This is a genomic window from Peptostreptococcus sp., from assembly GCF_036639115.1.
Lineage (GTDB): Bacteria > Bacillota > Clostridia > Peptostreptococcales > Peptostreptococcaceae > Peptostreptococcus.
Window position 1 is genome coordinate 120,851 of record NZ_JAVWJH010000001.1, and the last position, 57,671, is coordinate 178,521.

Consider the following 57,671-nt stretch of genomic DNA (forward strand, 5'->3'; position numbering starts at 1 on the left):
GTCAGTAGTCAGTAGTTAAAAATAAATATCAATATAAAAAATGATCCACAGCATAAATTTAATTCTAAATTGCTGTGGATTATTTATATTAATTTTAAAATAACTATATTTATAATGAAAATAGTTCTGTCTATAAGTTAAAATAAAATTAATAGTATATATATGCTTGTGAATTATAAAAATACTTGTAAATTGTAAAAAATTAAAGAGATGTGTGTCTATAAATTGCAATAAAAATTAATCTATGGTGTACAATAAATAAAAAATAAATATGTGTATAATTTATAGCAAAATTAATGAAAAAAAGTTATTATCATAGCATTTAGATTATAGAAATAAAATAGGGATATAAAAGATAATAGGCAAGTATATGAGCTATAATATATGTAAGAGAGGTGAATTATGATAAAAAAATACCTACACATTCTATCTTATGATGGACTTTCAAAGGTAGATATAGATAAATTAAAGAAGCTACCAAATTTTAAAAAATATTTGAAAGAAGCCTCAGGATGTTTAAATGTAACAAGTGTATACCCTAGTCTGACATACTGTGCACATACATCGATCACTACAGGGGTATATCCGAACAAGCATAGGATTATAAGTAATACTAAGCTTGAGCCATATAGAAAGAGTCCTGATTGGCACTGGTATGATAGAGACATAAAGGCAGAGACATTTCAAAGTTTAGCAAAAAAAGCTGGCTATAAAATTCTTTCTATATTTTGGCCAGTAACAGCAGCATCAAAGGATATTAAGTATAATATGCCAGAAATATTTGCAAATAGATGGTGGAAAAAACAAAGCTTTGTATCATTATTTAATGGTAATCCATATTTTCAGTTTATACTAAATTCAAAGTTTGGAAAACTAAGAAATGCTCTAAAAGAACCTGAATTGGATAATTTTTCTCATCAATCATTTTTATATTCACTAGAACATTTTAAAGCAGATATAAATATGATTCACTACATAGATCTTGACTCTCAGAGACATGAGTTCGGATTTAATTCAAAAGAAGCTGATGAAGCATTGGTGAGACTGGATATCAGACTTGGCGAAATAATTGATAAGCTAAAAGAAATAGGTATTTACAAAGATTCGGTAATAGTAGTATTGGGAGATCACAGTAGTAAGGATGGTCACAGCAATATATATCTTAATAGCCTGCTATATAAAGCAAATTTATTAGAAAAAAATGAAGATAAAACTGTGAAAAGCTTTAAGGTAATATCTAAATCTTTGGACGGATCGGCCTATATTTATGGAGATGAAAGTATAGGTGATGAAGAGATACTAAATATACTTGATCCTCTATTAAGAAAAAAAGTAATAGAAAAAGTTTATACAGGAGAAGAAGCTGGAAATTTGGGTGCAGATCCTAGTTGTAGATTTATGCTAGAAGCTTCTGAAGGTTATTTCTTCGCTGAAGGAGTAGAGGAGGAAGTAATAGCAAGAGTCGAAAAAATAAATGCTGCTAGAAAAAGTGGTCAAAAAAAGGTTCATGTTAATAATCATGGCTATAGTCCCACTTTAAAAGAAAATTATGAAACAGTATTTCTGATTTCAGGTAAGGGAATTAAAAGAAGTATATCTATCAATGAAATGAGTTTGATTGATGAAGGACCTACATTTGCTAGGGTAATGGGACTCGATATGAAAAATTGTGATGGAAGAGTAATAGAAGAATTTTTGGAGGAATAATGTGAAAAAATTTTCTAAGAAAGAGTGGAGCTGGATTTTATACGATTGGGCAAATTCAGCATTTGTCATGACCGTTTTGTCGACCATACTTCCTATATACTTTACATCAATGGTTGGCGAATCTGGAATATCAAAAGAGATGGCCACATCCTATTGGGGATACACCAACTCATTTGCATCCATAATAATTGCAGTACTATCGCCAGTAATGGGGAGTTTGGCAGATTATATGGGTGTAAAAAAGAAGTTTTTCACGGTATTTTCCATGTTAGGAGTAATCTTTACTGGAGTATTGGCTATAGTACCTTATGGTAATTGGCAATTTCTTATGATAACATATGTAATTTCCTTAGTTGGATTTTCACTAGGAAATGTATTTTATGATTCATTCTTGACAGATGTAAGCTCAGATGAAAGGATGGACACTGTATCTTCATGGGGCTATGCTATGGGATATATAGGTAGTACAATACCATTTATAATATGTATGGGTCTGGTTATAGCATCTCAGAAGGGCATAGTAGATCTTAGTGTAGTGTCTGCAACAAGAATATCCTTTATAATAACTGCTATATGGTGGTTTGTATTTACGCTTCCAATGTTGAAAAATGTGGAACAGATACATGGAAAATCATATGAAAAAATTCAAATAAAGAATTCTGTAAAGAAGGTAAAGGAAAGTTTTATAAGAGTAAAAAGCAATAAAGCGGCATTTTTATTTTTATGTGCATATTTCTTCTATATTGATGGAGTAGATACTATTATTCGTATGGCCACAAGCTTTGGCACAGCCTTAGGTATAGATTCCTCTACTCTATTGATCATATTGCTGGCAACCCAGTTTATAGCCTTTCCTTTTACAATAATCTATGGAAAACTGAGTCAAAAATATGAAGGTAAAAAAATTCTTTTGTTCGGTATAGGAATATATATCATAATTTGTATATACGCATTTTTTATGAATTCGGCGAAAGAATTTTGGATCTTAGCAATAATGGTTGGAAGTGCTCAGGGAGGAATACAAGCACTGAGTAGATCATACTTTGCAAAGCTGATTCCAAAAGAACATTCAAATGAATTCTTTGGATTTTATAATATATTCGGAAAGTTTGCAGCTATTATAGGACCTTTCATGATAGCTATAACCACTCAAATCACTGGGGACGTGAGAAATGGAGTACTGAGTCTGATTATATTGTTTATAATAGGTGGCTATTTACTTATTAGAACAAATAAATTTGAAAAAAATAGATAATATACTGAAAAGAGCTGTTGAAGTACTTCAACAGCTCTTTCGGAGGTTTAGGATTTTATGCCTCAATATGAAATTTTAAAAAATGAAAATATTATGCTTATAAACAGTATAGCACATTTAACAGAAAATTTGTTCAATTTAAACTTTTACTTAGATTTATATTTTATAATAAACTTGAAGATTTGAAGAAATTAACTCAGAGATTAGCAGGTAACTACATAAAAAGGCTTTAGCTGATAGCTAAAGCCTTTTTTGCATTTTATTAATTTATAATGCATTCCATTCCAATATGGTAAGTTTAGTTTTATAGATTTACAATAAATTCATAAAATAAATTAATAAATTTACATTCCAATATGGTGAATTTTAAAAAATGTTAATCGAATTATTAATACATATTATAACATATATTAATGACTTTATAAAAATCAAAAATGAATAAATGATTTATATAATTATTATTAATTTATTATATTATTATAAACCCTTTATTAATTTATTGTATATAATTTATTGTATATAAATTATATTGTTTTGTAAAATGTATTTACTTTGTTAAAATTTTGTGATAGTCTTTTAGATAAGATAATAAATCAATACAGATATAATATTAAATAATAAGTTTCAGTTATATGATATTATATTGATTAAAAAGGATATTTATTTAAAGAATAAAAAGATGATTATAATATAAGAATATATTAACTCTAAAAATGATATGGTAATATTATGAAAGTTCGTTTGAAAATTTTAGGAAAAGATTACTGAAAATTTAAAAAATATAAAAGTAAAAAGGAGGAAGTAAATGAGGATTTTAATGAAATTTAGAATGGATGAGACTTTTATACCATTGGATTATCATAAAATGATAATTAGTTTTATAAAAAAGTCAATTAGTGAATATTCTGATGGAAAATTTTTCGATGAATTTTACAGTGAGGATATATCACAAAATAAGAGAAAGAATTTTTCTTGGAGTGTAAGACTTATCAGTCCAGAGTTTCACAAAAATAGAATAGAAGTGCTAGACAAAAGCTTTGATTTAACTTTTGTGATAGCAGATAAGATGAATATGTTGATACTATTTAATTCTTTTCTAAGTCAAAAAGGTAAAAAATTTAAGATTTCTAGAGACAACTCAATCAGATTAGAAAAAATAAGTATTCTAGAGGAAAAGGTTGTCGAGGGAAATGTTGCTCAATTTATACTATACTCACCGCTAGTGCTGAGAGATCATAATAAAGATAATAATAAGGATAGATATATTACGGTAGAAGATAGTGATTTTATAGAAGCTTTAAAAATAAATTTGAGTAGATCCTATCCAAGTTTTGAAGATGAAATTAAGGATCTAAAGATAGATATATCTAAAATGAAAAAGCAAGTAGTGCCCTTGTTTGGACATATGATAGAGGTTTCTTTAGGAAGTTTTCTTGTAATGGCAAATTCGAAACTACTAAATGTTATGTTGAGTAACTCAATCGGAAGTAGAAAAAGTGCTGGATTTGGTGTTTTAAGCTTGAGTGACTCTTGGGAGATAAGACTATGATAAAGAGAGATTTAAAAGGAAAATTTGATACAGTTTTAGAGTTTTCCGATTGGAGATACTCAGCATCGGCAGTTGGCCTTATGAGATATTTTGAAGAAATGGGATTTGTTGAGGGTGATGATTATTCTAAAACTTATGAAGAAGAGCATATTATTGATGGAGAAAGTGAAATAATAATAAGAAACGATGTTTTGTGCTACAATACAAAAGACATATTGCTAGATGATGAAGAAAATAGGAAAAGATATCTAGATTTTGTTGAAAAGTATTTTAAGTCTAAGATGTATCATTTAGGACTAAAGGCTTTGATTAAAAAGGACACTTTAAGTGATGAGGATGTGAAGTCTATAAATGATTTAATGAATAGCAAAGCCATAATGAAGAAAGTATTCAAAGAAATTGATATAGATATTGATTCTGATAAATCTACAAAAAAAAATGTATTAAATTTGATGGAAAAAAATAGATATAATTTGATAGAAGAAGCTTATAAAAATGCGACGGCAACATATAAAAAATTTTGCAATCAGAACTCTTTTGGAACAGTTGAGGGAAAAGTTTGTAGATTAGTTGGTTACTATGTAGATTTGTCTAAAAAGAAAAAATCAATGGCTTTTAATTGGGATTATAATACCTATGTTTATGAAGACTGTCCTGAGTTTGACTATATTCCGTTTGCTTTTAGCAAAACCAGAGATGCATTTTTTATAAATAATAATATTAATGCAAAGGAATTATTAAAAGCCAATGAAAATTTGAATAATTCTTTATCTATTGAAAATCATGTAATTGATGATAATAAAAGTGCTAGAAGTGCTTTATTTTTATCTTCATCAAAAGCTGCTCAATTTATAAATTATCAGGTTGAAATTATAATTAAAAATAGGGATAAAGATTACTTTGAGACTATGTTTGTAAGAGACGAAGCAATAGATATATTTAGAAAAATATCTGGAGAGAATAAACTTAAAGAATCAAAAAAAGGATACGAATATATACTTATGGCCTTAAATAATCCTTGTATTTATGGGAGTAAAAAACTAGAAAAAGTTCAGTATTTAAATATCAGTAGTATAGTAGTTGACTCGATATTAAATATACTACGTTTGGATCCTCTAATAGATAAATTATTAAAGGATAGAAAAGAGAATGATCATAGTTTTTTGATAAGTCAATTAATAATAATAAATACATATATCTATGAAAAATTAATAGAAATAGAAATTACATATAATTTTAATAAAAAGGACATTATAATGAATAGTATTGATAAAAAGGAGTATTTAGATATGAATGAAATAAAAGATATTAATAATAGTACAAGGGGGGCAGCTTATGCAGCAGCTAGTATAATGGAAAAAAATAAAGTGACAGGTTATAGAAATAAGTTAATATCTTGTCTAACTTTTAAGGATTATGATCGTTTTTGTACAGTGTTATTGCAATTATCAGCATATAGTAAAATAAATTTTGTATTTGCTTATAAGTTATTTGAAGACTTTGAAAAAAATAAGAACCTTGCATACATATTCGTCAATTCATTTGTAAAAGATGAAAAAAAAGAAAAAAAAGAAAAAAAAGAAGTTTAATTGCTTATTTGAATTTAAATAAGTAATTAAAAATAAATAGTTAATATATAAAATAAGGAGAAAAAATTATGAAAAATAAAGCTTTAACTATGACAATCGTGGCAAATATGACATCAAATTATGGAGAGGGTCTTGGAAATATCTCTTCTGTTCAAAAGGTATTTAGAAACGGGAAAGTATATGCAATTAGAAGTAGAGAAAGTTTAAAAAATGCAATAATGGTTCAAAGTGGAATGTATGATGATCTTGAGGTAGTAGTAGATGGAGCTACTCAAAAAAAGGTTGATGAAAACAAAAATGCAAGTAACTGTAGAGCTTTAGAAGGTGGATATATGAGCACATCTCCTACAACAAAGATAAGAAAAAGTTCTTTTTATCTGACAGATGCAGTGGCTTGTAATGAATTTATAAATGAGACAAGATTTCATAATAATTTATACCTTGCATCTAGCTATGCAAAGGCAAATGATATAAAGCTTAAAGAAGAGATCAAAAAATCAGGTCTGAGGCCTTATCAGTACGAATACGATAATTCAATGAAACAATATAGTATTACATTCGACTTAGATAAGGTAGGAGTAGATGTCAATTATGATACTGAAGCTAGCAAAGAAGAAAAAATACTTAGAGTAAAGGCAATATTAGATGCTATTGAAAATTTAGCATTAGTTGTGAAAGGAAATCTAGACAATGCAGAACCACTGCTTATATTTGGTGGAATAGGAGATTATAAGACACATTACTTCGAAAATGTAGTCAGAGTTGCTAGAAATGAATTGGATATAACAGAAGATTTAAAGAGAAGACTAGATAATGGGTATAGAGTGGGGATTTTACGAGGTGGAAATTTTGAAAATGAATCTGATATTATTGAAGAGTTAAAACCTATTAGTATGGCAGAATTCTTCAGTAAGCTTGAAGAGGATGTGAAAGAATACTATGAATAAAAAAATCTTAAGGATAAAATTGCATCAAAATAAGGCTCATTATAGAAAAGAAGAAACAATCAATAATAAGATGACTTATCCACTTCCACCATATTCAACAGTGATAGGTGCAATACATGCAGCATGTGGATATGAAGAATATAGACCTATGGATATAAGTATCCAAGGACGTTATGAATCAATGGATCAAGAAGTTTATCAGGACCTTGTATTTTTAAATAGTATAATGGATGATAGAGGAGTTTTAGTAAAATTGGACAGTGCAGATAAACTAAACGATGGCTATAAAATAGTTGCAAAGGTACTTAAATCACAGGGGAATAGCTTTAAGAAGAAGATCACTATTGATATTTCTGATGAGGAAGAGCTAGATGAGTATATTAGAATATCTAATCTCAGAGATGTTTTTCAAGAAGAAAATGCACTTCTTAAAGAAGAAGAAAAAGAGATAAAGTCTAAAATAAAAAGTCTAAAGATAAAACAAAAGGAAGAAGAAAAATCTTCTGATATATACAAGGTTTTGGACAAAGAAATAAAGGAATTAAACGATCTAATAAAATCAAAGAAAAAGGAATTAAAAGAAAGAAAAGATCGACAATATACAGAGCCAATATCCCTGTATGCCAGCCTAAATACATCTATTAAGAGGTATGAAGTCTTGTATGGGGTAGATCTAGTGATACATGTAAGAAGTGATGAAAATACTATAGAAGAAATAATGGACAATGTATTAAATATTACTTCTATAGGGAGAAGTGAAGACTTCGTTGATAATGTAGAAGCCAAGCTTGTCGAGATATCAAAAGAAGATTACGAAAGTAAGTTTGTGAATTCGCCCGAATTGTATAGTGCATATATTGACTACAATTCAATAGAAGAAAAGATGATAAAGTATACTTCAAGAAGAAAAAGTGTTTCATCAATACCAACTAGAGGTACTTGTTATTATCTTAATAAAGACTATGTAATTGAAAAAAATAAAAGGATATTTAATAAGAAAAAAGTTGTATACTTGTCAGGCTATAAAATGAAAGTGGATGAAAATATCCAGGTAGACGATGAAGGCTATATTATGAGTTTTCTATAAAAAATATAACCCTAATATAACTATTAGGGTTATGATTTTATCTATATTTGGGGAGATGAAAATGGTAAAAATAAATTATTTAAATGTTGGGGATTATCTAGCAAAGCCTGATGAAACTATTAAAGAACATACAGAAAATCTTTTATGTGAAATGCATAAACTTATATCAAATAATTATTTGGTAAATGAAAAAGAAATTGAATTACTGGAAAAATCAATAGAAATTCATGACATAGGAAAATCGAATAGCTGCTTTCAAGATAGAGTAGTAAATGGTGGAAATTTTAATCCTAAAAAAGAGGTACCTCACAATGTATTATCTTATTATATATCGGACACAGCAGAAGATGATTTTATAATAGATTATGCAGTTATTAATCACCATCATTATGTAGATAATTTTGAAAGTAGAAGTAATGAAGATATTTCAGATCTTATAGAAAGAGATTTAATAGATTTGCAATTGAAGCTGACTTCTAGCAAGATAAATGAGAGAAAAATAGAAGAAAAAATAGAAGAAAAAATAGATAACTTGGAAGAAATTTTAGAAAAAGTAAATTTATCATTGGAAAAAGGAGATCTTACTCACGTTAAGATATTGGGGCTTTTAAATAAATGTGATTACTCCGCAAGTGCCCATATGCCAATAGAGTATCCAGCAAATTTTCTAGAAGAAAAATTAGAAGCAATGATGAATAAATGGAGTAAGAGTAATAATTTTTCTTGGAATGAACTTCAAAAGTTTTGTATAGAAAAAAGAGAGGAAAATATTATAGCGATTGCATCTACTGGAATGGGAAAAACAGAAGGAGCGTTGTTATGGATAGGTGACAGCAAGGGATTTTTTATATTGCCACTTAAAACAGCTATAAATTCAATATACAAAAGAGTAGTGGATTCGGTAATCGAAGGAGAAAATATTAGTGAGAGGGTTGCGCTGCTTCATGGTGATAGTATGAATATATATCAGGGAATGGACAAAGATAAAAATATACCTAATATTACGTCTTACTACAATGAAAGCAAAAGATTTTCGATTCCTCTAAACATATCTACCCCAGATCAACTTTTCGATTTTATTTTTAAATCGAGAGGATATGAACTAAAGTATGCTATGATGTCATATTCTAAGGTTGTTATAGATGAAATCCAAGCATATGGCCCAGATTTACTGGCATCAATGGTTTTGGGAATACAAAAGATCATCGATATAGGGGGTAAAGTATCTATATTTACGGCAACATTTCCACCATTTATCATGGATCTTATAATGAAAACCAATAAAAATGGAAAAATTATTGAAAAATATAGATTTAAAGAAGCAAAATTTGTGACAAAAGTGGATAGACACAATATAAAGGTGATCGAAAAAGAACTAAATTCAGAAGATATTATAAATCACTATGAAGAGAACAATACAGAATCCAAAAAATATCTTATAGTATGTAACACCGTAAAAAATGCTCAAAAGATATATGAAGATTTAGTTGATGCAGGATTTGAAAATATTAATATACTACACAGTAAATTTATAAAAAAAGATAGGTCAAAAAAAGAAGATAAAATTATGGATACTGGAAAAACTTTTATAGAAGATGGTGATTTTAATAATAAGGATGAAATATGGATTTCAACGCAGATTGTAGAAGCAAGTCTAGATATTGATTTTGACTATTTGTTTACGGAACTATCAGATTTAAATTCATTCTTCCAAAGATTGGGTAGAGTCAATAGAAAAGGAAAAAAATCAATAAACAGAATTAACTCCTTTATATACACAGAAATCAATAATAAACTTTTGATTAATAGAGATAAAGAAACGGGATTTATTGATGAAGGCTTGTATAAGCTGAGTAAGGAAGCTTTACTTGAATTTAAAGAAGGGGTTATATCAGAAAGAAAAAAACAAGAAATGATAGAAGAATATTTTACTACAGAAAAGTTATCTACTAAAGAAAGTAGATTTCTAGAAGAGTATTGGAAAATATACAAGTACTATAATAATCTCAATGAGTTTGAATTGGCAGATAAAGTTGTAAATAGAAAGTTTAGAAATATTATTTCCTTTGATGTATTTCCAGTGGATTTAGACGAGGGACTAATAAATGGCGAAGAGATAAATCAAATAATATATCAAATTGAAGAAAACAATAAAAAAATACACTTATCCGAAAATAAAGAAGAGAGAAAAGCTCTTATTTTAGATGGATATAAATTGAAAGATGCATTGATGCAATATACAGTCTCAGTGGGGATATATGATATAAATAGAGGTGATTTAAACAGTTCAGAAACAATTGAAATCTCTAAAAATCGTTTTATAAGAAAGGTAAAATGCCGATATAAAGATATGGGATTCCAGAGATTAACTAAAGACGATTATAGTGATAATAGAAAAGAAAAAGATGAAATATATGATAACTTTATATAAAATAATATGAAAACTGCACCTTGAAAACTAAATATATTTTGAAAGGACTCTAATATGAAAAAGGAAATTACTGGAATCATGGTGTATTACTATGTAGTTTGTAAGAGAAAGCTATGGTATTTCAACAATGGACTGAGCATGGAGCATACAAATGAAGATGTTGCAATTGGAAAAGCAATAGATGAAGAATGTTACTATGACGAAGAAAAGCATATCAATATAAGAAATATCATAAATATAGACTATATAAAAGATAAGAATGTAATACATGAAGTTAAAAAGAGTAAAATTGTTGAAGAAGCATCAATACAACAAATAAAGTATTATTTGTGGTTTCTAGAAAAAGAAGGTGTTGAAAACGTAACAGGAATACTGGATTATCCTTTGATAAGAGAAATAAAAAAGATAAAACTAGTAGATGAAGACAGAGTAAATATTGAAAAAATACTTGAAGAAATTAATAAAATAATAGAATTGGAAATACCACCAAATATGTGTAAAAAAAAGATATGCAAAAACTGTGCCTATCATGATATTTGCTTTATTTAAAAGTCGACATGAGATACACCAAAAAACATGCTGGGTCGACTAAAGGAAAAAACGTTGAGAATTCAAATGCTCTCCGATTTATGATATAATTGAAATATAAATTGGAGAATTATCTCTGTAGGTCGACAGAAATGGATGTTGAATGCTAGTAATAGCAAGGGACTAAATTATAGCTGTATTAAACTAACCAAAATGGAATGTAAAGGCAGTTTTTTTAGATACATCAAACTTTTCCATTAATGTATTAAACTAACCAAAATGGAATGTAAAGTATTAACTGATAAAGCTATTAAAGTAGAGATAGGCAGTATTAAACTAACCAAAATGGAATGTAAAGTGCTTTATTAGCTGTTTTAACTGCATCTCCTAATATGTATTAAACTAACCAAAATGGAATGTAAAGACATCATATCCGTGTTCTGATAAAAATTTCTTCTGAGTATTAAACTAACCAAAATGGAATGTAAAGTTTTATCTCCTCCCTTCCGTAATTGATAATGGTGTTGTATTAAACTAACCAAAATGGAATGTAAAGGCTTTCAAGTCTTCTCTTATGAAAATCTTATCTCCAGTATTAAACTAACCAAAATGGAATGTAAAGTTTTAAGTCATTTATGAACCTTTGACAACATTGTATCGTATTAAACTAACCAAAATGGAATGTAAAGTGCTTTATTAGCTGTTTTAACTGCATCTCCTAATATGTATTAAACTAACCAAAATGGAATGTAAAGACATCATATCCGTGTTCTGATAAAAATTTCTTCTGAGTATTAAACTAACCAAAATGGAATGTAAAGTTTTATCTCCTCCCTTCCGTAATTGATAATGGTGTTGTATTAAACTAACCAAAATGGAATGTAAAGGCTTTCAAGTCTTCTCTTATGAAAATCTTATCTCCAGTATTAAACTAACCAAAATGGAATGTAAAGTTTTAAGTCATTTATGAACCTTTGACAACATTGTATCGTATTAAACTAACCAAAATGGAATGTAAAGTAAAATTTCTAATGTTTAATCTTGTTAGCTTTATTTGTATTAAACTAACCAAAATGGAATGTAAAGGCGTTAGTGACCCATATGTTAAGGTCTTTGGTCATGTATTAAACTAACCAAAATGGAATGTAAAGTGTGATATACTGTTCTATTTAGAAAAATTTTTCTTTCGTATTAAACTAACCAAAATGGAATGTAAAGTAGAGTATCTCGTTTTCTGTTTTCTCCGTATAAGGGTATTAAACTAACCAAAATGGAATGTAAAGATGACACACCCTTTACCAACATGACAATCTGGCATTAGTATTAAACTAACCAAAATGGAATGTAAAGTTAGTTATATCTAGTGGCTTTACTTCTTGATAGTTCGTATTAAACTAACCAAAATGGAATGTAAAGTCTTCTGTTTGAGAATCTAATTTTACTCTAGAATAGTATTAAACTAACCAAAATGGAATGTAAAGAACGATGTTCTAAACGTGCGTGAGCAAGCAAACACAAGTATTAAACTAACCAAAATGGAATGTAAAGAAAGATTTACCATTTTAGGAGGTGAAAAATAGATGGGTATTAAACTAACCAAAATGGAATGTAAAGATGGTAAATAATGAGTTTTCGCTTAGCGTTTTTGCAGTATTAAACTAACCAAAATGGAATGTAAAGTCTCTAGTATATTTTAATTCAGGATCTTTTGTAAGCGTATTAAACTAACCAAAATGGAATGTAAAGTTAAGGAAATGGACAACAAAGAAGATATTTTAGAAGTATTAAACTAACCAAAATGGAATGTAAAGCTAGTAGAACCCCCAGTATTATTTGAATTGTTGTTAGTATTAAACTAACCAAAATGGAATGTAAAGTTGTAAGCCCTGCTATATCAGTTGTTTTCTTTCCAGGTATTAAACTAACCAAAATGGAATGTAAAGTTACCTTCTATTATTGCCTTTTCAAGTCCTATTGCAGTATTAAACTAACCAAAATGGAATGTAAAGATTATCTCTAAATTTAACGGCATCTTACTCATAAATGTATTAAACTAACCAAAATGGAATGTAAAGCGTCTTAAAACACCAGTATCAACTGGCGTACTTGGGGTATTAAACTAACCAAAATGGAATGTAAAGACTTTAAGCCTTGCTACTCTTCCTTCTTTGTTTATAGTATTAAACTAACCAAAATGGAATGTAAAGAGTTTTACAAGATATAAAGACTGTCAGTTTATTCCGTATTAAACTAACCAAAATGGAATGTAAAGTTAAACGAGAGTTCTTGTGTTTGTAATACTAGTAATGTATTAAACTAACCAAAATGGAATGTAAAGTTTAATATATGTTTGCCAACTTAAACACTTAAAGAAAGTATTAAACTAACCAAAATGGAATGTAAAGCTTATATTGTTATTAATTTTAATAGAAACTGTATCTCTGTATTAAACTAACCAAAATGGAATGTAAAGTGCTTTCTTAAAGCTAGGAGATATAGGAGTAATCAAGTATTAAACTAACCAAAATGGAATGTAAAGTTAGTTATCACACTCTACTATCTATAAGAGCAATTAGTATTAAACTAACCAAAATGGAATGTAAAGTACGTTTTGAATCTATATCTCTATCTTCATCTTTGTGTATTAAACTAACCAAAATGGAATGTAAAGTTTTACTCTAATTGATTATAAATTCGCATTAAAAAGGTATTAAACTAACCAAAATGGAATGTAAAGAATACAGAATTGTCATAAATTTGTTTAGTTCTTAAAAGTATTAAACTAACCAAAATGGAATGTAAAGGATTATAGGAAAATCCATCGTAATTGCAACAAATAAGTATTAAACTAACCAAAATGGAATGTAAAGACAGTTATTGTTGTTGCTAAATTCGAATATTTCTTCGTATTAAACTAACCAAAATGGAATGTAAAGTCATAAGCGGTTGTAACTCTAAAATACCTGTTGTCCGTATTAAACTAACCAAAATGGAATGTAAAGCATCTAATAGATAAACAAGTTTCGGAAATGCTTCTGGTATTAAACTAACCAAAATGGAATGTAAAGATAGTCTTGAATCCTCGATTAATCCTAACCAGAAATGTATTAAACTAACCAAAATGGAATGTAAAGTGACTATAATTTTATCTGTGTCTAAGTGGTCATAATGTATTAAACTAACCAAAATGGAATGTAAAGTAGGGTAACTATTCCTCCGTTTTGGTTTTAACAGTAGTATTAAACTAACCAAAATGGAATGTAAAGCCCTCGTCCATTACGCTCCTCTATGTAACCCTTGACGTATTAAACTAACCAAAATGGAATGTAAAGGGTCAATCAAAAGTTAGACATTTACGGTTATGACGTGTATTAAACTAACCAAAATGGAATGTAAAGTATCAATATATCTCATATATTCTAAAACTCCTCTAGTATTAAACTAACCAAAATGGAATGTAAAGAATGTTTCACATACGAATATTGAGGGGCTGAAATTTGTATTAAACTAACAAAAATAGAATATGAAGACAGAATTAGATGGTTGAATGATAGTCTAACATCATTCAATATTTAAAAAGGAGTGTACATATGATTATAGTATTTATATTTATATTGATTGTTCTTTATATAAGTTTATTGTTTATTAAGTTATTTATAAAATTAGTAGCCTTTATACAAGATGGATCAGAAGAGAGATTTAAAAGTTTATTTGATGCAATATATAATTATTTTTATGGTGAATAATAAGTAAATTGAAGAAGTAAATATTGAATTCAAAGTAAATGATTGATAAATCTAAAAAACAGTACATAATATGATTTTCTAGTGTCAGTAAATATTAGTGTTGAAGCAAATCAAAATGAAATATAGACACGTATTATTACATTGCGTACATTGCGTGCATTGCGTGCAAAAGTATTAAAGCAAGCAATAGTGTTGTGATTAAAGGAATATATGATATATTACTATTATTCATATCCAAAAATAAAAAGACTGAATATTAAAAAAACATTATTGATTTAATAAAAATTATAATGTATAATATTTATTAAGTTAATTAATACTGAGTATCTTCGTATCGAACTAATGAATGGAAATGCAATTATTGTATTTTAATATTTTATTAAAAGAGAGGTAGGTGAAAGTAATGAATTTGGGAAAAAAGAAAACACTTATTATAGTTTCTATTATACTGTGTTTGGGAATTATTTATTTTGTATATGCAAACTTTGAGAAAAGTGTAGACGCTTCTGAGGAAAAGATCATTAAAAGTGAAGTAGAAGAATTTATAAAGACAGATTATCGATTTGATGGTGGAGATAACAAGTTTTCTAATGTTGGAAATGAAAAATTAAAAAAAGAATTGACAGCAATAAATAATGAAAAGAAAAAATATATCACGAAAAAAATTTATAATCACAAGTTTAGATTTGATTACAAAGAAATAACAAGAAAAAAGGATATATATATAGTACCCGTTAATGTTTTAGAAAGCTATACATTTACTCCGAAGATTGAAAAAAATATTGAACCTTCTAGCAGTTATTTAGAATATGAGATATTTTTGGAGAAGAAAGATGGAAAATATAAAATAATGTCTGCCTACATGTTGCCAGATGCGGGAAGCAATGAAGAAAATATTAATGAAAAATTAGGTTATAAATAAAACTAAAAATTAGCTTGTAAATAAAACATGGACATAAGTTTAGGATTGAGATAAGCCTTATAAGTTACAACTACAATAAAAATAATCGGAAAATTCAATTAATTATTAAGGTAAAGTTTTTAGTAAACGATAAAAGTAAAAGTCAGTATATTGTATCAGAAATATAGAAGTATGAGATTTATGACGAATTTAATGTTTTGTCCTCCATACTATCATTAATTTCTTTGGATGCAACTGTAAGATATATGATAAAGAAACACTTTAGTTAAAAATATAAGAATAGAATTTTAAATTTTGTGGAGAAATTTATTATGAAGAATAAAAAAATAATCTATTCGGTTATTTCTATACTAGTAATTGTTCTGATAGTATTTGGGATTAAAGGTATAAAGTCAGATAATTTTACTCCCAATAGTGGGAATAAAACTGGAGAAACTCAATCAATTAGTAAGAAAATAATAATGAAAGAGTTTCAAAAATATGATGATTCAAGCGAATATACCGGAACTAGAGAGTATATATTTGATTTAAAAAATAATCTTATTTATGCGAAAATAAAAAACAAAATAGGTGAAGTAGAGTTTTACTATAAAATTAGAGGTAAAAAAGTAGATATGTACTCTAAAAACATTGGAGATAAAGAATTTATTTTAGAAAAAAATATTGATATTGCAAATTCTCCAGTTCAAGGGATATTAGATAGGTTTAATATTCAAAATAGTGAAGAATTTGTTGAGCTAGACAATCAAAAAGAATCAGAAAAGTATAAGACCCTCATCAATAAAAAATTGATGAATAATACGTCTAAAGTGAGTCTATCAAAGATGAGTGAAGAAGATAGAAATAAACTGTTGGAAGATTTTAAAAAGCCTGTTGATAATTATGAAAAATTTGCTAAAGAAAATAGAGATATAACTATTTTAATAGATAAAAAAACGAATAGAGTTGTAAAAGTAACAGAGAATATTACAGAGAATTCTCTATTAAATTACTATATGGCTGGTGGGTCTGAAAGCGGTGAAAAGATGCCAACTGAAACAAGAGTTGAAAGTAATTATTACTATGATGATATTAAAAAAATATCGATTCCACAGAATGTCAAAGAAAATTAAAAACATTACTTTCATAAAATACTAAAGAAAATTTAAAAATCTTGCTTTCAGAAATACTAAAGAAACATTATTTTAAAAAAATATCCGAAAAAATTAAAAAATATACTTATTAGGACTAATGCTAGTGCGTTAGTCCTAATTGCTTGAACTATTGTAAGTTATTTTATATTTTTATAGATATAATTGTGATCTTAGAGAGGAAATTTAGTATTTTTTATGTAAAGCTTGTTCGATTTGTATAAGAGTTATAATTATATGTGAAATTATAACTAGAAACTTAATAATAGTTAAATATAAAAAGGAGGAAAAATATGAAAAAAAGTATCTATATATATTCAGAATCGCAACTTAAAAGAAAAGATAATACGATTCAAATAAAGTTGGAAAGCGGAGATAAAAAAGATATCCCAATAGAGACTGTATCAGATATTTATGTTATGACTGAGATGAGTTTTAATACTAGTATAATCAATTTACTATCAAAATATGGAATTACTATGCATTTTTTCAACTACTACAGTTATTATACAGGCAGCTTCTATCCCAGAGAAACAAATGTGTCAGGTAAGCTACTGCTTCATCAGGTAGGACATTTTATAGATGAAGAAATGAGGTTGGAGCTTGCTAAAGAATTTGTGTTAGGAGCTACAGATGGTATTTTAAGAAATTTAAAATATTATAATAGTAGAGGTAAAGATCTTTCAAAATATATTGAGGATATTTTTTTTCTTAGGAAAAAGATTGGATTACAGAATAATGTATCTGAACTGATGGGAATAGAAGGCAACATTCATAAAAATTATTACGACTCTTGGAATGTAATAGTAGATCAAGAAATTAATTTTGAAAAGAGGGTAAAAAGACCTCCTGATAATATGATTAATACAATGATTTCTTTTGTAAATAGTTTAATATATACAACTGTATTATCACAAATATATATCACTCAACTTGATCCAACAATTAGCTACCTGCATGTTCCAGGAGAAAGACGCTTTTCCTTAGCTTTGGATATAGCAGAAGTATTTAAACCATTGGTAGGAGATAGACTTATATTTTCTCTGCTCAATAGAAATCAAATAAATGAAGAATCTTTTAGGAAGGAATTAAATTATCTTCAATTGACAAAAAAGGGTTCACAGACAATTCTTAGAGAATTTGATGAATCACTCAAAAGAACTATAAAGCATAAAGAACTTGGAAAAAATGTAAGTTATAAATATTTGATGAGGCTGGAGGCCTATAAATTAATAAAACATCTTTTAGGTGAAAAAGAATATCAAAGTTTTAAGCTTTGGTGGTAAATTAGGTGAGGTAAATTATGTATATTATTCTTGTATATGATATAGCATTGGATGAAAATGGAGCAAAAGTTTGGAGAGATACATATAAGATATGTAAGAGATACCTAACTCATGTACAAAATTCTGTGTTTGAGGGAGATGTATCTAAGTCTCAATTATTCGAATTAAAAAAATCATTTAAAAAAGTGATAAGAAAAGATAAAGATTCGTTGATTATATTCTCTAGTAGGGATCAAAGATGGTTGGATAAGGATATATTTGGTATTGACAACAATGATATGGACAATTTCATATAAGGTAGAATTTCTAGATGAAACAAAATAGTTTTGAAGAATTTAGCAGAAAGTAATTTAGGATAGTTAAAATTTTTAGTCGTACTTTATATGCTATAATAAATTATAATGTGATTTGCGGAGGTGAAATATGTATTATGAAAATGAAGTTTTTGAAAATTTAAATTTTGATAAAGAACTTTTTAAAGACTTACAGTTTTTTGAATGTGATTTTATTAATTGTACTTTTGAAGATTGTAAATTGAAAGATTGTTCATTTAGAGATTGTAAATTTGAGATTTGCAAGATAACAAATCTTGATTCAAAAGATTCTAATGCAAGAGAGTTAGAGTTTCAGAGGTGTACATTGATAGGAATTAATTGGAGTAAACTTATTTACCATGGAGCATTAGATCAAGTGATTACTAAGTTGGAAAAAAATGTACTGAAATATAATGTTTTTATGGATATGAAATTTATAAAATTTTCTTTTTCTGATAATATTATACTCGATTCTACTTTTGAAAATTGTGATTTACACGGAAGTTCGTTTTTAGGAGATGAATTAACTGGCACTCAGTTTTCAAACTGTGATTTGAGAAGAACTAACTTTAAAGAAACTTTTGGATACAGAATAGATATTGAAAGTAATAAACTAAAAGGAGCTGATTTTTCTTTTCCTGAAGTGCTCAGTTTGCTTGATAGTTTAGAAATAAAAATAAACTAGTATTTTCTAAATGCAGATCTTATATAATGAATCTATTTTTTTATCATATAAGATTATATATTAAATTAAAAGTGAAGTTTTTGATTAAAAGATAAATATACGTTAACATAAATAAAGGCGACCGATATTGACATCGGCGTTTTTTTGATGTAAAATGAACAGTGTTCAGAGGGGGCGATTGAAGTGAATATAACATCTATTTCAAGAGAAAAAATTCTTAAGGAAAGTGAAAAAATAGTTATAAATGAAGGTTTATCTGCAGTCAGCATTAGAAAAGTAGCGTCTTTGTGTGAGGTATCTGTGGGTACCATATATAATTATTTTGAATCAAAGTCAGATTTAGTGCTTGCACTTATAGAAAGTATATGGAAAGAAATATTTCACATGACAGAAGATTCTTTAGTTTTTGAAAGTTTCTCTGAATGCATCAATTTTATTTTTAAGGCTATAGAAAAGGGCGTAGTTGAATATAAAAATTTTTTTGATTTTCATTCAATGTCTTTAGCAGCAGACAACAAGGAAAAAAGTAGAAAAATGATGGAAAAATACTTTGACCATATAAAAAAGCAGATGTTGTTTACTCTAAATAAAGATCAAAAGATTAGAAAAGCTGCCTTTAATGATCAATTTACAGAAGAAGATTTTGTCGAAATTATATTTTCTATGTTGATTTCAGAGCTAATGAATAAAACAAATAATAGAAAACAAATTGTGGAAATTGTCAGAAGGTGTATATATTAACTGAGGTTAGAAGTAGTAAAATTAATAGCAAAGGGAGGCATTTATATGCAAGCAATTTTTGAAACGTTATTTGATATAGTATATTTAGTAACGGTAATATCTTTGGGAATTATAATGGTAAGAAAGAGTAAGGGCAGAGAAGAGGTAAGATTATTTGGATTGATGGCAATAATACTTGGTGTGGGGGATGCCTTTCATCTAGTGCCAAGAGCTTATGCGCTTTGTACTAATGGTTTGGAAAATCATGTAGTAGCTTTAGGTGTTGGAAAACTTATAACATCGATAACAATGACTGTATTTTATTTTATATTATATAAAATTTGGTGCCTACGCTATGATATAGATATGGAAAAAGAAGGGCTTACAAAAACAATATATTCTTTGGTACTTTTAAGAGTGGTACTATGTTTATTACCACAGAATCAGTGGACAAGTGCAACACCATCATTAGTATTTGATATATTGAGAAATATACCTTTTGCTATATTAGGTATAATAATAATTGTAATATTTTATAAAAAATCAAGAGAGCATAATGACCTTGCGTTTAAAAATATGTGGTTGGCAATTGTTTTAAGCTTTGCATTCTACATACCAGTAGTTTTATTTGCGGGGGTATTTCCACCGGTTGGAGCGTTGATGATACCTAAGACTTGTGCCTATGTATGGATCGTATGGATGGGTTATAAAGATATGAAGAATAAAGAGTTAGCATAAAATAATATTTAAAATAGCACTATTAAGGCAGCTGATGAACTTGTTAGCTGTCTTTTTGTATTTATTAAAGGATATATTAAATTAAAGAAAAATTAAAAGATTGAATAAAGAGTAAAAATCACATATTATAAAACATATATTGTGATCAGATAAAAATATTGATTATACTTAAATAAAAATAAAGTTTTTGATTAAATATAGAATAAAATAAAAAAGCTACTCTGCATATAAAAATGCAAATAAGAGTAGCTTTTTAAAATATTTAATTATAGGTTATTTTGATCCTAAAGCAGCATTATCTGAATATCTTTTTGAAATTTCTACTGCCGTGTTATATCTGTTGTTACCTTGAACTCTTTCTTTGTTTTTTACATTTAAACTATCTTCTGTAGTTTTTGAAACGGAGCTATATCCTCCACCTATTAAAATGTTTTCTATAGTCCAATCATTTATAGCTTTTGCAGTTGTTGGGTGCAACTTATTTGGAGTAGTTAAAAGTATTGGTGATTTAAATTTAGCAGACAGTGAGCTAATTGTTATTCCATCAGGGAAGTTAGTGCCATCTACTAGTATCATATCTTTCTTGTTATTAGTGGTATTTCTTACTTCGTTAGCTACCTTATAAGCAGTTTCATATCTATCATGACCACCAAGTCTATCAACAGTTTTTGCAGTAGCCTTTATCTTATTTTCAGCCTCTTGTGATACTGATTTTTTCTCTCCACCAATAGTTACTTTGTCTATTTCCCAATCTTTCAAAACGTTTTCAGTGGTCTTATTTAAAGATTCAGGTTCAGTAAGAAGTATAGGAGCTCCCTTTTGATTAGCTAAAGCAGATATAGTGATTACATCAGGGAAGTTGGTACCATCTACTAAGATTGCTTCATCTTTATTTTTGCTAGTAAGCCTTACCTCTTCACCAATTTTCTTAGAAGTTTCATATCTATTTTGACCAGCAATTCTTTTTACTTTATATCCTTCTTTTTCTAATTGTGATACAACGTTATTTGATACAGACTGAGGTCCACCAGATATTATCACGTTATCAGTTTTAAGTCTTTTTATTTCTTTTAAAGTATTTTCTGATACTTTATTTTTTTCTGAAAGAAGAATTGGACATTTTTTCTCGTTGGCAAGGACTGTAGCTGTTAAAACGTCAGTATATTTGTCACCACTAGCTAATATAACATGATTTTTTGAAGTAGTTTCTTCTTCAGACACATAGTCAGAACCACCTCCGCCTCCGCCACCTGAACTAGAACCGCCAGAAGATTTATCAGAATCGGTTTTTTTCCTAACGATTTCAAAATAATCAATAGTCAAAGGATTAGTGCTTATTTCAGTGTCTAAATCATCTTTAATTATTTCAGAAAGAGGGATATTTTCATCTTCTATCTTGAAATCAGTTAATTTCTTTATATTTTCTTCTCTGTTTTTATCAAATTTTAAATTATCATTAATTCTATTTAACTCATATTCTCCACTAGTTAAATTGATTGCATTTAGCGGGATATAGTTTAGATTATCAGGATTATAGTTAAACAAAATTCTATCTAAATTTTCATTTCCTGCGATAACTGGAATTGAGTCATCATAGAAATCATCTACTTCGTCTGAGAATACAAATTCTCTAGCATCTAAAGCTTTAAGGTTTGTTGATACAAAGGCACCCTCATAGAACTCAACCTTTGAAGTATTCCAATTACTTACATCAGGATTAGCAGAAGTAGCACCATTGAACATGAAACTTATATCATCAACCTCTGAAGTATCCCAATTACTTACATCAGGATCAGCTGAAGTTGCTTCATAAAACATAGATCCCATATCAAAAACAGTAGAAGTGTTCCAACCACTGACATCGGGGTTTGCCTTAGTTGCACCTTCAAACATAGACCCCATATCGTAGACAGTAGAAGTGTCCCAACTGCTAACGTCTGGATCAGTAGATATAGCACCTTCAAACATTGACTGCATATCCTCTATATTAATGGTATTCCACTTACTAGTATCAGGATTAGCTGAAACTGCATTTTTAAACATTTTATTTGTAGTATCAACCTTTGAAGTATCCCACTTACTAGTATCGGGATTAGCCGATTTTGCATTTTCAAACATAGATTTCATAGTTTTAACATTTGAAGTATCCCAGTTACTTAGGTCAGGATTTGCTTTTTCGGTATTTTTAAAGGCACTATTCAAACTTGTAATATTATTAGTTTCTATTTGATTTGAAATTTCTATATTGCCTTTATATTCTTCAAATAAAAAAGAAGAATTGTCTGGCAGTAAAACATTTTCTGATATTTTTATTGTGTTTTGACTTTCATTGTGTTTTTCTCTAAATTTTTTAAACATAATCTCATCAATTTTTCTTTTACTTTCGCTACTGTTAACATCCTTTGTATCAATAGAGTATATATCGCCATTTTTTATGGCAGCGACACCACCATCATTATATGATGATTCATTTAGATTGATGATTAATTCATCATCTGGAGTAATTTGATTACTTGAAACAGAGCTTTCTGCTATGGATCTAAAGTTGCTCGTTGAGATTCCTATACTACCAGCATTTAATACTAGTATAGAAGAAATTATTAATGTAGAAATTTTTTTGTTTGCATTCATAATGCGACCTCCTATTTTCAAATGATATTTAAATACGATAACTTAAAATAAGTTAACTTAAAGTAAGGTATCGTATCATTGAGTATAACACAGTATAAGAAATTCAAAATAATGAGTAAAATCAACAAAACTACGAAAAAGAAAGGGTTATTTTTTGAAAATTAACAAAATAGATAATAATTAAACAAATTCTAAAGTAAAAGATAAAAATCAAATATAAATAGACTATTAAATATAAAGATTTCAAAAAGGTTACAAAAATTAATATATTGAAAAAAGTATAAAATAGATTTTTCAATATAGAGATAAATATATATTTTTAATAAAAATGCATTAAAAAGAATTATTTAATTAATTATAAAGCGGGTTAAGTAGAATTAACAAAACATATTAAAGTTTAAAAATGAAAAAAAGCAAAAAACCGTTTCTAAAATATTTTAGAAACGGTTTAATAATAATAAATATATTTTAAATCGCATTTTATTAAAAATACTGATTTTTTAACTTTTGATATTACTTTCGACCTAATAAGTTTGTATTAGTGTATCTTTGAGAAATTTCTATGGCTGTATTATATCTATTACTTCCAGCTATTCTTTCTTTATTTTTTATATCCAAACTATCTTCTATCGTTTTAGATACTGATTTATAGCCCCCACCTATTAAGATATTTTCTATAGTCCAATCATTTAGAGCCTTTGCAGTTGTTGGATGAAGATTGTTTGGAGTAGTTAAAAGTATTGGTGATTTAAATTTAGCAGATAGTGAGCTAATTGTTATTCCATCAGGGAAGTTAGTGCCATCTACTAGTATCATATCTTTCTTATTATTAGTGGTATTTCTTACTTCATGAGCTACCTTATAAGCAGTTTCATATCTATCATGACCACCAATTCTATTGACAGTTTTTGCAGTAGTTTTCACCTTATTTTCTGCCTCTTGTGATACTGATTTTTTCTCTCCACCAATAGTTACATTGTCTATTTTCCAATCTTTCAAAACGTTTTCAGTAGTTTTATTTAAAGATTGAGGTTCAGTAAGAAGTATAGGAGCTCTCTTTTGATTGGCTAGAGCAGATATAGTGATAACATCAGGGAAGTTGGTACCATCCACTAAGATTGCTTCATTTGTATTTTTAGTAGTTAATCTGACCTCTTCACCTATTTTTTTTGCTGTTTCGTATCTGTTTTGACCAGCAATTCTTCTAATGTCATAGTCATCTTTTTCTAATTGTGAAACAACACTGTTTGACACAGATTCCGGACCACCAGATATGATTATCTTGGATGCTTTTAGTCGTTTGATTTCATTAAGCGTATTATCAGATATTTTATTTTTTTCAGTAAGCAGTATAGGGCATTTTTTTTCATTTCCTAAAACCGTTGCTGTTAATACATCTGTGTACTTATCGCCGCTAGCTAAAATAACACAATTTTTAGAGCTAGAATCACTTCCGCCTCCACCGCTTGAACCACCACCAGTATCAGTATTTATTTTTTTCTTTGTTATTTCAAAATGGTCCAAATCTAAAGAGTGAGCTTCTCTTTCTTTGTCTAAATCAGTTTTAAGTAAATCCTCTAAAGATTTGCTTTCATCAGTAACTTTGAATTTTTTAATTTCTCTTTTTCCTTCAGAATTATTGCTGTTATATTTATTATTGTCTGTAATTCTATTTAGAGTATAGTCACCTTTGGTCAAATAAATTGTTTCTAGAGGAATATATTTGTCAATATTTGGATTATAATTAAATAGAAGCTTTTCAAACTTTTTATTGTTTTTTATTGTAGGACTTAATTCAAACTTTGAATTTAATTCGTAAGATTTATCTGAAAATATAAATGTTCTTGTGTCTAAACTTTTAAAACCAGTTGATTCAAAGATGTTATAGTAATAATCAACCTTAGAAGTATCCCACTTACTTACATTAGGATTTGCATTTTTTGCGTTATAAAACATTAATGATATATCTGTTGCTTTAGAAATATCCCAATTACTAATATCAGGATTAGCCTTTTTACTATCAGAGAACATAGTTCCTAAATTAGATACATTAGAAGTGTCCCATTTACTTACATCAGGATCCGCAATAGTTGTATCTGAAAACATTGCACTCATGTCAGTAACACTAGAAGTGTCCCACTTACTTACATCAGGATTAGCCACAATTGTTTTTCTAAACATATTAGACATAGTTGTAACCTTAGAAGTGTCCCATTTACTTACATCGGGATTAGATTTTTCTGCATAGTGAAATAGTGCGCTCATATCCGTGACATTAGAAGTATCCCATTTACTCACATCAGGATCGGCTTTTACAGCTTGATCGAATAGGGCTTCCATAGTTGTAACCTTAGAAGTGTCCCACTTACTTACATCAGGGTTAGCCGATTTTGCGCCAGAAAACATATACGACATATCAGTGACATTAGAAGTGTCCCAATTTGTTGTGTTAGGGTTGGCCTTTAGAGCACCCCCAAATAAAGAATACATAGTTGTTACACTAGAAGTGTCCCACTTACTTACATCAGGATTAGCCTCTGGAGCATTAAAAAACATATAATCCATGCTAGTTATATTAGAAGTGTCCCAATTTGTTGTGTTAGGATTGGCATAAGCTGCATCAGCAAACATATATGACACATCATTTAAATTAGAAGTGTCCCAGTTTTTTGTATCAGGATTAGCTTTTTTTGTTTCTGAAAACATACCTTCCATATTAGTTACTTTGGAAATGTTCCAATCATTAGTATCTGGGTTAGCATTGGGAGAAACAGAGAACATATTAGACATGTCAGTAACATTGCTAGTATTCCAATTCTTCGTATTAGGATTTGCTTTATCAAGATAAGAAAACATTTCAGACATGTTTTTAACATTTGATGTATCAACATTGTCTGAGATTTCTATTTCTCCTTTGAAGAACATGAATAATTTTTTTGAATCATCCGGGAATAAAACGTTTTCTGTCACTTTGATTGTGTACTGACTTTCGTTATGATTAGACATAAAGTTTTGGAATCTTTCAGTATGTATTTTCCTCTGTTCATCAGTACTGTTTTTATCTTTAACAGTAATCGTGTAGATGTCTCCATTTTTTAGAGCAGCTACGCCACCTTTTTCGTAAGTGGATTCGTTTAATTGAATAATTTCAGATTCTTTTGCAATATTTTCATTGCTTGTAATAGAATTTTCTGCTGATGATATAAAGCTATTGCTAGCTATTCCTAATGAACCAGCATTTAACACCAAGATAGAAGAAATTATCAACGTAGAAATTTTTTTATTTGCGTTCATAAGACGACCTCCTATTTAAATAATATTTTCTATACTAAACCCTACTAGTAAGGTTTAGTATAGGCGTTTCAAGTTTGATATCTTATTGTTAAAGTATAACATATTAATAAAAAAAAATAAATATTAAAATATAGATTGTAAGCATTTAAATTACTTGAATAAATATTATGTTTTTAAAATATTAGCATATTCAAATTAGCAAAATTAAAAAATATAAAAAAGCAGTTGATAATAATTATTCTTTGGGTATAGATATTAATATCTTGTGGATTTGTTTTTAATCCGCAAAATGCTTATAATTTTAGGAGGACGATATGTCAGATATTTTTGCAGTTAAATTAATAGATATAATAGATGAAGGTGATAAGAGAGTTAGTTTGTACTTTGATATACCAGAGGGATTTGTTTGGGAGCCGGGAGCTCATATATCCCTTGCCTTGGATGGATATGATGATAATGATAGCGTAAATAGGGATTATGTAAGAAAATTTTCGATACAAACACTTATGCACGAAGGGAAGATAGGAGTAACAACTAGGTTAGATAGTTCAGGTTCCGTATATAAGGACAAGGTGTCTGCACTTGAACCTGGTGATTTTTGTCATATAATAGAGTCAGGATGTAGGATGAATTTAAGAAGAGAAGACAAAGATATTGTTCTTATTAGTATGGGAGTAGGAATGGCTACTATGAGACCTTTGGTTCGAACTTTTGAAGAGTGTTCAGATGGAATTAGATCTTTAACAAATATTTGTGTAAACAAGACGGATAATATATTGTATAAAAGTGAATTTGATAGTATGAGCGATATTTGTGATAGTCACTGTTGTCATAATAGAGAAGAACTGAAGATGGATCTGGCAGATATTTGTAATGAGAGCGAGGACAAAATTTTTTATCTTGTGGGAAGTAAGTTATTTGTAGAAAATATGGTATCTCAGTTAAGAGGCTATAATGTAGCAAAAGAAAATATAATGATAGATAAAAAACATGGTGTTTTAGATGGTATATATGCAGGAGCAAGTTTTAATTCCTATGAAAAACTAAAAAATACAACAACTTTTAAAGCAATAGAGCTCCCAAAGAAACCATGTGATTGTAATGGGAATTGTACTTGCAAATAAAAAAATGAGTATTTAATCAATTTAATGCAACAATAGCAATAGGTGTTAAAAAAGTATCATAAAAAAATAGAAATATAAAAAATAAGTCTAGAAAAAAATAAATTTTTATATGAATATATTAATATTAGTTTTAAAAAAATAAAAATTAAGATAGGTATAAAAATTTAAATTATACTGAGATTTTTGATTAAGGAGGCAGTAAAATGCCTTCTTATTTTGTTTATAATTTAAAAAATAAAATATATAATCATTGATTTTATCAATGATTATATATTGAACTATAGTTATTTTATATAAAAACAATTATTTATTGTTATATTTTTATATAAATGATATTCTTAACTAGGAGTGTATATATATTGAACTATATGTATGCTTTTTCGTTATTGACTAGATTAAAGGAAAGGGGGTACATAATTGATATATTTAGACAATGCAGCTACATCAAAAACAAAGCCAGATGAGGTAATACAAGCGGTTATAGATGCTATGCAATCTGCGGGAAATGCATCTCGAGGAGCAAGCAATGAAAGTCTTTCTTCTGATAGAATAGTATTTCAGACAAGAAAGAAAATATCAGAGTTATTTAATGTTTCGAATCCTCGCCAAGTAGTATTTACTAAAAATTCAACAGAGGCAATTAATGTGGCACTGCAAGGTATAATAGAAGAAGGAGATCATGTAATCACAAGTTGTATGGAACATAATTCCGTTTTAAGACCGCTTAACTATCTAAAAAGAGACAAAAAGGTAGAGGTGGACTATATACATATAGATGAAAACGGGGATCTTAAATACGAAGAAATAAAAGGACTAATTAAACTTAATACTAAAGTACTTGTACTAAACCACGCGTCTAATGTGACTGGAAATATAAATAATCTAAGACATATAGGCGATATTTGTCGTGCAAAAAATATTATATTTATAGTAGATGTATCTCAAAGTGCAGGTTCATTTGAGATAGATATGATAAGAGATAATATAGATGTGCTTTGCTTTACTGGGCATAAATCACTTCTTGGACCACAAGGGACAGGAGGCTTATGTGTTAGAGATAATATATATATAGAGCCATTGATGTCAGGTGGCACAGGCGTACATACATATGATTCATACCAACCAGATAGGATGCCTACTAGATTGGAATCAGGTACCCTAAATGCTCATGGTATTGCTGGACTTGGTGCAGGTATAGATTATATCAATTCTAAGGGAATGGATAAGCTTACAGAAAAAGCTACGATATTTAGTAAAACGTTTTTTGATGGGGTTAAATCTATAGACAATATTAAACTATATGGAAACTATGATACACAGTACAGAGCACCTATAGTATCTTTAAATATAGCAGATATGGATTCTTCTGAACTAAGCGCCATTCTTTCAGACAAATATAATATCTCTACAAGACCAGGTGCACATTGTGCTCCACTTCTTCATGAATCAATGAAAACTGTAGATCAGGGGATGGTGAGATTTAGTTTTTCTCATCAAAATACAATGGAAGAAGTTGAGTTTGCAATAAAAGCAATAAGAGAAGTTGCAGAAGAAGAGAATTCTACAACTATTTAATAAGCATATTAAATCAGTCAATAACATACAATTTAATATATTATGTTTAAAAAAATTGAAAAAGGGGAGTATTTAAATGAATTTTGACAGCAAAAAAGGTTTGTTTTCATTAGGTATTATAGCTGGTATTGGTGCAGCTATACTAGCTGCTTTAGGAAATCCAAAAAACATGGCTTTCTGTATAGCTTGTTTTATAAGAGATACAGCAGGATCTATGAAATTTCATCAGGCAGAAGTAGTACAGTATTTTAGACCAGAAATGGTTGGAATTATTTTGGGAGCGTTTTTGATATCTCTCTATAAGAAAGAATATAGATCAACAGCAGGATCATCACCAGCGATAAGATTCTTATTAGGTGTTATTATGGTAGTTTGTGCATTAGTATTCTTAGGGTGCCCACTTCGTATGGTTCTTAGAATGGCAGCAGGAGATATAAGCGCTTACATAGGATTAATAGGATTTGTTGGAGGAGTCTATACAGGAGTTGTCTTCTTGAAGAAGGGCTTCACACTTGGAAGGGCTCACATATCAAAGAAGGAAAGCGGTTATGTTCTTCCTTTTGTAGTAACAGTATTATTTGTGCTTAGTATAACAGTAACTACTCTATTTGTTACTAGTGTGAAGGGACCAGGTAGCATGCACGCTCCAGTCATTGCATCTTTATTAGTAGGTTTACTATTTGGTGTAATAGCTCAAAAAACGAGAATGTGTTTTGCAGGTTCAGTAAGAGATGTATTCTTGATAAGAGACTTCAGTCTATTAAGCATAATCGGTGGTTTGTTTGTAGCAATGCTTGTATATAATGTTGCAACAGGAAACTTTGAATTTGTAGCATTTGGACCAGTTGCACATGCTCAGACATTGTGGAATATATTATCTATGTACGCTGTAGGATTTGCTGCAATATTACTAGGTGGATGCCCACTTAGACAGGTTGTAATAGCATCTACTGGATCTTCAGATGCAGTATTTACAGTAATAGGTATGTTTATAGGAGGAGCACTTGCTCATAACTTTATATTAGCATCTGCACCTGCTACAGTAGCAACAGCAACAGAGGCTGCTAGTATAGGTGGTCCAGGACCAAATGGAAAGATAGCTGTAATAGTTTCTATAGTGTTATTATTTATAATAGCTATGTGGGGACTTAGAAAAGAAAAAATAGCAGCAAAGTAATTTTTAATGAAAATTAAAACATTTAATATAATTGATAACTATATTTTATATAGTAAATAGGGAGGAATAGGAATGATAGAAGTAGATGTAAGAGGACTATCTTGCCCAGAGCCAGTAATAAGAGTAAAAGAGGTAATAGACAATAATGGTTCTGAAGAACTTAAGGTATTTGCCAATGAAGCTCACACAGTAAAAAATATTACAAAGTTTTGTAAGAAATTAGGAAAGGAAGTTCATACTGAAGAAGTCGGTCTTGAATATGAACTAATTATAAAATAATGAGTAACAAGGAAAAAAATCTATTCGTAACTTTTTATACTACTGCTGAAGCTATGGCAACAGAGCAATCTTGTAGCAGCAGTAATATAGAAGGCAAACTAGTACCAGTTCCAAGAGTCTTGTCTGCAGGTTGTGGAGTTGCTTGGAAGGGGAGACCAGAGGATATAGATATCACTACTCAGATGTTAAAAGATAATGATATTGAGTGGGAAGAGATTACTATTTTATAAATATTAAGGGGCAGTGTTTTCACTGTCTCTTTTTTATATTTTAAATCAAAACGGTAAATAGGATATTTCTATTTAGGATATAAAAAGCTATATGAAAAGTATGGGGGTCTATCAATACAATATCAAGGTATTTCTATCAAATATAATATGTGATCAAATATATGTAATAAGAAACCATATATAAATATAGTTAAAATAGTATTTTTAATATAAAGATAACAATATTTTCTTGGATTATCTAAAAAAGCAAATAAGTTCAAATAAAATATAATCTCATTTAAAATATATGATATAATTTATTTTGTGACTAAAATTAGAATAGAGGTGAAAAATGAGTAGAGAAAATGAAAATAAATATATATTAGTACAGTTGTTAGGTATAGCTTTCCTTTGTAGTGCTGGTATTTGGGTCAAGCTATCATCGGTAGGACCAATCAATCAGGGATTTTATAGAATGCTTCTAACACTTATTATGATGTTTCCATTCACTTTTAAGAGTCTAAAGGGAATTACAAAGAGACAGTTTGTGATGTCATTTTTAGCTGGAGTATGTTTAGGTGGAGACGTTTTATTTTGGAATCTATCACTTATGAAGACATCAGTTGCAAATAGTGCTCTTTTGGTCAATTTAACTGTGTTTATAGTATCACCAATTTCTTTCTTTTTATTTAAAGAGAAAATAAGAAAGGAATTTGTTATAGGATCTGTGATTGGATTTATAGGTGTTGTAATAGTAATATTTGCATCTGCAAGTGGTCATGGTCAATCAAGTATTTATGGGAATTTATTAGCGATGTTGGCATCGGTATCATATTCAGGTTATGTTTTATTTGTTTATAAGGTAAGAGATCATTTAAACAACAATGCAGTAGTTCTTATCAGTACTCTTGGTGCAATGATATTTTTGTTTGGTACTATGGTTCCAACAGAAGGTATACAGATACCACCAAATACCAAAGAATGGTTGATTATAGTAGGATATGCTATATGCACACAGATATTAGGTCAAGGACTAGTATCAATGTGTTTAGGAAAGCTAAATGCTACACTTGTGACAGTCATTTCTTTGATTGGAATAGGGATCTCTTCAATATATGCTTATATAATATTTGGAGAATCGCTATTAATGATGGAAATAGTAGGTATGGTAATTACTATTATAGGTGTATTTGTAGCGAAAAAATCTTCTCAGGGCTAACAATCTATATTTTATAAAAATATAAATTGAGTGTCCTAGTGGATATATAATTGCTAAAATAATAAAAAGTATATTAAATGAAAGAGGCAGGTGTTTAACCTGTCTCTTTTTATTAAATTTAATAAGCCTTATAGGGTTGTATATAAGTCTTTAAAATTAAACTTACTATTTTTTAAAAAGCATATAATTTAATATTTATAAATTTATATGTAAAAAAATATTTAAAGCCACTATGTATAAGTTAAAGTTTGAATATTTTAAAAAAATAATAAAAAACGAATAAGTAAAATAAAAATGGAGAATTTAATGTTTATGAATTTATCTGTAAAAAATATTTTAAAGCTGCTATGTATAAGTTAGAGTTTAAATTTTTAAAAGAATGGAAAAGAAATAAAAGAATAGAAAGAAATAAAAAATATTGTAAAATTTATAATTAAGTTGTAAAAAAATGATATTTGCATTATAGTATATTTAATATTAAAATCAAACAATTATAATAATATCGTGATATATACATAAAAATAGGAGGAAAAATCATTGGAAAAAAAGTGGGCTTTAATTACAGGTGCAAGTTCTGGAATTGGTAGAGAATTCGCAAGACTTTTGAGTGTAAATGGATACTCATTAATCTTGGTCGCAAGAAGATTAGAAAGACTTGAAGAACTTAAAGAAGAACTGGAATATAATTCAAAAGATGAAGAATTTGAATGTATGGTAATACAAAAGGATCTAAGGGGTGTACATGCTCTAAATGAACTATATGATGAAACAAAAGAAATGAACATTAACATATTAATAAATAATTCTGGATTTGGAACTCATGGAGAGTTTGTAGATACAGACTTACAAACAGAGATGGATATGATAGATGTAAATATCAGAGCAATGCATGTTTTAACAAAAAAATATCTAAGAGACTTTGTTAAAAGGGATAGTGGATACATTCTAAATGTTGCATCGAGCGCAGGTTTGATGCCTGCAGGACCTTATATGGCAACGTATTATGCTAGTAAGGCTTACTCAACTAGTCTGACTTCTGGAATAGCAGCTGAACTAAGAAAGAAGAAAAGCAATGTGTATATAGGAGCATTGTGCCCAGGACCAGTGGATACGGAATTTAATGAAGTGGCGGATTGTAAGTTTAGTATAGGTGGAATAAGCCCAAGATTTTGTGCAAAATATGCTCTAGAAAAGATGTTTTCTAGAAAGGAAATCATCATACCTTCTGTAAAAATGCAAATAGCAGCAAAAGTTGGTAAGGTAGCTCCAAGAAGATTGGTGATAGATCTTTGTGGAAGACAACAAAAAAGAAAAAATGATAATGTCTAGTAATTAAAAATAAAAATAAGTAGAGATTCTAAAAAGAACCCCTTCTAAGACCAGATTTTAGGTTGATTAGTAGGGGTTTTTCATTAACTAATTTATTTTTTTCAAAAGATATTGAAAAAATAGAATTTTTTAATACATTCTTTAAGAAATATAGAGTATAATGTATATTACAAAATATTGAAACAGAACTTTTAAGCAAAGCCATAGTAAATAGATCGTGATAGAAGTAATTTTATAAGTAAGTTTTATACAAAATGACTAAAGCAGTGATCTAACTTTAAATATTTATAGAAAATAGACCGTAGAATAGAATTGGAAAGGGGAGCAATTTAAAATTGCTGAGATATCATGAAAATAAGAGAATATAAAGAACTAGTAGATTATACTATGAAAAGAAAAAAATCAGATACAGTATTAAAAAATGCAAATATCTTGATGCTTCAGACATCGGAAATCATAAAAGCGGATATAGCTATTGTAGGAAAGTATATTGTAGGTATCGGAGAGTATAGTGGTGAGTTAGAAATCGATTGTACTGATAAATTTATCACTCCAGGATTTGTTGATGCTCATCTACATTTTGAATCAACTATGGCAAATCCAAATGAGTTGGTTCATTATGCTTCAAAAAATGGAACGACAACTTTTATAGCAGATCCTCATGAGGCAGCAAATGTTTCAGGATTAAGAGGAATTGAATATATACTTGATCAGACGGAAAATAGTACAGGTGATGTATTTATTATGCTACCATCATGCGTACCAGCCAAAGACAGTGAAGATTCTGGCTATATAATGGGATCAGAGGATATGAAAAAAATTATAGACAATAGTAGAATTTTAGGTCTCGGTGAAGTTATGGACTGTAAGGCTGTTTTAGATTGTAAAGATTCCATGATGAGGAAGCTAGAATTATTTGAGGAAAAGCCAAAAGATGGTCATGTTTTAGGTCTAAACGATCTAGAATTATCAGCGTATGCAATGTCTGGAATACTTACAGACCACGAGTGTTCATCATATGAAGAAGCTATTAAAAAGATTAGAAATGGTATGTATATACATATTCGTGAGGGATCTGCTGCTAAGAATCTTAAAAATATAATTGAAGGAATTGTATCTAATAATATGGATATATCTAGGTTTAATTTCTGTACAGATGACAAGCATATTGAAGATATCCAAAGAGAGGGTCATATCAGTCACAATATAAGAAAGTCAATATCTTTGGGGATGAAGCCTATCGATGCATATAAGATAGCAAGCTACAATCCATCTCTATGCTATGAACTGTCTGATATAGGAATGATAGCTCCTGGTAAAAAAGCAAATCTTGTAATTTTAAATGACTTAGAAAAGGTTGATATAGAAGATGTTTTATTTGAAGGTGAAATTATTCCTGAAAAATATACAAATTGTATGTTGGAGCAAAAAATACAAGAGTTAAAAAGAAGTGAAGCGGATTTTAATTCCAAAAAGGAAGATAGTTCTCAAGACTTATATGAAAAAAATAATAAAAAACATAATAAAAAACATCTAGATAGAAATAGTAATGATAAATTTTCTGATCTAATGGACACGATTCATATAGATGGATTTGATGAAAATATGCTTGATTTTAAGAGTAAAAAATATGCTATGGAGCTAGTTGATGGAGAGATTCTCACAAAGAAGATAGAGGCAAAATCAGGAAAAGGAATATTAAACAAAGTAGTAGATATAGAAAGACATCATAATACTGGAAAGTATCATGTAGCTAAATTGTTTGGATTTGGAATACAAAATGGTGCTATTGCATCTAGTGTATCACATGATTCTCATAATGTTATAGTAGTGGGAGATAATGATAGAGACATAATGATAGCAATAGAAAAGTTGAAAGAAATAAAGGGTGGTTACGTTTTGGTAGAAAATGCTCGTGTTTACGAATATGTACCACTTCCAGTGATGGGGCTTATGACTGATCTTCCAAGTGATGAAGTAAATATTAGGATATCTGATATGATTAAAAAGGCTCATCAGATGGGTGTAAATAAGAAGATAGAGCCATTTATTACACTTTCATTTATAGCACTTCCTGTAATACCAGAACTTCGAATTACTACAAATGGATTGTACGATGTAATAGAAGATAAGTATTTAGACTAATAAAAAGAGCTTTAAATAAGTAAATAATTAAATAAGTATACAAAAGGCTATAGGTATGAAATCATATCTATAGCTTTTTTAATCTTTAAAAGCAAAAAAAGAGTTCTTTAGAAAGAAATTACATGTAATTTTAACAAAACAATGTCTTGAAAAAAATTGAATGGAGTATGAAACAGATATTGAAAGACTATAAATGAGAGTTACTTTTTTAATTAAATTTTAAGAGGAAAATATTTTTTATAATATAATTTAATGGATATAAAGAATATAAAATTAGTGATTTATTTTTACAATTTAATAAAAATAAAAAAGAATGAGGTAGATAATGGAGTTGACAATAAGCTTAGAGCGTACTATAATCTAGTTATAAAATAAAAAGGAGGATGTCGATGATTTTATAATAATATGGAAAAGTTTAAAATTTTAATAGGCCTTGAAGGCTTTATTTTAGTTGCCATATTATTAGTAGAATAGTCGTTTATCCATGTTTGTATATTTTTCAGAGTAAAAATATACTTTTTGACTAATCTGCCTAGAGCAGATTTTTTTATTTATATTAATTTTTAAAAAGTCATTCAGCAATATAGCTTTTAAAAAATCTAATATAAACATATTTAACTAGATTCTTACGACAGGCATATTATGGCAATATAAAAAGGAGGAATAGATATGTTTTATATAAAGGATTTGAATATATATATAAAAAAAGATTTGAGAAAGCTTATAGAAAATTTTAATTTTTCTATAGAAGATGGAGATAAGGTAGCTCTTATCGGAGAAGAAGGCAATGGAAAGTCAACGCTTTTAAAGGCTATTTATAATAAAGATATGATAGATAGTTATGCAGACATTGAAGGAGAGATAAATAAATCAAAAGAAGTGATTGCTTATCTATCTCAACAGGTTAGTAAGGAAGAGCTAGAAAAAACAATGACACAATACCTGCTTACAAAAGTAGAATATGAAGACATAGATTATAGTTTGGCATATAGATTAAATGATGAGTTTGAATTAGAAGATCATTTATTCGATAATAGTAAGACTTTGGGAGATCTTTCAGGTGGTGAAAGAGTGAAGTTTATGCTTTTATGTGAACTTTTAAAAAATCCTACAATACTATTATTAGATGAACCTAGTAATGATTTGGATATAGATTCAGTGATATGGCTAGAGGAGTTCATTAAAAATAGCAAAGAAAAAATTATTTTTGTATCTCATGATGAAGAATTGATAAGAAAATGTTCAAATGTAATAATTCACTTTGAACAAATTAAGGGTAAGAGTGAACTAAGATATAACGTGTCAAGAATGAGCTATGATGAGTATATAAATGATAGAGATAGCAGGATTAAAACTCAAACTAAAAATGCCAATAAGGATGAAGAACAGTATAATAAACAGATGGAAAGATTTAGAAAGATAAACCAAAATGTTGAGAATGAATTAAGAAGTGTTTCAAGGCAGGATCCAGTAGCAGCAAAAAATTTGAAAGATAAAATGAAATCTGTAAAATCTATGGGTAAGAGATTTGATAGAGAAAAAGAGAATATGACCCAAAGGCCAGATTTTGAAGACAATGTAGTTGTTAAATTTGATGACGTTAAGATGGCTAATAGCAAGCAAATATTAGATTTTAATTTAGAGAAACTAGTCATAGAAGGCAAAGAACTGTCATCTAATATAGAATTAAAAGTATTTGGACCAAAAAAAATAGCAATAGTAGGGAAAAATGGAGCTGGAAAAACAAGCCTTTTAAAAGAAATATTGAAATATTTGGATAAAAATAAAGTTCAATATTCGTATATGCCACAAAACTATCTAGAGGAGTTAGATTCTAATATTACGCCTACTGAATATCTATCAGGTGATGGAAGCAAGGACGAGATAACAAGGGCAAGAACCTATTTGGGATCAATGAATTTTACAAGAGAAGAAATGTTTCACCCCATAGAAAATCTGTCAGGTGGACAAAAGGCAAAGTTATTTTTTATAAAGATAATATTTGATAAAATAAATTTGTTGATATTGGATGAACCTAGTAGAAACCTATCTCCACTTTCTGCTCCAGAAATAAGAAGAGAACTCAAAAATTTTGGAGGTTGTATAATATCGGTATCTCATGATAGAAAGTATATAGAAGAGGTATGTGATGAGCTGTTTTACTTGGATAAAAATGGATTAAAAAAAATAGATAAATATGAGTATTTGAATGGGTTAGATAAGGCTAACGTGAAAAAGTAATTCTAAAATAAACATAATTTTATATTAAATATTAATGGGAAATAAGTATATTTAAGATGAATACTATAAGAGCATAGAACATAAAAAATGGCTGATTTCAAAGAATAAATTGAAAGAAGCCATTTTTATTTATCGTATAATAAATGTATTTGACGAGATAAATGTATTTGAGTTACTCGACTTTTTTTATATCATGTATAGAGCTATCAAGTATTTGGGGTGGAATAGAATGGGTCATGGCAGGCATAGAGTCTATCTCAAACTCTACCTTCTCATTTTCTGTGATATTATCAATTAATTTATCCTTTTCTACCTTTTCTTTACTGATGTTTAATATTATTTTATCATTAGAAGTAATAACTTTTTCTCCCTCATTGTCTCCACTAATTAAAGATAAATCAATAAGTTCAAAGGAGTAGGTATTATCATTTTCTAGGATACTTACAATTTCACCTTGATAAGTAGAGAGCTTATTCTCTTCTTTTTTATCTTTTTCACTACTTACAGAAGTTGATGTATCTTTTTTTACTTTTTGATTGCTATTAGCATTAGGTGTGCATGATATTACGCTGAAACTAATCACTACTAAAGTTAGAAACAAGCTGATTTTTTTCATATTATTTACTCCTTTTGTATTTACTCATTATTAGTTGTTAACAATATGTTATCAAGAAAATAGTATGGAGTCAACAAAATAGAGTGAATAAGCAGAAAATTCAATAATAATACTTAAAAGATTATATTATTTGACTAAAAATCCTAAGTTGTCCATTGCTTGTTCAACCTCCAGTAAGATAGATTTATTTTTTGCACAAATAGTATGGTAGTGATAATTTTCTGTGAGTTTTTTTAAAGGTTTACTAATCCCAGACTCTATATCAAATAAAAAATTATCGACATCTCTTCGGGAGCTAATATTTAGCTCTACCTTAATAACTCCATAAGCTCTGTGAGATATAAAAACATCTTTTACAGTAGCACCTAAATCTACTATTGAATAGAGCTCAATCTTCATCTCATGGTCGTTATGAGAAAGCTTAAAAACCCTAGAGATATGCTCACTAGATGGTTTTTCTAATAAATATCCTCTATTGGTAGAGAGTATTTTATTATCTTCAGCTTTTAATATAGCGATATCTTGTACTATGACTTGTCTTGATACTCCAAAGTGTTTGGAGAGATCAGATCCACTAATAACAGTATCGGTGGACTCAAGAAGTTTAAGAAGTTTCTTTCTTCTAGATTGAGTTCCATTCATCTATATACCTCAGATTCTTCAAACTAAAATCAAGGCTTTTAGCAGAATGCGTAAGAGATCCACTGGATATAAAATCAATTTTTAAATTTTTAAATCGGGAAATATTATCTATTTCAACGTTTCCAGAGCATTCGATAAGAGCCCTACCATCGATTATATTTATAGCCTCTTTTATAGTATCTATATCCATATTATCTAACATAATAATATCCACTTTTGAATCGAGAGCCTCTCTAAGCATATCTAAATTTTCAACTTCAACTTCTATTTTCTTAATAAAAGGCTCAGCTTCTCGGACTAAACTTACAGCTCTTTTGATTGAACCAGCAGCATCTATATGGTTGTCTTTTAGCATTATGCCATCTGATAGATTATATCTGTGGTTATTTCCACCAGCAATACGAACAGAATATTTTTCAAATATTCTAAGGTTGGGAGTTGTCTTTCTGGTATCAACAAGAGCTATATTATCATCATCTAAAGCGTCGATCATATTTTTTGTTAAGCTTGCAATTCCACTCATTCTTTGTAGAAAGTTTAAGGCTACTCGCTCAGCTGTTAGTATTGAGGATGCTCTTCCTACAATTTCTAAAACAAGGTCACCCTTATCTATACTATCACCATCTTTTTTATAATCTACAAAGAAGATTTCATCATCTAGTATTTTAAAACATCTTTTAAATACATCTAGACCTGAAATAATTCCATTGTCCTTTGATATTAGAGCTATTTTAGCTAGTTTATCATCATCATATATTGCATTCGTAGAAATATCCCAAGACGTTACATCTTCTTTAAGTGCAGATTTAATAACATCATCTATTTGAAAATTATTTAGCTTTGGCAAGTTCATCTTCCATTATCCTTTCTTTTATCATAATTGAAACTTCAGTATCTGACAGAAGTGTTTTTCTAGTAATTGTATCTTTGTAGCAAATGAGAGGGGCGTTTTCCTTTACTATTGACTTAGCCGATCTTTTAGCAAAAACTACACCTTCAAGTAAAGAGTTGCTGGCAAGACGATTTCTTCCGTGAACGCCAGTGCAGGCAACTTCGCCAATTGCATATAAATTTTTCATTGAACTCTTAGAATCCATATCAACCTTGATACCTCCCATTGTATAATGCTGTGAAGGAACAATTGGAATTGGATCTTCTAAAGGATTCAAACCAATTTCAAGTATTTTTTTATATATATTTGGAAAACGTTTTTCTATAGAGTTTTCTAGAGGATTTAAATCCAAAAGTTCATATTTTGAATTATCCTTTTTCATTTCTTCTAAAATTGCCTTTGAGACGAGATCACGGGGATTGAGCTCATTTGTAAATCTTTCATGTTTATGATTTATTAGGTGAGCACCTTCACCTCTTACTGACTCAGATATCAAAAATCTACGACCTGATTTATCTTCATATAGAGCAGTGGGATGTATCTGTACATACGATATGTCATTTAGCTCAATATTATGCTTGATTGCTAGAGCGATTCCGTCGCCTCTAATATGTGGAAAGTTGGTAGAGTTTTGGTATATACCCCCTATCCCTCCTGTTGCTAGAACTGTAGCTCTAGAATTAACAATTAGATTATTTTCTGAGTGGACTGCGTGTATTCCAAGACATTCCTTACCATTTGAAGATTCCAAAATATCAGTCATACTACAATTTTCTATAATATTTATATTATTGCGTCCTTTAATTGTATCTATTAGGGATTCCATAATAGATTGTCCAGTTATATCATCATGATATAGTATTCTAAAGTTACTATGCCCACCTTCTCTAGTATAATAGGGACCGTCTTCATTTCCAGTAAAAACAACACCTAGATCTTGGAGCGTTTCAATAGCGGCGTTTGATTCATCAACAAGTATTTCTACAGCCTTTTTATTATTTTGATAATGACCTGCACGAAGAGTATCCTCGATGAAGTTATCTCTATCAGAATCACCTCTCATAACACAAATTCCACCTTGTGCAAGATAGGAGTTTGAATCTGTAAGTGTTTTTTTTGTAATCAAAAGTATGTCTTGATTTTTTGGAAGGCAAAGAGCACATACCAAAGCAGCAACGCCTGAACCAACGATCACAACGTCACAAGTAATATTTTTAAAACTATTATCGATATCCATTTTATTGCCCCATTTCTAGCATTTTATTTAGAGGTATTTTAGCCTTATCAACAATGCTATCATCCACGATTACTTCCGTATTCTGATTTTCTAGAGCACTTATTATCTTGTCTACTGAATTTAGCTTCATATCGTGACATATCATACTGTCTATGAAATAGAATTTTTTATCAGGACATTCTTTTTCAAGCATATACGAAATTCCCTTCTCAGTAGCAATAATAAATTCCTCACAAATATCATCCTTTGCCATTTTTATTATAGCTTTTGTACTTCCTATAAAGTCGGCAAGAGATAAAATATCCCCGTTACATTCTGGATGTGCCAGTACTTTTGCTTTCGGAAATTTTGTTTTTAGATTTTTAAGTTCACTTACATCTATATTGTTATGAACAGGGCAGTAGCCATCATTTGCAATAATATTTTTATCTTTGATTGATTTTGCTACATAGCGTCCTAGATTTCCATCAGGTATAAAGAAAATATTTTTTTCACTTAAACTTTTGACTATCTTTAAGGCATTAGATGAAGTAACACAGACATCACTAAGGGCCTTAATATTAGCTGTTGAATTGATATAACATACCACTGCCAAATCCTCATATTGATTTCTTAGTGTTTCAATTTTTTCCTTTGTTATCATATGAGCCATTGGACAATCAGCTGTTTTATCAACTAATAAAACATTTTTATCTGGATTTAATATTTTTATACTTTCTCCCATAAAATATACTCCAGCCATAACAATAGTTTTGTTCTCTAGTTGACTAGCTAATTGAGCCAAAAAGAAAGAGTCGCCAATGTAATCGGCAATTTCTTGTATTTCACTGTCTACATAATAGTGTGCCAGTATAACGGCATCTTCTTTTTCCTTTAATTGATTTAATATCTTGATTGTATTTTTTTTCAAGATAATCACCCCCCCTAAACTTTTCTCAATCAGTATAACATAAATATATACAAGTGACAAGACACATAGATATACAAAAATAAAAGCTTTATTTTAAAATAAAAAAAGCACTTATACAAAATTATATAAGCGCTTTTTAATGCAATTGAATTTTTAATTTTAAGCTAAATTCTCATTTTCTTCTTTTTTGTTAAACTTCTTCATAAAAGGTATAAAGAAACAAGCTGTTACAGTAGCAGATGTCACATCAGCTACTGGAGCTGCATATAATACACCATCAATACCAAAGTATTTAGAGAATATAACTATACAAGGCATCAAGACAATAACCTGTCTTAAAAGTGTAAGAACCATTGCACGTTTTGGCATTCCTATTGCTTGGAAGAAGTTGGCAGCTATTATCTGGAACCCTGCAACTATAATTCCCATAAACCAAATCTTTAAGGCATGAACACTAAACTTCATCAGTTCAGGTTCTCTATTAAATAGTGAAACTAGCAGTTCCGGCACTAGTCTTGAAAGTAAAAAGCCAACAGTAGAAATAATCAATCCAACTATTATAGCTAATTTTACAGCTCTTTTTACTCGATCATATTTTTCAGCACCATAGTTAAAGCTTACGATAGGCTGTAGACCTTGGTTCAATCCTATAATAGGAAGGATAAGTAGAGTCTGCAAACTATTTACTATACCCATACCTGATACTGCAATATCTCCACCATACTTGATTAGGTATGTGTTTAGAAGAAAGGCAAGGGAGCTATTTGCTAGCTGTAGCAAGAAGCCTGGCATACCTAGAGTGGTAATCTCTATGGCTAGAGCAGCTTCTAATTTTAAATATTTCTTTTGTATTCTATGTAGAGCGTCTTTCTTTAAGAAATGATAGATACTCCACACCATAGATACAAACTGTGATGTAATAGTGGCGATTGCAGCCCCGCTCATTCCCATATCAAAACCAAATATAAATATAGGGTTCAGTATAATATTTATACCAGCACCAATAAACATAGTTGCCATAGCAAGCTTTGGCTTACCGTCTGCTCTTAAGAAGTTATTCATTCCCATACCTATAACTTGAAATATAGTACCCAAAAATATTATTTTCATATACTCTCTAGCATATGGAAGTACAGTTGGGCTAGCACCGAAAAGAATTAATAGTTTATCTAAGAATATTTCACCAAATATGGTAATAATAAGTCCTAAAATAATCAAAAGTGCAGTTGCATTACCTAAAGTTTTATCAGCTTTTTCCATATCACCTTTTCCAAGACTTATAGAAAATAAAGTTGCACCACCTTGACCAAATAGTATACCAATAGACATCATTATGATCATAGCAGGGAAACATATAGTAATGGCTGCTAGTCCATTTGCACCTAATTCAGGATGATTACCTATAAATATTCTATCAACCACATTATACAGTGCATTTACTGTCATACCTATAATCGCTGGAAGAGAAAATTTATAAAGTAACGTTGAAATTCTCTCAGTTCCTAGTGGATTATTATATTGAACTTTTACTTCCTGAGAAGTAGTGTTGTTTTCCAATTTTATCACTCCTTTTTAATAAATTTAACGCATGGATGCGTTTGAAAATCATTGCTATAAATGAAAAGAGTATCCTAAGCACGCAGATAGACTCATATTTGATATATGAATTTATGAGAAGAAGTCTGTGAACTTCTATGGGCTTTGAATACGGTAATCCATAATATATCTTTAAGATAAAATATTACTTATAGTCGAATTCTTTTTTCTTTTCATCTATATAGTCTTCTACATTTTCTACCATTCTCTCTAGACAAGAGTAGGCTAATTCTTTTTCTTCCTGTGTCATATTATTAGTAAGTATAGCACTCCAACCCTCTAATACCTTAGTAACATCCTTTTGGCTATCTTTGCCTTTTTCAGTGAGATAAATTCTATTAATTCTTTTATCGTCTTTATCTTTTTCTTTAGTTACAAATCCTTTTTTAATTAATGATTGTATAACTCTGGCAGTTGAAGCCTTATCCATATATAAGTATTTGCATAATAAATCCTGTGATACTCCATCCTTATGATAAAGAGCATTTAAAAATGGTTGCTCTGAAGCAGTAATGTTATGTTTTTTTAGATAGAAATTTTTATATACTTGACCTTTTCTGTAAAGAATAGAGATCAATCTTCCTGGGCTTTTAATTTTTCTCATCTCCTATTTTTGTATAAATTATTATATGAACAAAGAAAATTCAATATAGTTGTCATGTCAACCATTATCTATTATACGACTAAATGGTTGTCGTGTCAACTATATTATTTTGGGAAAACGAAGTCATTTTTATATTTTTAAAAAGCTAAAATGAAATACTGATAATTATGTTAAAAGAACTTAAAAAAATGACTTTAATATAGTATTTAAAAAACATATGGTATATAATTGTTGAAAAGGGAAATTTAACATCTTTGAAGTAGAAAAAAGGAAAGTATTAAAAGTAAGAATTGAAAAATATATTTTAGAAAAGTTGAATCTTCATAAAAATAAAAAGTTAAAATAATAGAGATAAACTAGGAAAAGATAATAGAGATGAAGTAGGGAAAAATAATAAAAAATAATACATATTAAGAAAGAAATAAAGAAAACTAAAGAGACAAAAAAGTAATTAAATAAAAGTAATATGTGTTAAGTAGTTAGTGAATAAAAAATAGTAAATTGAAATAAATCAAATTTGCAATATAGGAGCGTATATTTTATAATAAAGCTTTGAATAGTTTTTTGATTAACAAATAGTGGTATTACGACTAGCTATAAATACATAATCTCATTAATCATTTATAAAGTTTGATAAGAGTTATAGGAGGAGGAAATATATGATAAAGGCAATTTTTTTCGATATAGATGGGACATTAATAAGTTTTAATACACATAAAGTTCCAGATAGTACAAAAGAATCTTTGAATAAATTAAGGGAAAATGGTGTGAAGTTATTCTTAGCAACAGGAAGGTCTCCTATGTGGCTATCTATGATAAAGGATATGGTAGAATTTGAATTTGATGGATATGTAATGATCAATGGTCAGTACTGTATATTAGATGATAAAGTAATACATGAAATGAAGATACCTACAGAATCAATTGAGAAATTAGTACCGTATTTGGATGAAAAAAATATTTCATGTGAATTTGTGGAGTTAGACTACATGTATATTAATCATGTCAATGACAGGGTAAAAGAACTAAGAAAATATTTAGGAGATACTGCACCGGCATCTCCAATTGAAAGCTCAGATAGAATATATAAAAATGACGTGTTTCAGCTATGTGCCTATATTAAAGATGAAGAGGAAGAAGAATTTTTGGCTCATTTACCAAAGTGTAGAGCAGTAAGATGGAACCCTGTTTTTGCAGATATAATTCCTGAAAAAGGTGGAAAAGATGTTGGAATAGAAGAAATGTTAAAGCATCTTGGGATTAAAAGGGAAGAATGTATGGCGTTTGGCGATGGTGGAAATGATATCTCCATGCTAAAGTATGTTGGCGTAGGAGTTGCAATGGGAAATGCTGGCGATGATGTGAAGGCTGTTGCTGATTATGTAACAGAAGATGTGGATAACTTTGGAATTAAGCTTGCACTTGAAAAATATAAAGTAATATAGTTGATAATTTTGAAATAGATAAAAGTGAATGTATTTTATATATAAAACTTAACTTATAAACAGATATTTTTCATAAATTAGTAAATAAGAAAGAAAATCAGTAATAATTTAAAATGATATATTTTGTAAAATAAGAAAAATTTTGAAAAATGTGTATTATGAAGTGGATAATGTGGATAATTGTTTGATAATATATGACTGTATTAACTTTAAAATACTAAATTAAATGAATAAAAATTTTATATCTAATAAAAACCGATAACATACAGTATCGGTTTTTATTTTTATGTATTATATTTTAGGCCAAGTGAAGAGTAGATATATATATATTATATTTAAATATTTAAATTATTTATGCCCTGCCAACTCGCCCACATATATTTTTGATAAGACAAAACATATAATTACTACAAGGATTATTATAATTAGTATAACAAGCTTTAGCTAAAAAGCTAGCAGTAGTACGATCGTTTGATTCATGTATCCATTTCATATGTTTTTTCTCCTTTATAAATTATAATTTAATTTCTACGATATTATATTCAGTCAAATTTAAATTTTCGTGAGAGGAAAAAATAATAATGCTATTTTTTATGAATTTACCCAAAATTTTGAAAAAAAGTATTTTGTTTTCTTTATCTAAATTAGATGTTATCTCATCAAAAATATATACATCATTTTTTTCAACTAGAGCCCTAGCAATTATAATCTTTTGTTTTTGTCCTCCAGAAAGATTAGTATCTTTATTTAGAATAGTATCATATTTATTAGGAAGGCTTTCTATAAAGTCATCTATGCCAATCTCTTTACAAATTTCTTTAATATTTTTTAAATTAATATTTCTGTAGATAGATATATTTTCATAAATTGACTCTGAATATATGTATGGAAACTGGTCAATATAAGTAATATGATCTCTATAGTCACTGATAATATCTTGAGCATTATACTTATTATTTATGACAAATTTAGTAAGTTTATCTGAGTATAATCCAGAAATTATATCCAAGAGTGTTGATTTACCAACTCCATTATGCCCAACTATTCTATATATGTTGCCTCCATCAAATTGAATGGAAAAATTATTTATTAGAGAATCTGAGCCAGAATCTGAATAAGAAAAATCAAGGTTATTAATTCTGATTGAGTCGATTTTTTCATAAAAATCATTTTGTTTATAATGCTTTTTTAAGTCGATATCATAACAATTAAATAATTCCTCTACCCTTTCTAAAGAAACACCAATCTCTTGAACAACGGAGTTAAAACTTGATAACTCATTGCTCTGTGATTTGAATTTTTCTGAGTAAGTATTGAAAGCAACTAAAGTTCCAACTGTTAATAAGTTTTTTATGCATAGCTTAGCACCGAAGAGTATAATTAAAATTCTAGATGTAAATGAAAGTAAGTTTAATAAAAGGGACATATTAATTTCAACTTTAGATTTGTTAACTGCTAAATCATAAATATCATCTGTTTTAACTCTGAAATTAAAAATTTTCTTTTTAGTAATATTAAATAATTTTATTGTTTTAAAACTATTCAAAGATTCATTTATAAAATTTATATAGCTGTCTTTTCTTTCTATAAGTATATTAACTTTTTTTCGTATAATTCCCCCAAAAATAATAAAAGATACAAATTCAATAGGTATAAAAATAAGAACTATAGAACTTAAAAATGGACTTATATATACCATAAAGACTAAAGTAATAATCACTGAAAAAATGGTGCTAAAAAAACCAACAAGGTTATTTAGTAAATTTGATATTATCATAGAGTCGTACTCTATATTATTTAATAGTTTTCCTTTATCTATTTTTGAATAATCCTTATATCCGATTTTAAAAACATGAGAAAAAATATTTATTTTAGTATCTTTTTCAATTCTTGCTGTCAATTTTATTAAATATAAAGACTTAACTTTGAAAATTATCATAGACATTATAAAAATCAATAGTATTAATATTATATATTTATAAATACTAACATTGTAAATATTATCTAGTACTTTCCCAAATAAAAATGGTTCTAACATAAAGAAAACTGACTCTAATAAAATTAAAATCATAATGACAAAAAACTCTAGTAGAGTAAAGTTTATTTTTTTTATGTATTTAAAAATTAATGAAATATCACTTTTAAACAATGATATTTTATATCCTAATTCTCTAAAAATAAAATCACTCCACTTTCTTCAAAAATTATATAATACCTATAACGAAAGATTTAAAAATTGTTAGCTATATTTTCTACAAAAGTGACGTAATAGACCAATAGGACCAACTAATAAACATGTAAATTGATTACAGTCAGGTGTACGTTTTGGTCTACAACCCATTGAAGCTTTATTTATCCATTTCATTGAGAACACCTCCTATAAATGTGAAATCTAACAAAGTTTACGTAATATATATGTAAATTGTTTGTAATTACCTCTAGGTAATGTTTTTTGGTAATTTGTATCTAGTGTATATAAAAGTACTATTATTTATTTCATTAAGAACATATTCTATAAATATAATTATATTTATAGAATATGTTTACTACTGTATAATATACTTTATAGAGCCTATTCAGTACATAAAATCCATAGTTTTTATAGGATTTTAAATGTACACATGCTGAATTACTCCCACCTAATTATGATTTAATATCACTATTTTAAGGAGCAATATAATTTATCCATTTCATATTTAGAATTTTCTTCTTTACTATTATTCGATCGTTATAGGTAATTATATTTTTTATAGATTACTCTTTAAAAAAGCAATTTCCATGTCTTTTTTTATATTATATTTTTTTGATCTACATATATTTTTTCCTGAAATTTTTCTCTCTAAAGGGCATCCTCCCATACAGATTGGAAGAATATTGCACTCTATACAATCCTTTGATAAAAATGGATTATAATTAGCATAGTAAAGAAAAGTATCGTTATATGATACACCATCCGAAATATTTCCTACATTAAAATCTTTTTTACCAATATCATCCCAACATTTATATAGATCTCCGTATGGGTCTATAATAAAAGAATTATCATTTATAGCACCGCAAACAAAGGGGTTAAAATCAGAGATATTATAATAATTAGGGTTATCATTTAAAAATTTACTATCAACTTCAGAAAACTCTTTCTTGTTTAAAATATTTTCATTAGCGTTATTAGAAAAATCGTTAACTTTTGCAATATAAATAAAAACTTTATCATATAAATTTTCTTTTTTTAGTATATTGATCAATTTATCGATTTCATTTCTATTGCTTTTATCTATATTAATTCGAATTACTAAATCCAAGATATCACATGATTCTTTTAAATTATTTAATATAGTAAAAAAAGTTTCACCACCAGAAGTTAAGTATCTTCTTTTATCATGAATTTCCGGTGGTCCATCTAGAGTTATTTGAGCACTATTAACACCTAAATTTTTAAGTTTTAAAGCCATTTCTTTATCTAGTAAATATCCATTTGTTATTATATCTGAAAAGTAATTTTTCTTAATTTCTTTATTTTGTTCAAATATCCTTGTTGTTATTTTTTCTATAATATCAATTGACATTAAAGGTTCCCCACCATACCATGTTATAGAGAGAGAATCATCTTTAGAGAGTTTATCTCCTATAAAGTCTATAACTTTACTTATGATATCATTAGACATGGTTTTATTAACTACTCCATTTTCAAAACAATATGGGCACGCAAAATTGCAATTTAATGTTGGAGCAATAGTTAACCTAAGTCCTGTTTCTTTATATCTTGATACTGTATTTATATATTTTATATACTCAAATTCATTGAAATTATCACTTACAATTATTCCACCGTCTATTAGTTCGTTAATTAAATCAATATGTGTTCTAGGGAATTCATCGCTAGATTTTAAATTATTATATTTAGAAATATCATCATTTTCCAGTAATACTATTGATGAGGTTAGAGTATTGTATAATAAAAGTCCTTCTTTTATTTTATGTTCGATATTAAACTTAGATAATTTCATTTAATTAATCCTCCTTGTAATTATACTTGATAGTAAAATACAAATAAATTACTAATGTAATCATAATATATTATGATATTTCCTTGATGTATAGTAGAAAATAAAAACTATAAAAATACACTTAATTTTATGATAAGGGATATATGGATCATGACCTGAAGGAATATCATTACATAGAAATATTACAATAAAGCAAATTGAATATAAAGATATTTTTATATTTTGTTTATGAAATTTAGTTTGATAAAAGTCATTAGGGAAGAAGTATAGATAAAACAAAGCAAATATTATAGTTCAGGTTAAAATAGGCATAGTATCTTTAAAAATAAAAAAATAGAGCAACTTATATGACTTAAGTGTACTCTATTTTTATTTTTTTCTTATATAAACTGGTTTTATTCTTTACATGTTCATCTATTTTTTATTTGTCTATTATATTATCATTTTTATATTTTTATTAGAAAAAGTCGCTTAATTTTGTTTTTAACTGATAGACCAATAATAGAAAATTATTATTAGGTGGACTTTATTTAGAATTGTAAAATTAATTTATAAGAATATTAGATTAATGAATTAAATGATTTCATCTGGAATTTCATTTTTCTCTAAAGATTCTTCAGAAATAGTCTTTTTATCTGTTAAATATTTTTTGATTAAGAAAAGTCCTCCTATTGCGATTACACCCAAAAGTATTTCTAGCATACTATTGTTTTTTGGAAGAAGCAACATTTTTCTTGCTATTCCAAATAAGAGAACTTCTAATACAGCTGTCTGTACATGCAGTGTTAACATGACTGCAATTTCAACTCCGATGACAAGTAATAGAATCTGAGCAAATATTTGATTTAGCTGAGTATAGTCTACAGGACTATTGAAATTGACAATGTAAAAGTTATATATAATTCTTAAAGTGTCAAAGATTCCTAGTAAAACGGCAATTAAAATTACGAGTGCCAGTATTGTTTCAAAAGCATAGGCTATTTTTAGGATAGTTTTTTTTCTGTCTTGAATTTTCATAAGTATTATCACAAAATGTGACTATTTCACCTCTCTTTCTAGTATTAAAGCTAAGTGGTGACAAAATAAAGCGACTTAATAAAAGTAAATACTATTAAAATATATCATATTTAATAGTAACATAAATTCATATGCATATGTAGTAGTAATTGAATAAAATTAGTTATGATTAGCTAAAATGAAAATTAAACAGTATAGTAGGCATAAAGAGCTTATAAAAAAATCAATTCTTACAAAAAACCATTTTTTATTAACTTTGAAAATAAATCTAAAATTTACTTTTTGTGATTTTTATTTTAAAATATACTTATAAATAAAATGTAAAGGTTGGTGTAGATATGAAGCTAGGTATTGCAGGAGCAGGTATGATAGTAAAAGAATCTTTGGGTGTTTTGAAAAGTCTAGATATAAAACTAGAAGGCATTTGTGCAACAAAGCATTCAGAGGATAAGCTGAAAAAATTATCAAAAGAATATAATATAGCAAATTATTATACTGATTTTGATGAGATGTTAAAAAATAATGAAATCGATACGGTTTATGTAGCGCTTCCAAATATACTTCACTATGAATTTTGTAAGAAGGCTTTAGAGGCGGGTAAAAATGTTATATGTGAGAAACCATTTACAGTAAAACTGAGAGAATTAGAAGAACTTTTCGAATTAGCAAAGGAAAAAAAGTTAATATTAATTGAGGCTATAACAACTTTATATCTAGAAAATTTTTTGGAAATAAAAAAACTTATAAAAAATGGAGATATTGGCGATGTTAAAATGATTTGTGCCAATTTTTCTCAATACTCTTCTAGATACGAGAATTTTAAAAATGGAATTATATCACCTTCTTTTGATCCGAAATTTGCAGGTGGATCTTTGATGGATTTAAATATATATAATATACATTTTGTGTGTGGAATATTTGGGGCTCCTAGAGAGATCAAATATATTCCATGTATTGAAAATAATATTGATGTGTCAGGTGTGCTAGTTCTTAGTTATCGTGATAAGGAATGTGTTTGTATAGCCAGCAAATCATCTAATTGTAGTACAAATATGCAGATACAGGGTACAAAAGCAACTATAAGTATGAGTGGTCCAACTAATGGATGTGAATCATTTACTGTTTTTGAAAATAAAAATGATATAAAAGAGTATAACTACAATCGATACAGTCATAGAATGAGCAAAGAATTTATTGAAATTGAAAAAATAATAGATAATAAAGATTATAAAAAAGCTGAAAAAATGATGATAAATTCACTGATAGTAATGGAAGTTATCGATAGAGCAAGAGAAAGTTTGTAGTTTCGCCTTCCAATAAAATAATAAAACTCCCAACGCTATAAATAGTTTTGGGAGTTTTTATATTTTAATTTCTTATTTATCAATATTAGTATAAAAATTATATTTACAATATAAATTATAATTAAGTTGTCTTTTATTAAACTGCTTTTTCCATCTTAGGTAAAGTGTTCTTATCCTTAGCTCTGTTTAATTTCTTTTGAACCATCAAGGCATTTGTCATTGCGCCACTTACATTTAACATTGTTCTTCCCATATCAAGAAGCGGATCAACAGCAATTATTGGGTTGATTAGGGCAAAATGTTGACCTAGTCCAACTCCTGAAATACTTACTGATGCTGCTGTAATAGCAGTTCCTGGGATACCAGCGATACCTATTGAACCAAGAGAAACTACAATAATACTTGTTACTATAAGATTAAAATCAATAGGAACACCAACTGAATTGGCAACAAATACTATTAGCATTGCGGGATAAATTCCTGCACAACCCTGCATACCAGCTGTTGCTGAAAAACTAGCTACAAAACTAGCTGTAGCATCATCTACCTCTAGATTATCTGTCAATGTAGTAATAGTAGATGGAAGTACTCCCATGCTAGATCTAGATGTAAAGGCTAAGATAAGAGTTGAAAGTGCACCCTTAAAATACCAAATAGGGTTGATTCCATGAATCATAAGGGCTACTGACTGAACAAGTAGCATAATGGCAACTGATATATAAAGAATTACCATAAAGGCAATAACATCTATCATTGCTGAAAGACCATTCTCTGCGATTGTATTTGCAAGCAAAGGAACTACTGCAAAAGGCATAAATCCAAGAATCATATCTGCCATATAAGAAATGATTTTATGAAGATCATCGATAAGGTTTCTAAAAGTATCTAACTTATAATCTGTATGCTTCATAATTCCACGGGCTGAGATACCAACCAATACTGAGGCTATAACAACTGCTATGACATTAAAGTCTAGCATAGCCTGGAATGGATTTGCTGGTAAAATATTTCTAAAGGTATCCACTACATTTTTTGTTTCAACAATCATACTTTCTCCACCTGAAGTGACGGAAGAACCACCTAATCCATAGAAATATGAAAGTGAAAAACCAATAGCAGCTGCTATAGCCAACATTACCAATGTAATTACCATTGTATAGCTAGTTAACTTGCTGATATCTGTATTCGTATCCATGTTGATAATAACATGAATAATAGATATAGTTATCAGTGGTATAACCAACATTCTTATAATGTCTATATAACCTCCACCAAATAATGAGTACCACTTTGTTGTTTCTGCTACAAATCCAATCTTCATTGGATCGTCTGCAAATCCAGAAAAAATCTGAATCACAAGTCCTAACAAAAGACCTGCTAGTGTTCCGATTATTACTAATTTAGAATAATCGAATTTCTTTATTAGCTTTGCGATAATAAAGAAGATGAATGATAAAAGTACAAGAAATCCTATCGTTTCTAGATGAGAAATCATTAGGAAATCTTTTAAAAAACTTTCCTTCATGCTTTTGTCCTCCTAATTTTTTAAATTTTGCAATTTTCGAGCATTTACATCAGCTTAACCCCGATTATTACGGATGTCTGAAATTCATGTCTCACTAAATTTAAAGTTTAGTCAAACGATTACGCATAATTATTGTATAATTCGATAAAAAATAACTGGTGGTTGTTTGATATATTTAACAAAAAATACTATAAAATACTTCAAAAAATTATTGCATGAGAATATTATACACTAATATTTTAAAAAAGTAACTATATTTATTAAAAAAATAATTATATAGAAAAAAACTATATCTGAGGCTAATAGTAAAAACTTTAAAAATAATAAAAAAACAGATGCAAATAAGCAAGAAAAAGTTATTATAAGTTGTTTTTATAGTAAAATATAGATGTATTAATAAGTGGAATAGAATATAAAAATTTTAAATTTTAAATCTTTTTATATATGATAATGAAAATTATAATCATAATAACATTGTTAAAATCAAATAATTGAAAATAAAAGAAGTTAGAAATAGTAAACAAAAAAACTGTATGAAAAACTAATGATAATGAAAAATAAAAAAGTATAACTGTATATAATTAAGTAAATATTTTATAAAAAATAAAAAAATGATCTTAGAAAATAAAAGTATAGCAAGATTATAAATTATATAAAGTTGTGCAAAAAACATTGGTTTTTTATATCCTAGTAAAATACTAGGAATTTACAATATATTAAAATATTAATTGAATTATCTAGAAAAAATCTAGTTAGAGTAAAACAAGAACTTTTAAAAAAATATGAATTTAGCTAAATAATAAAAGTATAATATTACGTATCTATAATTATGGGTATATAGATAAAGAGAAATGACATGTAATTATGATGTTCATAAAAATTTAAATGTCATATCTTTTATTATTCAAATTAAGACTCGCCGACCCAATGAAACTTTGTGAGTAATAATAAGTGATATAATAAAAATGATAAAAACCTATACGGAGATGAAAAATGATAAAAAAAATAAACAATGATATAAGAAAAGTGGATAGTGATGAAGAGGGTTTGATTGAGCTCTTGTTAATAGGCGATGAGCAATTGGATATGATAGAAAAATATCTTTATAAAGGGGATATATTTGCTATTTTTAAAGAAGAAAAAATGATTGGGGCATGTGTTGTTACGAAAGAAAGTCAAAATATATATGAATTAAAAAATATTTCGCTTGATTGGAAATTCCAAAGATTAGGTTATGGGCAAAAGATGATAATGTATATAGAGAATTACTATAAAAACGACGAAAATATGTTAATAGTTGGTACTGGAGAAAGCCCTATGACTATAGATTTTTATATAAAATGTGGATTTGAAAGGTATAGTAAAGTGAAAAATTTTTTTATAGATAATTATGACCATCCTATCTATGAAGATGGGAAGCAGCTAGTAGACATGATTTATCTGAAGAAGAAATTATAAGAACATAATGTGTTTTTAAAGATAGTTAAGATAAATCAGTATTGCATAGGAAAATATTTTATATTTAGCCTTACAGACAGAAATAATTATTTAAGGAGTCTGTAAAATAATATTAATGAAAATGATGAAGTGATTGTATAAAAACAGCAAATAAAAATATTTAATTGAGAACGTTATCGATTGACAATCAATTGAAAACGTGTTAAATTTAGATGTAATAATTTAAATACACACAATATATTTAGTTTTGAAAGTAAATTTAATAAAGCTATAGCAAAAGATATACGATTAAACGCAGCGGATGCTTTAATTTAGAAAAATAAAGCAAATAAATAGTAAGATAAATCTAATGTTGAATTAGGTTCTTTTCTGCGTGATTAGATAGAACTACAAATTATATCTAAAGTTATTGTTTTATAAAAATAAAAAAGTATGGAGATGATTTTATGGGTAATAAGAAATTAAGTGAAGATCAAATTATAGAAAATAAAATGATAAACAAAATATCAACGGTTGGTATTTTTGGTAATATAGTTTTGACATTGTTCAAGTTATTTGCAGGTATATTTGCACATTCTGGAGCGATGGTGTCAGATGCAATGCACTCTCTATCGGATGTGTTTGCAACTTTAGTAGCCTTTATTGGAGTAAAGGTATCTAAGAAAGAAGCTGATAAAGAACATCCCTATGGACATGATAGGTTAGAAAGTATAGCAAGTATAATATTAGCACTTATCCTAATAGGAACTGGTGTTGGAATTGGTATTTCAGGGATTGATAAAATAATAAATAGAAATACAGTGGCAATAGAAGTTCCCGGAATGATAGCTTTAGTGGCGGCAGTTGTATCTATTGTGTCTAAAGAAGGAATGTTTTGGTATACAAGACATTATGCCAAAAAACTAAATTCACAGGCATTTATGGCGGATGCTTGGCACCATAGATCAGATGCAATCTCTTCTGTTGGTTCTTTGATAGGTATAACATTTGCTAGAATGGGCTATCCGATATTTGACCCGATAGCCAGTGTACTAATAGCACTTTTGATACTAAAAGTGGGTTATAATATATTTATGGATGGGTTTAGTAGAATGATAGACAAAAGTTGTAGTGATGAAGTGGAAGAAAAGATAAGAAAGATTGTTGTAGAGCAAGAAGGCGTAGAAGGTATAGATCTTTTAAAGACAAGAGAGTTTGGATCTAAGATGTATGTAGATATTGAAATCTTAGCAGATGGTGACCAATCACTTAGACAGTCGCATTCTATAGCTCAAAGGGTACACGATGAAGTTGAAAAAAATATACCAGACTGCAAGCATTGCATGGTTCATGTAAATCCAACAAAAAAAGATGGTGTGGATAATAATAAAGATATAATATAAAATTTAACTTTGAAAATAAATTGAATTTCAAGGCCTCACATGATCTTTCTAAAGATAAGTGGGGTCTTATTTTATGAGAAAATATGATATAAATATTGTATAATGTAATTAAAAAATGTATAGAATCGAGGTAAAGATATGTTAACAACTGTATGCTATTTGGAAAGAGGTAATGAGCGTTTGATGCTTCATAGAACAAAAAAGGAAGATGATTTAAATAAAGGCAAATGGCTAGGTGTAGGTGGAAAATTAGAAAAAGATGAAACACCTCTTCAATGTGTAAAAAGAGAGATAAAGGAAGAAACAGGATACACTGCAAACAGATGTGATATTAAAGGCTTGGTAGTATTTAATTATAATGATAATGCATCCGAATTTATGTATTTATATACTTGCAATGATTTCGACGGAAATATAATTGAGTGTAATGAAGGCGACTTAAAATGGATAAAAAAGGAAGAAATAAAAGATTTGAAGTTGTGGGAAGGTGACAAAATCTTTATTGATTTAATTGAGAATGATTCACCTTTTTTCTATCTAACACTAAATTATGAGAATGATCAATTAATAAGTCATACATTAGAATTTGAAGAAGAAAATTTTGTGAGATTTGAGGTATTTGTTCCAGAAGATTATGTACAGGTGATAGTGGATGAATTAGGTAAATATAAATTGATAGATCAGGGATATTATGGATCAGCATACTCAACTATAAATGTTTTGGGACATTGGAAATCTTTGGATGGAGCAAATCCATTTGATGGAGAAGTAGGTAAAGAAACAGTAGCAAGAGAGAGTCTAATGAAGTTTAGAGTTAAAAAAGACTTTAAGGAGTTGGCCTTTTATTTAGTAAAAAAAGCTCATCCCTATGAAGTTCCTGTAATAAATGTATTTTAAATTCAATATCATTTTCACTTGTCTATTTATGTTTTAGCAAAACTATATAGATTGCAAAGTAAATAATTGAAATGAAAAACAAGGAGGAAATTGAAATGAAAAAAACAATTTTATTTGTACTACTAGAACAGTATGCAGATTGGGAGGCAGGGTATATCGCATCAGCAATATCTATGTTAGGTCAAGGCAAATACGACATAAAAACTATGTCATTATCCAAAAATCCTGTACAATCAATTGGAGCATTTAGTATTTTGCCTGACTATGACATTAAGTCTGCAC

At 28.4% G+C, this 57,671-nt stretch carries 45 protein-coding genes and 1 CRISPR repeat array (1 of these 46 cut by a window edge); of the genes, 31 read left to right on the forward strand and 14 right to left on the reverse strand.

The window, feature by feature from the left end; translation table 11 throughout:
• Nucleotides 1–402: 402 nt before the first annotated feature.
• From RR561_RS00455 to RR561_RS00530, 16 genes are all read left to right on the forward strand, one after another.
• Complete coding sequence (locus tag RR561_RS00455) at nucleotides 403–1,707, forward strand: alkaline phosphatase family protein (RefSeq protein WP_332505464.1); 1,305 nt, start codon at nucleotides 403–405, stop codon at nucleotides 1,705–1,707.
• A 1-nt stretch (nucleotide 1,708) separates the two neighbouring features.
• Nucleotides 1,709–2,962, forward strand: a complete 1,254-nt coding sequence (locus RR561_RS00460; protein ID WP_332505465.1) for an MFS transporter — start codon at nucleotides 1,709–1,711, stop codon at nucleotides 2,960–2,962.
• Between the two features lie 805 nt (nucleotides 2,963–3,767).
• A complete protein-coding gene (gene cas6, locus RR561_RS00465; protein WP_332505466.1) occupies nucleotides 3,768–4,511 on the forward strand; it encodes a CRISPR-associated endoribonuclease Cas6 in 744 nt (247 codons plus the stop codon).
• The gene (gene cas8a1, locus RR561_RS00470) at nucleotides 4,508–6,100 is read left to right on the forward strand and encodes a type I CRISPR-associated protein Cas8a1/Csx8 (protein ID WP_332505467.1); all 1,593 of its coding nucleotides are present in this window, start codon (nucleotides 4,508–4,510) and stop codon (nucleotides 6,098–6,100) included. The genes cas6 and cas8a1 overlap by 4 nt, the downstream gene beginning before the upstream one ends.
• A 68-nt stretch (nucleotides 6,101–6,168) precedes the next feature.
• On the forward strand, nucleotides 6,169–7,047 hold the full coding sequence (cas7i, locus tag RR561_RS00475) for a type I-B CRISPR-associated protein Cas7/Cst2/DevR (RefSeq protein ID WP_332505468.1): 879 nt from the start codon (nucleotides 6,169–6,171) through the stop codon (nucleotides 7,045–7,047).
• Nucleotides 7,040–8,134, forward strand: coding sequence for a CRISPR-associated protein Cas5 (cas5, locus tag RR561_RS00480; protein ID WP_332505469.1), 1,095 nt, complete (start codon nucleotides 7,040–7,042; stop codon nucleotides 8,132–8,134). Before cas7i ends, cas5 begins: the two co-directional genes overlap by 8 nt.
• A gap of 61 nt (nucleotides 8,135–8,195) precedes the next feature.
• Nucleotides 8,196–10,565, forward strand: coding sequence for a CRISPR-associated helicase Cas3' (cas3, locus tag RR561_RS00485; protein WP_332505470.1), 2,370 nt, complete (start codon nucleotides 8,196–8,198; stop codon nucleotides 10,563–10,565).
• A 54-nt stretch (nucleotides 10,566–10,619) separates the two neighbouring features.
• Nucleotides 10,620–11,114, forward strand: a complete 495-nt coding sequence (gene cas4 / locus RR561_RS00490; protein ID WP_332505471.1) for a CRISPR-associated protein Cas4 — start codon at nucleotides 10,620–10,622, stop codon at nucleotides 11,112–11,114.
• A 175-nt stretch (nucleotides 11,115–11,289) separates the two neighbouring features.
• Nucleotides 11,290–14,622: a CRISPR direct-repeat array (repeat unit 30 nt; unit sequence GTATTAAACTAACCAAAATGGAATGTAAAG).
• A gap of 61 nt (nucleotides 14,623–14,683) precedes the next feature.
• Entirely contained in the window at nucleotides 14,684–14,839 is a 156-nt protein-coding gene (locus RR561_RS00495) for a hypothetical protein (protein ID WP_332505472.1), read from the forward strand.
• Nucleotides 14,840–15,242: 403 nt separating this feature from the next.
• Complete coding sequence (locus RR561_RS00500) at nucleotides 15,243–15,761, forward strand: hypothetical protein (protein WP_332505473.1); 519 nt, start codon at nucleotides 15,243–15,245, stop codon at nucleotides 15,759–15,761.
• A gap of 311 nt (nucleotides 15,762–16,072) precedes the next feature.
• Nucleotides 16,073–16,873 carry a hypothetical protein gene (locus tag RR561_RS00505; RefSeq protein ID WP_332505474.1) on the forward strand — a complete coding sequence of 267 codons (801 nt, stop codon included), beginning with the start codon at nucleotides 16,073–16,075 and terminating at the stop codon, nucleotides 16,871–16,873.
• A gap of 311 nt (nucleotides 16,874–17,184) precedes the next feature.
• Nucleotides 17,185–18,177, forward strand: a complete 993-nt coding sequence (cas1b, locus tag RR561_RS00510) for a type I-B CRISPR-associated endonuclease Cas1b (RefSeq protein WP_332505475.1) — start codon at nucleotides 17,185–17,187, stop codon at nucleotides 18,175–18,177.
• A gap of 17 nt (nucleotides 18,178–18,194) precedes the next feature.
• Nucleotides 18,195–18,473 carry a CRISPR-associated endonuclease Cas2 gene (cas2, locus tag RR561_RS00515; RefSeq protein WP_332505476.1) on the forward strand — a complete coding sequence of 93 codons (279 nt, stop codon included), beginning with the start codon at nucleotides 18,195–18,197 and terminating at the stop codon, nucleotides 18,471–18,473.
• Between the two features lie 127 nt (nucleotides 18,474–18,600).
• Nucleotides 18,601–19,176, forward strand: coding sequence for a pentapeptide repeat-containing protein (locus tag RR561_RS00520; protein WP_332505477.1), 576 nt, complete (start codon nucleotides 18,601–18,603; stop codon nucleotides 19,174–19,176).
• A gap of 183 nt (nucleotides 19,177–19,359) precedes the next feature.
• Nucleotides 19,360–19,917 carry a TetR/AcrR family transcriptional regulator gene (locus tag RR561_RS00525; protein WP_332505478.1) on the forward strand — a complete coding sequence of 186 codons (558 nt, stop codon included), beginning with the start codon at nucleotides 19,360–19,362 and terminating at the stop codon, nucleotides 19,915–19,917.
• Nucleotides 19,918–19,962: 45 nt separating this feature from the next.
• Complete coding sequence (locus RR561_RS00530; protein WP_332505479.1) at nucleotides 19,963–20,634, forward strand: hypothetical protein; 672 nt, start codon at nucleotides 19,963–19,965, stop codon at nucleotides 20,632–20,634.
• A 273-nt stretch (nucleotides 20,635–20,907) separates the two neighbouring features.
• Here RR561_RS00530 and RR561_RS00535 read toward each other — a convergent pair whose 3' ends face one another.
• Entirely contained in the window at nucleotides 20,908–23,265 is a 2,358-nt protein-coding gene (locus tag RR561_RS00535) for a BspA family leucine-rich repeat surface protein (protein ID WP_332505480.1), read from the reverse strand.
• A gap of 513 nt (nucleotides 23,266–23,778) precedes the next feature.
• Nucleotides 23,779–26,559: a BspA family leucine-rich repeat surface protein gene (locus RR561_RS00540; protein WP_332505481.1), complete on the reverse strand. Its 2,781-nt coding sequence runs from the start codon at nucleotides 26,557–26,559 to the stop codon at nucleotides 23,779–23,781.
• Nucleotides 26,560–26,873: 314 nt separating this feature from the next.
• Here RR561_RS00540 and RR561_RS00545 point away from each other — a divergent pair, with 314 nt between their 5' ends.
• The 9 genes from RR561_RS00545 to RR561_RS00585 all read left to right on the forward strand — a co-directional run bounded on the left by RR561_RS00545 (nucleotide 26,874) and on the right by RR561_RS00585 (nucleotide 37,857).
• A complete protein-coding gene (locus RR561_RS00545; protein WP_332505482.1) occupies nucleotides 26,874–27,683 on the forward strand; it encodes a hypothetical protein in 810 nt (269 codons plus the stop codon).
• A 417-nt stretch (nucleotides 27,684–28,100) separates the two neighbouring features.
• Nucleotides 28,101–29,258, forward strand: a complete 1,158-nt coding sequence (locus RR561_RS00550) for an aminotransferase class V-fold PLP-dependent enzyme (protein ID WP_332505483.1) — start codon at nucleotides 28,101–28,103, stop codon at nucleotides 29,256–29,258.
• Between the two features lie 76 nt (nucleotides 29,259–29,334).
• Entirely contained in the window at nucleotides 29,335–30,435 is a 1,101-nt protein-coding gene (gene yedE / locus RR561_RS00555; protein WP_332505484.1) for a YedE family putative selenium transporter, read from the forward strand.
• A 72-nt stretch (nucleotides 30,436–30,507) separates the two neighbouring features.
• On the forward strand, nucleotides 30,508–30,714 hold the full coding sequence (locus tag RR561_RS00560; protein WP_332505485.1) for a sulfurtransferase TusA family protein: 207 nt from the start codon (nucleotides 30,508–30,510) through the stop codon (nucleotides 30,712–30,714).
• Nucleotides 30,714–30,944, forward strand: coding sequence for a DUF3343 domain-containing protein (locus RR561_RS00565; RefSeq protein ID WP_332505486.1), 231 nt, complete (start codon nucleotides 30,714–30,716; stop codon nucleotides 30,942–30,944). Before RR561_RS00560 ends, RR561_RS00565 begins: the two co-directional genes overlap by 1 nt.
• A gap of 331 nt (nucleotides 30,945–31,275) precedes the next feature.
• Nucleotides 31,276–32,142 carry a DMT family transporter gene (locus tag RR561_RS00570; RefSeq protein ID WP_332505487.1) on the forward strand — a complete coding sequence of 289 codons (867 nt, stop codon included), beginning with the start codon at nucleotides 31,276–31,278 and terminating at the stop codon, nucleotides 32,140–32,142.
• Between the two features lie 537 nt (nucleotides 32,143–32,679).
• Nucleotides 32,680–33,471, forward strand: coding sequence for an SDR family NAD(P)-dependent oxidoreductase (locus RR561_RS00575; protein WP_332505488.1), 792 nt, complete (start codon nucleotides 32,680–32,682; stop codon nucleotides 33,469–33,471).
• Between the two features lie 387 nt (nucleotides 33,472–33,858).
• On the forward strand, nucleotides 33,859–35,616 hold the full coding sequence (ade, locus tag RR561_RS00580) for an adenine deaminase (protein WP_332505489.1): 1,758 nt from the start codon (nucleotides 33,859–33,861) through the stop codon (nucleotides 35,614–35,616).
• 669 nt (nucleotides 35,617–36,285) lie between these two features.
• Nucleotides 36,286–37,857, forward strand: a complete 1,572-nt coding sequence (locus tag RR561_RS00585) for an ATP-binding cassette domain-containing protein (RefSeq protein WP_332505490.1) — start codon at nucleotides 36,286–36,288, stop codon at nucleotides 37,855–37,857.
• A gap of 172 nt (nucleotides 37,858–38,029) precedes the next feature.
• Here RR561_RS00585 and RR561_RS00590 read toward each other — a convergent pair whose 3' ends face one another.
• The 7 genes from RR561_RS00590 to RR561_RS00620 all read right to left on the reverse strand — a co-directional run bounded on the left by RR561_RS00590 (nucleotide 38,030) and on the right by RR561_RS00620 (nucleotide 44,354).
• Nucleotides 38,030–38,473 (reverse strand): hypothetical protein, encoded by a 444-nt coding sequence (locus tag RR561_RS00590; RefSeq protein ID WP_332505491.1) that lies wholly within the window; start codon nucleotides 38,471–38,473, stop codon nucleotides 38,030–38,032.
• 126 nt (nucleotides 38,474–38,599) lie between these two features.
• On the reverse strand, nucleotides 38,600–39,115 hold the full coding sequence (locus tag RR561_RS00595; RefSeq protein WP_332505492.1) for a transcription repressor NadR: 516 nt from the start codon (nucleotides 39,113–39,115) through the stop codon (nucleotides 38,600–38,602).
• Nucleotides 39,096–39,968, reverse strand: a complete 873-nt coding sequence (gene nadC, locus RR561_RS00600; protein ID WP_332505493.1) for a carboxylating nicotinate-nucleotide diphosphorylase — start codon at nucleotides 39,966–39,968, stop codon at nucleotides 39,096–39,098. The genes RR561_RS00595 and nadC overlap by 20 nt, the downstream gene beginning before the upstream one ends.
• Entirely contained in the window at nucleotides 39,946–41,244 is a 1,299-nt protein-coding gene (locus tag RR561_RS00605; protein WP_332505494.1) for an L-aspartate oxidase, read from the reverse strand. Before RR561_RS00605 ends, nadC begins: the two co-directional genes overlap by 23 nt.
• A 1-nt stretch (nucleotide 41,245) precedes the next feature.
• Nucleotides 41,246–42,154, reverse strand: a complete 909-nt coding sequence (gene nadA / locus RR561_RS00610; protein WP_332505495.1) for a quinolinate synthase NadA — start codon at nucleotides 42,152–42,154, stop codon at nucleotides 41,246–41,248.
• Nucleotides 42,155–42,313: 159 nt separating this feature from the next.
• Nucleotides 42,314–43,711: an MATE family efflux transporter gene (locus tag RR561_RS00615; protein WP_332505496.1), complete on the reverse strand. Its 1,398-nt coding sequence runs from the start codon at nucleotides 43,709–43,711 to the stop codon at nucleotides 42,314–42,316.
• 184 nt (nucleotides 43,712–43,895) lie between these two features.
• Nucleotides 43,896–44,354 carry a MarR family winged helix-turn-helix transcriptional regulator gene (locus RR561_RS00620; protein WP_332505497.1) on the reverse strand — a complete coding sequence of 153 codons (459 nt, stop codon included), beginning with the start codon at nucleotides 44,352–44,354 and terminating at the stop codon, nucleotides 43,896–43,898.
• A gap of 659 nt (nucleotides 44,355–45,013) precedes the next feature.
• On the opposite strand from RR561_RS00620, the gene RR561_RS00625 reads away from it, so the two are divergent.
• Nucleotides 45,014–45,799, forward strand: a complete 786-nt coding sequence (locus RR561_RS00625) for a Cof-type HAD-IIB family hydrolase (RefSeq protein WP_332505498.1) — start codon at nucleotides 45,014–45,016, stop codon at nucleotides 45,797–45,799.
• Between the two features lie 352 nt (nucleotides 45,800–46,151).
• On the opposite strand, the gene RR561_RS00630 is transcribed toward RR561_RS00625, so the two are convergent.
• The 4 genes from RR561_RS00630 to RR561_RS00645 form a co-directional block, all read right to left on the reverse strand.
• Nucleotides 46,152–46,292: a hypothetical protein gene (locus tag RR561_RS00630; protein WP_332505499.1), complete on the reverse strand. Its 141-nt coding sequence runs from the start codon at nucleotides 46,290–46,292 to the stop codon at nucleotides 46,152–46,154.
• A 21-nt stretch (nucleotides 46,293–46,313) separates the two neighbouring features.
• Nucleotides 46,314–47,870: an ABC transporter ATP-binding protein gene (locus RR561_RS00635; RefSeq protein WP_332505822.1), complete on the reverse strand. Its 1,557-nt coding sequence runs from the start codon at nucleotides 47,868–47,870 to the stop codon at nucleotides 46,314–46,316.
• Between the two features lie 676 nt (nucleotides 47,871–48,546).
• Nucleotides 48,547–49,806 (reverse strand): radical SAM/SPASM domain-containing protein, encoded by a 1,260-nt coding sequence (locus tag RR561_RS00640; RefSeq protein WP_332505500.1) that lies wholly within the window; start codon nucleotides 49,804–49,806, stop codon nucleotides 48,547–48,549.
• Between the two features lie 573 nt (nucleotides 49,807–50,379).
• Nucleotides 50,380–50,823 carry a phosphate-starvation-inducible PsiE family protein gene (locus RR561_RS00645; RefSeq protein ID WP_332505501.1) on the reverse strand — a complete coding sequence of 148 codons (444 nt, stop codon included), beginning with the start codon at nucleotides 50,821–50,823 and terminating at the stop codon, nucleotides 50,380–50,382.
• Between the two features lie 338 nt (nucleotides 50,824–51,161).
• On the opposite strand from RR561_RS00645, the gene RR561_RS00650 reads away from it, so the two are divergent.
• A complete protein-coding gene (locus tag RR561_RS00650; RefSeq protein WP_332505502.1) occupies nucleotides 51,162–52,127 on the forward strand; it encodes a Gfo/Idh/MocA family protein in 966 nt (321 codons plus the stop codon).
• Nucleotides 52,128–52,263: 136 nt separating this feature from the next.
• Here the strand turns inward: RR561_RS00650 and RR561_RS00655 are convergent, their stop codons facing one another.
• Nucleotides 52,264–53,652 carry a cation:dicarboxylate symporter family transporter gene (locus tag RR561_RS00655; protein WP_332505503.1) on the reverse strand — a complete coding sequence of 463 codons (1,389 nt, stop codon included), beginning with the start codon at nucleotides 53,650–53,652 and terminating at the stop codon, nucleotides 52,264–52,266.
• A gap of 993 nt (nucleotides 53,653–54,645) precedes the next feature.
• On the opposite strand from RR561_RS00655, the gene RR561_RS00660 reads away from it, so the two are divergent.
• From RR561_RS00660 to RR561_RS00675, 4 genes are all read left to right on the forward strand, one after another.
• Nucleotides 54,646–55,110 (forward strand): GNAT family N-acetyltransferase, encoded by a 465-nt coding sequence (locus RR561_RS00660; RefSeq protein ID WP_332505504.1) that lies wholly within the window; start codon nucleotides 54,646–54,648, stop codon nucleotides 55,108–55,110.
• Nucleotides 55,111–55,556: 446 nt separating this feature from the next.
• Nucleotides 55,557–56,492 carry a cation diffusion facilitator family transporter gene (locus tag RR561_RS00665; protein ID WP_332505505.1) on the forward strand — a complete coding sequence of 312 codons (936 nt, stop codon included), beginning with the start codon at nucleotides 55,557–55,559 and terminating at the stop codon, nucleotides 56,490–56,492.
• A 138-nt stretch (nucleotides 56,493–56,630) separates the two neighbouring features.
• On the forward strand, nucleotides 56,631–57,389 hold the full coding sequence (locus RR561_RS00670; RefSeq protein WP_332505506.1) for an NUDIX domain-containing protein: 759 nt from the start codon (nucleotides 56,631–56,633) through the stop codon (nucleotides 57,387–57,389).
• 95 nt (nucleotides 57,390–57,484) lie between these two features.
• Nucleotides 57,485–57,671: the start of a DJ-1/PfpI family protein gene (locus RR561_RS00675; RefSeq protein WP_332505507.1), read on the forward strand. The gene runs 413 nt beyond the window's last position; 187 of the gene's 600 nt are visible here — the first part of the coding sequence; its start codon is at nucleotides 57,485–57,487; the stop codon falls past the right edge of the window.

Bases quoted from the DNA above. Each gene is read 5' to 3' on its own strand.
- RR561_RS00625 (WP_332505498.1), top strand. From the start codon at position 45,014: ATGATAAAGGCAATTTTTTTCGATATAGATGGGACATTAATAAGTTTT.
- ade (WP_332505489.1), top strand. From the start codon at position 33,859: ATGAAAAGAAAAAAATCAGATACAGTATTAAAAAATGCAAATATCTTG.
- RR561_RS00650 (WP_332505502.1), top strand. From the start codon at position 51,162: ATGAAGCTAGGTATTGCAGGAGCAGGTATGATAGTAAAAGAATCTTTG.
- RR561_RS00595 (WP_332505492.1), bottom strand. From the start codon at position 39,115: ATGAATGGAACTCAATCTAGAAGAAAGAAACTTCTTAAACTTCTTGAG.
- cas2 (WP_332505476.1), top strand. From the start codon at position 18,195: ATGTATATTATTCTTGTATATGATATAGCATTGGATGAAAATGGAGCA.
- nadC (WP_332505493.1), bottom strand. From the start codon at position 39,968: ATGAACTTGCCAAAGCTAAATAATTTTCAAATAGATGATGTTATTAAA.
- RR561_RS00620 (WP_332505497.1), bottom strand. From the start codon at position 44,354: ATGAGAAAAATTAAAAGCCCAGGAAGATTGATCTCTATTCTTTACAGA.
- RR561_RS00590 (WP_332505491.1), bottom strand. From the start codon at position 38,473: ATGAAAAAAATCAGCTTGTTTCTAACTTTAGTAGTGATTAGTTTCAGC.
- RR561_RS00645 (WP_332505501.1), bottom strand. From the start codon at position 50,823: ATGAAAATTCAAGACAGAAAAAAAACTATCCTAAAAATAGCCTATGCT.
- RR561_RS00505 (WP_332505474.1), top strand. From the start codon at position 16,073: ATGAAGAATAAAAAAATAATCTATTCGGTTATTTCTATACTAGTAATT.
- RR561_RS00560 (WP_332505485.1), top strand. From the start codon at position 30,508: ATGATAGAAGTAGATGTAAGAGGACTATCTTGCCCAGAGCCAGTAATA.
- cas6 (WP_332505466.1), top strand. From the start codon at position 3,768: ATGAGGATTTTAATGAAATTTAGAATGGATGAGACTTTTATACCATTG.
- RR561_RS00585 (WP_332505490.1), top strand. From the start codon at position 36,286: ATGTTTTATATAAAGGATTTGAATATATATATAAAAAAAGATTTGAGA.
- RR561_RS00630 (WP_332505499.1), bottom strand. From the start codon at position 46,292: ATGAAATGGATACATGAATCAAACGATCGTACTACTGCTAGCTTTTTA.
- cas8a1 (WP_332505467.1), top strand. From the start codon at position 4,508: ATGATAAAGAGAGATTTAAAAGGAAAATTTGATACAGTTTTAGAGTTT.
- cas5 (WP_332505469.1), top strand. From the start codon at position 7,040: ATGAATAAAAAAATCTTAAGGATAAAATTGCATCAAAATAAGGCTCAT.
- RR561_RS00670 (WP_332505506.1), top strand. From the start codon at position 56,631: ATGTTAACAACTGTATGCTATTTGGAAAGAGGTAATGAGCGTTTGATG.
- RR561_RS00500 (WP_332505473.1), top strand. From the start codon at position 15,243: ATGAATTTGGGAAAAAAGAAAACACTTATTATAGTTTCTATTATACTG.
- RR561_RS00605 (WP_332505494.1), bottom strand. From the start codon at position 41,244: ATGGATATCGATAATAGTTTTAAAAATATTACTTGTGACGTTGTGATC.
- RR561_RS00535 (WP_332505480.1), bottom strand. From the start codon at position 23,265: ATGAATGCAAACAAAAAAATTTCTACATTAATAATTTCTTCTATACTA.
- RR561_RS00635 (WP_332505822.1), bottom strand. From the start codon at position 47,870: ATGATTTTAATTTTATTAGAGTCAGTTTTCTTTATGTTAGAACCATTT.
- RR561_RS00570 (WP_332505487.1), top strand. From the start codon at position 31,276: ATGAGTAGAGAAAATGAAAATAAATATATATTAGTACAGTTGTTAGGT.
- RR561_RS00640 (WP_332505500.1), bottom strand. From the start codon at position 49,806: ATGAAATTATCTAAGTTTAATATCGAACATAAAATAAAAGAAGGACTT.
- RR561_RS00545 (WP_332505482.1), top strand. From the start codon at position 26,874: ATGTCAGATATTTTTGCAGTTAAATTAATAGATATAATAGATGAAGGT.
- RR561_RS00495 (WP_332505472.1), top strand. From the start codon at position 14,684: ATGATTATAGTATTTATATTTATATTGATTGTTCTTTATATAAGTTTA.
- cas3 (WP_332505470.1), top strand. From the start codon at position 8,196: ATGGTAAAAATAAATTATTTAAATGTTGGGGATTATCTAGCAAAGCCT.
- RR561_RS00665 (WP_332505505.1), top strand. From the start codon at position 55,557: ATGGGTAATAAGAAATTAAGTGAAGATCAAATTATAGAAAATAAAATG.
- RR561_RS00530 (WP_332505479.1), top strand. From the start codon at position 19,963: ATGCAAGCAATTTTTGAAACGTTATTTGATATAGTATATTTAGTAACG.
- RR561_RS00520 (WP_332505477.1), top strand. From the start codon at position 18,601: ATGTATTATGAAAATGAAGTTTTTGAAAATTTAAATTTTGATAAAGAA.
- RR561_RS00540 (WP_332505481.1), bottom strand. From the start codon at position 26,559: ATGAACGCAAATAAAAAAATTTCTACGTTGATAATTTCTTCTATCTTG.
- cas7i (WP_332505468.1), top strand. From the start codon at position 6,169: ATGAAAAATAAAGCTTTAACTATGACAATCGTGGCAAATATGACATCA.
- cas4 (WP_332505471.1), top strand. From the start codon at position 10,620: ATGAAAAAGGAAATTACTGGAATCATGGTGTATTACTATGTAGTTTGT.
- cas1b (WP_332505475.1), top strand. From the start codon at position 17,185: ATGAAAAAAAGTATCTATATATATTCAGAATCGCAACTTAAAAGAAAA.
- RR561_RS00455 (WP_332505464.1), top strand. From the start codon at position 403: ATGATAAAAAAATACCTACACATTCTATCTTATGATGGACTTTCAAAG.
- RR561_RS00565 (WP_332505486.1), top strand. From the start codon at position 30,714: ATGAGTAACAAGGAAAAAAATCTATTCGTAACTTTTTATACTACTGCT.
- RR561_RS00660 (WP_332505504.1), top strand. From the start codon at position 54,646: ATGATAAAAAAAATAAACAATGATATAAGAAAAGTGGATAGTGATGAA.
- yedE (WP_332505484.1), top strand. From the start codon at position 29,335: ATGAATTTTGACAGCAAAAAAGGTTTGTTTTCATTAGGTATTATAGCT.
- RR561_RS00655 (WP_332505503.1), bottom strand. From the start codon at position 53,652: ATGAAGGAAAGTTTTTTAAAAGATTTCCTAATGATTTCTCATCTAGAA.